Source organism: Ravibacter arvi (assembly GCF_039540405.1).
In the GTDB taxonomy this organism is placed as follows: domain Bacteria; phylum Bacteroidota; class Bacteroidia; order Cytophagales; family Spirosomataceae; genus Ravibacter; species Ravibacter arvi.
This window is the reverse complement of sequence record NZ_BAABEY010000002.1, coordinates 288358-346028: the sequence shown is the minus strand read 5'-3', so window position 1 is coordinate 346028 and position 57671 is coordinate 288358. Positions and strand designations below refer to the sequence as shown.

General features: G+C 50.2%; 47 protein-coding genes and 1 tRNA gene (2 of these 48 only partly in view). 27 read left to right on the top strand and 21 right to left on the bottom strand.

Annotation, left to right across the window (positions count from 1 at the left end; genetic code table 11):
* Window positions 1-1651, bottom strand: the 5' portion of a protein-coding gene (locus ABD852_RS02895; protein ID WP_345026513.1) for a hypothetical protein. Its footprint begins 290 nt before the window's first position; the window shows 1651 of its 1941 coding nt (coding positions 1-1651); its start codon is at window positions 1649-1651; its stop codon lies off the left edge, out of view.
* Window positions 1652-1678: 27 nt separating this feature from the next.
* Complete coding sequence (locus ABD852_RS02890) at window positions 1679-2689, bottom strand: PDDEXK nuclease domain-containing protein (protein WP_345026512.1); 1011 nt, start codon at window positions 2687-2689, stop codon at window positions 1679-1681.
* Window positions 2690-2726: 37 nt separating this feature from the next.
* Between ABD852_RS02890 and ABD852_RS02885 the strand changes: the two genes are divergently transcribed.
* Entirely contained in the window at window positions 2727-2936 is a 210-nt protein-coding gene (locus tag ABD852_RS02885; protein WP_345026511.1) for a hypothetical protein, read from the top strand.
* Here ABD852_RS02885 and ABD852_RS02880 read toward each other — a convergent pair.
* The 13 genes from ABD852_RS02880 to ABD852_RS02820 all read right to left on the bottom strand — a co-directional run bounded on the left by ABD852_RS02880 (window position 2933) and on the right by ABD852_RS02820 (window position 21269).
* Window positions 2933-4000, bottom strand: coding sequence for a DUF5017 domain-containing protein (locus tag ABD852_RS02880; protein ID WP_345026510.1), 1068 nt, complete (start codon window positions 3998-4000; stop codon window positions 2933-2935). The two genes, ABD852_RS02885 and ABD852_RS02880, sit on opposite strands and share 4 nt — an antisense overlap.
* A gap of 24 nt (window positions 4001-4024) precedes the next feature.
* Window positions 4025-5860: a RagB/SusD family nutrient uptake outer membrane protein gene (locus tag ABD852_RS02875; protein WP_345026509.1), complete on the bottom strand. Its 1836-nt coding sequence runs from the start codon at window positions 5858-5860 to the stop codon at window positions 4025-4027.
* A gap of 114 nt (window positions 5861-5974) precedes the next feature.
* Window positions 5975-9205, bottom strand: coding sequence for a SusC/RagA family TonB-linked outer membrane protein (locus ABD852_RS02870; protein ID WP_345026508.1), 3231 nt, complete (start codon window positions 9203-9205; stop codon window positions 5975-5977).
* Between the two features lie 448 nt (window positions 9206-9653).
* A complete protein-coding gene (locus ABD852_RS02865; RefSeq protein WP_345026507.1) occupies window positions 9654-10448 on the bottom strand; it encodes an amidohydrolase family protein in 795 nt (264 codons plus the stop codon).
* Window positions 10438-11367, bottom strand: coding sequence for an amidohydrolase family protein (locus ABD852_RS02860; protein WP_345026506.1), 930 nt, complete (start codon window positions 11365-11367; stop codon window positions 10438-10440). Before ABD852_RS02860 ends, ABD852_RS02865 begins: the two co-directional genes overlap by 11 nt.
* A gap of 82 nt (window positions 11368-11449) precedes the next feature.
* Window positions 11450-12364 carry an amidohydrolase family protein gene (locus ABD852_RS02855; protein WP_345026505.1) on the bottom strand — a complete coding sequence of 305 codons (915 nt, stop codon included), beginning with the start codon at window positions 12362-12364 and terminating at the stop codon, window positions 11450-11452.
* 113 nt (window positions 12365-12477) lie between these two features.
* Window positions 12478-13908: a neutral/alkaline non-lysosomal ceramidase N-terminal domain-containing protein gene (locus ABD852_RS02850; protein WP_345026504.1), complete on the bottom strand. Its 1431-nt coding sequence runs from the start codon at window positions 13906-13908 to the stop codon at window positions 12478-12480.
* 7 nt (window positions 13909-13915) lie between these two features.
* Window positions 13916-14980 (bottom strand): Gfo/Idh/MocA family protein, encoded by a 1065-nt coding sequence (locus ABD852_RS02845; RefSeq protein WP_345026503.1) that lies wholly within the window; start codon window positions 14978-14980, stop codon window positions 13916-13918.
* Window positions 14981-14992: 12 nt separating this feature from the next.
* Complete coding sequence (locus ABD852_RS02840) at window positions 14993-15562, bottom strand: RNA polymerase sigma factor (protein ID WP_345026502.1); 570 nt, start codon at window positions 15560-15562, stop codon at window positions 14993-14995.
* Window positions 15563-15625: 63 nt separating this feature from the next.
* Window positions 15626-16894 (bottom strand): hypothetical protein, encoded by a 1269-nt coding sequence (locus tag ABD852_RS02835; RefSeq protein ID WP_345026501.1) that lies wholly within the window; start codon window positions 16892-16894, stop codon window positions 15626-15628.
* 30 nt (window positions 16895-16924) lie between these two features.
* Window positions 16925-18274, bottom strand: coding sequence for a neutral/alkaline non-lysosomal ceramidase N-terminal domain-containing protein (locus tag ABD852_RS02830; protein ID WP_345026500.1), 1350 nt, complete (start codon window positions 18272-18274; stop codon window positions 16925-16927).
* Window positions 18274-19668, bottom strand: coding sequence for a DegT/DnrJ/EryC1/StrS family aminotransferase (locus tag ABD852_RS02825; protein WP_345026498.1), 1395 nt, complete (start codon window positions 19666-19668; stop codon window positions 18274-18276). Before ABD852_RS02825 ends, ABD852_RS02830 begins: the two co-directional genes overlap by 1 nt.
* A 296-nt stretch (window positions 19669-19964) precedes the next feature.
* Window positions 19965-21269, bottom strand: coding sequence for a BNR-4 repeat-containing protein (locus ABD852_RS02820; RefSeq protein WP_345026497.1), 1305 nt, complete (start codon window positions 21267-21269; stop codon window positions 19965-19967).
* A 318-nt stretch (window positions 21270-21587) separates the two neighbouring features.
* Here ABD852_RS02820 and ABD852_RS02815 point away from each other — a divergent pair, with 318 nt between their 5' ends.
* From ABD852_RS02815 to rlmD, 11 genes are all read left to right on the top strand, one after another.
* Window positions 21588-25088 carry a SusC/RagA family TonB-linked outer membrane protein gene (locus ABD852_RS02815; RefSeq protein WP_345026496.1) on the top strand — a complete coding sequence of 1167 codons (3501 nt, stop codon included), beginning with the start codon at window positions 21588-21590 and terminating at the stop codon, window positions 25086-25088.
* 61 nt (window positions 25089-25149) lie between these two features.
* On the top strand, window positions 25150-26826 hold the full coding sequence (locus ABD852_RS02810; protein WP_345026494.1) for a SusD/RagB family nutrient-binding outer membrane lipoprotein: 1677 nt from the start codon (window positions 25150-25152) through the stop codon (window positions 26824-26826).
* Window positions 26827-26894: 68 nt separating this feature from the next.
* Complete coding sequence (locus ABD852_RS02805) at window positions 26895-28253, top strand: PhoPQ-activated pathogenicity-related family protein (RefSeq protein WP_345026493.1); 1359 nt, start codon at window positions 26895-26897, stop codon at window positions 28251-28253.
* 172 nt (window positions 28254-28425) lie between these two features.
* Window positions 28426-28599 carry a hypothetical protein gene (locus ABD852_RS02800; protein ID WP_345026492.1) on the top strand — a complete coding sequence of 58 codons (174 nt, stop codon included), beginning with the start codon at window positions 28426-28428 and terminating at the stop codon, window positions 28597-28599.
* A 110-nt stretch (window positions 28600-28709) separates the two neighbouring features.
* Window positions 28710-30449, top strand: a complete 1740-nt coding sequence (locus ABD852_RS02795) for a purple acid phosphatase family protein (RefSeq protein WP_345026491.1) — start codon at window positions 28710-28712, stop codon at window positions 30447-30449.
* Between the two features lie 51 nt (window positions 30450-30500).
* On the top strand, window positions 30501-31715 hold the full coding sequence (locus ABD852_RS02790; protein ID WP_345026490.1) for a DegT/DnrJ/EryC1/StrS family aminotransferase: 1215 nt from the start codon (window positions 30501-30503) through the stop codon (window positions 31713-31715).
* Window positions 31716-32173: 458 nt separating this feature from the next.
* Complete coding sequence (locus tag ABD852_RS02785) at window positions 32174-32308, top strand: hypothetical protein (RefSeq protein ID WP_345026489.1); 135 nt, start codon at window positions 32174-32176, stop codon at window positions 32306-32308.
* A gap of 63 nt (window positions 32309-32371) precedes the next feature.
* The gene (locus ABD852_RS02780) at window positions 32372-33682 is read left to right on the top strand and encodes a M20/M25/M40 family metallo-hydrolase (RefSeq protein WP_345026488.1); all 1311 of its coding nucleotides are present in this window, start codon (window positions 32372-32374) and stop codon (window positions 33680-33682) included.
* 85 nt (window positions 33683-33767) lie between these two features.
* Window positions 33768-34442 carry an SH3 domain-containing protein gene (locus ABD852_RS02775; RefSeq protein ID WP_345026487.1) on the top strand — a complete coding sequence of 225 codons (675 nt, stop codon included), beginning with the start codon at window positions 33768-33770 and terminating at the stop codon, window positions 34440-34442.
* Window positions 34443-34554: 112 nt separating this feature from the next.
* A complete protein-coding gene (locus tag ABD852_RS02770) occupies window positions 34555-35004 on the top strand; it encodes a CHRD domain-containing protein (RefSeq protein WP_345026486.1) in 450 nt (149 codons plus the stop codon).
* Window positions 35005-35085: 81 nt separating this feature from the next.
* Window positions 35086-36486 (top strand): 23S rRNA (uracil(1939)-C(5))-methyltransferase RlmD, encoded by a 1401-nt coding sequence (rlmD, locus tag ABD852_RS02765; protein WP_345026484.1) that lies wholly within the window; start codon window positions 35086-35088, stop codon window positions 36484-36486.
* Window positions 36487-36927: 441 nt separating this feature from the next.
* On the opposite strand, the gene dnaB is transcribed toward rlmD, so the two are convergent.
* Entirely contained in the window at window positions 36928-38511 is a 1584-nt protein-coding gene (dnaB, locus tag ABD852_RS02760) for a replicative DNA helicase (RefSeq protein WP_345026483.1), read from the bottom strand.
* A 192-nt stretch (window positions 38512-38703) separates the two neighbouring features.
* Here dnaB and ABD852_RS02755 point away from each other — a divergent pair, with 192 nt between their 5' ends.
* The 3 genes from ABD852_RS02755 to ABD852_RS02745 are packed head-to-tail and all read left to right on the top strand — an operon-like array spanning window position 38704 to window position 42743.
* Window positions 38704-39651 (top strand): PhoH family protein, encoded by a 948-nt coding sequence (locus ABD852_RS02755; RefSeq protein ID WP_345026482.1) that lies wholly within the window; start codon window positions 38704-38706, stop codon window positions 39649-39651.
* Window positions 39641-40975: a M43 family zinc metalloprotease gene (locus ABD852_RS02750; protein WP_345026481.1), complete on the top strand. Its 1335-nt coding sequence runs from the start codon at window positions 39641-39643 to the stop codon at window positions 40973-40975. Before ABD852_RS02755 ends, ABD852_RS02750 begins: the two co-directional genes overlap by 11 nt.
* A 4-nt stretch (window positions 40976-40979) precedes the next feature.
* Entirely contained in the window at window positions 40980-42743 is a 1764-nt protein-coding gene (locus tag ABD852_RS02745) for a ComEC/Rec2 family competence protein (RefSeq protein ID WP_345026480.1), read from the top strand.
* Window positions 42744-42753: 10 nt separating this feature from the next.
* Here the strand turns inward: ABD852_RS02745 and ABD852_RS02740 are convergent, their stop codons facing one another.
* Window positions 42754-43866, bottom strand: a complete 1113-nt coding sequence (locus tag ABD852_RS02740) for a DUF922 domain-containing protein (RefSeq protein ID WP_345026479.1) — start codon at window positions 43864-43866, stop codon at window positions 42754-42756.
* Window positions 43867-43913: 47 nt separating this feature from the next.
* Here ABD852_RS02740 and ABD852_RS02735 point away from each other — a divergent pair, with 47 nt between their 5' ends.
* Window positions 43914-44396, top strand: a complete 483-nt coding sequence (locus ABD852_RS02735; RefSeq protein WP_345026478.1) for a deoxycytidylate deaminase — start codon at window positions 43914-43916, stop codon at window positions 44394-44396.
* Between the two features lie 102 nt (window positions 44397-44498).
* On the opposite strand, the gene ABD852_RS02730 is transcribed toward ABD852_RS02735, so the two are convergent.
* Together ABD852_RS02730 and ABD852_RS02725 are read right to left on the bottom strand one after the other, a co-directional pair.
* A complete protein-coding gene (locus tag ABD852_RS02730) occupies window positions 44499-46079 on the bottom strand; it encodes a hypothetical protein (protein WP_345026477.1) in 1581 nt (526 codons plus the stop codon).
* Between the two features lie 207 nt (window positions 46080-46286).
* Window positions 46287-46799 (bottom strand): FKBP-type peptidyl-prolyl cis-trans isomerase, encoded by a 513-nt coding sequence (locus ABD852_RS02725; RefSeq protein ID WP_345026476.1) that lies wholly within the window; start codon window positions 46797-46799, stop codon window positions 46287-46289.
* Between the two features lie 153 nt (window positions 46800-46952).
* Between ABD852_RS02725 and ABD852_RS02720 the strand changes: the two genes are divergently transcribed.
* The 5 genes from ABD852_RS02720 to ABD852_RS02700 all read left to right on the top strand — a co-directional run bounded on the left by ABD852_RS02720 (window position 46953) and on the right by ABD852_RS02700 (window position 49522).
* Complete coding sequence (locus tag ABD852_RS02720; RefSeq protein ID WP_425568752.1) at window positions 46953-47588, top strand: acyl carrier protein phosphodiesterase; 636 nt, start codon at window positions 46953-46955, stop codon at window positions 47586-47588.
* A gap of 13 nt (window positions 47589-47601) precedes the next feature.
* Window positions 47602-48621, top strand: coding sequence for a DNA polymerase III subunit delta (gene holA, locus ABD852_RS02715; RefSeq protein ID WP_345026474.1), 1020 nt, complete (start codon window positions 47602-47604; stop codon window positions 48619-48621).
* Between the two features lie 199 nt (window positions 48622-48820).
* Window positions 48821-49006: a hypothetical protein gene (locus ABD852_RS02710; RefSeq protein WP_345026472.1), complete on the top strand. Its 186-nt coding sequence runs from the start codon at window positions 48821-48823 to the stop codon at window positions 49004-49006.
* Between the two features lie 197 nt (window positions 49007-49203).
* Window positions 49204-49350 carry a hypothetical protein gene (locus tag ABD852_RS02705; protein WP_345026471.1) on the top strand — a complete coding sequence of 49 codons (147 nt, stop codon included), beginning with the start codon at window positions 49204-49206 and terminating at the stop codon, window positions 49348-49350.
* Window positions 49351-49375: 25 nt separating this feature from the next.
* Entirely contained in the window at window positions 49376-49522 is a 147-nt protein-coding gene (locus ABD852_RS02700) for a hypothetical protein (protein WP_345026470.1), read from the top strand.
* A gap of 118 nt (window positions 49523-49640) precedes the next feature.
* Here the strand turns inward: ABD852_RS02700 and ABD852_RS02695 are convergent.
* Window positions 49641-49714 (bottom strand) — tRNA-Met (locus tag ABD852_RS02695).
* 209 nt (window positions 49715-49923) lie between these two features.
* Here ABD852_RS02695 and ABD852_RS02690 point away from each other — a divergent pair.
* The 6 genes from ABD852_RS02690 (at window position 49924) to menD (ending at window position 57304) form a co-directional block, all read left to right on the top strand.
* On the top strand, window positions 49924-50316 hold the full coding sequence (locus ABD852_RS02690; RefSeq protein WP_345026469.1) for an START-like domain-containing protein: 393 nt from the start codon (window positions 49924-49926) through the stop codon (window positions 50314-50316).
* The gene (locus tag ABD852_RS02685; RefSeq protein ID WP_345026468.1) at window positions 50316-51839 is read left to right on the top strand and encodes an LptF/LptG family permease; all 1524 of its coding nucleotides are present in this window, start codon (window positions 50316-50318) and stop codon (window positions 51837-51839) included. Before ABD852_RS02690 ends, ABD852_RS02685 begins: the two co-directional genes overlap by 1 nt.
* A 105-nt stretch (window positions 51840-51944) precedes the next feature.
* Complete coding sequence (gene rpsO / locus ABD852_RS02680) at window positions 51945-52220, top strand: 30S ribosomal protein S15 (protein WP_345026467.1); 276 nt, start codon at window positions 51945-51947, stop codon at window positions 52218-52220.
* A gap of 190 nt (window positions 52221-52410) precedes the next feature.
* Entirely contained in the window at window positions 52411-54555 is a 2145-nt protein-coding gene (gene pnp, locus ABD852_RS02675; RefSeq protein ID WP_345026466.1) for a polyribonucleotide nucleotidyltransferase, read from the top strand.
* A gap of 78 nt (window positions 54556-54633) precedes the next feature.
* Window positions 54634-55497: a sigma-70 family RNA polymerase sigma factor gene (locus ABD852_RS02670; RefSeq protein ID WP_345026465.1), complete on the top strand. Its 864-nt coding sequence runs from the start codon at window positions 54634-54636 to the stop codon at window positions 55495-55497.
* A 79-nt stretch (window positions 55498-55576) separates the two neighbouring features.
* Window positions 55577-57304, top strand: coding sequence for a 2-succinyl-5-enolpyruvyl-6-hydroxy-3-cyclohexene-1-carboxylic-acid synthase (gene menD / locus ABD852_RS02665; protein ID WP_345026464.1), 1728 nt, complete (start codon window positions 55577-55579; stop codon window positions 57302-57304).
* Here the strand turns inward: menD and ABD852_RS02660 are convergent, their stop codons facing one another.
* Window positions 57305-57671, bottom strand: the end of a protein-coding gene (locus ABD852_RS02660) for a tetratricopeptide repeat protein (protein ID WP_345026463.1). Its footprint extends 662 nt past the window's final position; only the last 367 of its 1029 coding nucleotides appear in the window; its start codon lies off the right edge, out of view; the stop codon is at window positions 57305-57307. It lies immediately after the preceding gene.

The following is a 57671-nucleotide window of genomic DNA, read 5'->3' as shown; positions in this document are numbered from 1 at the left end:
GCTGTGCGTCTGCGAATCCGGCAATATTCCCGTTTTTTAACCTGAACAGGTCGTTGTACCCTTGTACGCCCGGGATTACGGGCTCCTGCCATACTACCTTTCTGCTTTTTTCATCCAGGATAAACAAGGTAGCCTCGTGTGCCTTTTTCTCGCCGCCGCTGCCGGGTGTGGTCGAGGTTCCGGCCAGCAAAAGGTCATGTTTGAGTGCAAGCATGGTCATGATGGAATGGTTGAGAATCAGGTTTTCGTCCGGTACTACTTCCATTTTCTCGGTTTTTTTGTCCCAGATTACCAATCCGCCGCCGGTTACGCCGTAGGCAGGTCCGCCGGAGAAAAGCACGGTTTCCCGCTCGGGGTGTATCAGGATCTTGAACGGCCTGTAAACATCCGGTTTCGACTCTCCCAGGTAGGCCGGATTTCCCGGTTCCTGCACCTTCCCGGTTTTCTTATGGGGCCGGGACGGGTCCCAACGGAGCAGGAAACCGCCGGGATAACCGCCTACATAGAGGTGTTTTCCATCGCTTTCAACCGTGTTAAACTGACCGTAAGCATCGTAATTCTTCCATTCCCCGTTAGCGGGATTAAAGCTGAATTGCCGCATCGGGAAGGCAGTTCCACCGCATATAGTCTTATCAGGTCCCAGGGCAACACCCATCACAATAGCTCCGTCGCTGGTGTAGCTGAACTTTAATTCTTTGTCCCCGCCGGCCACCGGATCGGAGATGGTAAGGGTATTGGTGACGAGATCGAGCTTTTTGACCTGTTTTCCGCTTTTGAAGTCTTTGTGAAAAAGCGCCTGGCTTCCTGAAATGTAAGGGACGGGCTGCTGCGGGCTTCTTTCCACACGCCGGACTTTGCCGTCGTACAGGGCCACCCAGCCATCTTTGTCACTTTCAAGTGCTTTCCCGTATACGCTGCCGTCCTGGTCCCGGTAGAGGTAAGCCAGCCCTTGTTTTCTTTCGCCTTCAGCCAAGATGGAGTGCGTTTTTGCAGTAGACGGGTCGAAGCAGATGATCTGACTGGCAGTATACCCTACTGCCAGGTAGACCCAGCCCTTGTCGTCGGCGGCAATATAGCGGGGGTATTGCTGCCAGTTTTCCTTGTTGACAACGCCGTAATCCGTGAACTTCCTGCTTTGGGGCTCAAAGGAAGTAAGCCCGCAGCCTGGATAGCTTACCGCCCAGATGGTGCCTTTGTCGTCTTCGGTCAATGACATAGCAGCGCCTTGTGTGGCGTGGCTGAAAGTAAAGGCGCCCTCCACCGGGTCAAACTCAACAAACTGTCCTTTGAACAACGTATAGAGCTTGTTCTGACCGGAGAGAATAGAGGCATATGGTGCATCGCCGGGTGTGAAAGGCATTTCGAACTGCTCACTTTTCCCGGTTTCGGCATCGATCATCAGCAGGGCATACCCGCCGCGGTGGTCAAAAAGCCAGAGGAGCACCACATCTTTTCCATTTCTGCCGGTAGTGGCCACTACGCCACGATGCTGGCCGATAGGCGAGGCAACTCCATGATCGGTAAATTGCCCTTTTGACGTGAAGAGCCTTCCCGTAGCTGAGGCCAGCCCGGGCGCAAGCCCGATACCAACCCCCAGGGCTGCGTTTTTTAACAAAAAATCTCTTCGGCTAATGGAGGTTTCTTTTTTCATTATGATTGACATACAATATCTGGTGAGTTAAGTACCTGCGTTATTTCCCCTTTTTTCAATTTCCTTCTTCACTTCCTCGATCAATTGCTGTTCAGTTGGTAAATAAAGCTTGTACTCACTTGCGATTATCGTTTTATTGGTTTCAGGTAGTGATATTTTTACCACTGCGTTGTTTTTTTCAGCGCATAATAAAATGCCTATCGTTGGATTTTCGAAGTCACGTTTCTCATATCGATCGTAATAATTGACATACATCTGTAGCTGTCCAATGTCTTGATGGGTTAGTTTTGTAGTTTTTATTTCAATAATGACAAAGCATTGGAGTAGCCTGTTGTAGAAGACCAAATCAATAAAGAATTCGTCTCCTTCAATGTGTAACCGCTTTTGCCTCGCCACAAATGCAAACCCATTGCCCAACTCCAATAAAAAATCATGCAGATGGGTTATTATAGCCTGTTCAAAATCCTTCTCGTAATAAGATGCTTCCCGATGCAATCCTAAAAATTCCAGATACATCGGGTCTTTAATAATTTCTTTTGCATCCGACGGCTGCTTTTCGTTACGGGCGACGGATAAAACATTTCTGCGGTCGTTACTTATGAGAAGTCGCTCCCATAGACTGCTGTGAATTTGCCGCTCAAGCTGCCGGACTGTCCAGTGATTTTTTACAGTCTCAGCAATGTAGAAATCTATTTTATCGCGATTGTCAAGCCTTATCAGCAATTTATACTGACTCCAGCTCAATTGCGAATACAGTGTATTCGCAATTGGAAATGAACGATAAAATTGACGGGAGAGCTCTATTTGACGTTTAGAAAAACCGCTTCCGTATTCCGGCTCGAGCTGTTCAGCCACAAATTTGGTCAGGTAATTCCCGTAGTCTGCACGTTCTTTTCCCTGTTGCTCCTCTTCGAATATACGCTTTCCTATTTGCCAGTACATGAGGGTACGCTCGTGGTCCACAAGACGGATGGCCTTTTCTTTCGCGCTAAGTATGATAGCCTTAATGTCTTTGATTACCGATTGGGCTACAATCATATTTCCGGATATTTGTTTGAAAACTTACAGAAAACAGATGGGAGGCATATACAGGGAGCAGCGAAATAAAACGCTGGACGATCAAAGTTACTTCAATGAATTGGTTACATCCGGTATTATGTCGCTTAAAGATCCACTAATTAAGAATATCGGAAAAAACGACAGGCCCGGTCAAACGGGCCTGTCGTGGTACCTGCCGGGCTTTTGCCCGGTTCCGGCTAACCGGAATTTGCAGCAGACCGATTAGGGAGCAATAGTCAGATTGACCTTCTTGATAATCGTTTTTTGCTCATCTATCGTGCTGTTAGACGCTACAAAAACAACTTCGTAGGTTCCGGGCTTGGTGAAGGTATAGGGATACTCCACCAATTTAGGATTACGTATGCCACGGATCGCGATGGGCCTGTCAGGCGCAAGCTGCACCTCGTTGGTAGTAATGGCAGAGCTGACCGCCCAGGTTTCGCGCAGCGGATCGTTATACGGGCTAGCCGGGTCATACGGCTTGTACTCAGGCCGGACTGCCAACGGGTCATATTGATCCGACTTCGGGTCGTAAATCGGGTTTTTGGGGTCGTAAATCGGATTTTCCGGATTGTATTTCGGATCTGCTGGGTCTTCGTAGGCATTGCCCCGCAGTGAAAGCCTGGTGCCGCTCATGGTTGTCCGCGACGGATTATTGGCCTTGTCTTCGTCCACTACGGTGAATGCCGCAAATGCCTGGTCTTTCACCACCAGGGGGCTGCCGTTGAAGAGCTCAATGCTCTGTACCGAAAAGTTTTCAATCATCCACGTTCTGACTGCCCCGTTTACGAGTTGCGGCCGGGTAAGGTATTTGAAAGCTACGTACACCGGTCCTCCACCCTCGGTAAAGCTGGAGATATTTTTTGAACCGGAGTTTACAAAAGTGGTGCCGGTCCCCAGTGCCACGCTGTCGGTAATGTCCACCCAGGTTGCCGCCTTGATGCTGGCCAGGCTGGAATAGTCTCCCTTGAAATCGTTGGAGATAAGGACCGACAATTGTTTGTCCTGTGTTCCACCGGTAACTGCGCTGTTGAAAGCCAGTTTGGCTCCCTTGTAGTTAAACGTGATCTTACGTCCCTCCCGGAAATTGTAATCGCGGCTTTCCTCACCGGAGAAGAAAGAAATCATGTCTGCATTGCCCGTAAACTTGAAGTTTACAGGCTGTCCGACTTTATGTGCAGTGCCGTCAACGGTTACATCAAAGTCCGGCGCTGCGTCGACTTTCAGATCTTTCTCACAGGAGGAGAAGAAGATCATCGCGGCGGGTATGAGCAATTTAATTCGTTTCATAAATCTGTTTTTTTACACGACTGGTTACCAGCCTTTGTTTTGAACCATAGAGGTGTTGACCGTCATTTCGGCAGCCGGAATCGGCATCAGCAGGTCTTTCTCGGATACGTTGGTAAAGTACTTCACGTAGAACTGGCCGGGTGAATCCTGCTGCGCCGTATTGCCCATGTCCTGGCAGACCTCCAGGAATACGCCCCACCGGATCAGGTCGGCCTTGCGGAGGGCTTCCCCGGTAAGTTCACGCATACGCTCGTCCATAATAGCCTTGTGAAAACTCGCCTTGGTAGCAGTCTGGGCCGCCGGAAGCTTTGCGTCTTCAGGCGTATAAATGGTCGCTTCGGCCGTAGCGCCGGTGCCGCCCGCGCCCTGGATGGTGACGGTAGGGACAGACGTATAAACGCCCTCCTGGTAGAAGTTCACGCCGGTAGCGTCGCGTTTCAGGTTGACGGCCGTTACTTTTCCGCCGGATACTACCGCTACGGCCTCCGCATTGGAACCGTTTCCGGCCGAAATCACAACTTCCGGTGCGGTGGTATAACCGGTTCCGCCGTTGGTTACCGTTATCGCTTTTACCCCTTTGGACCACCCTCTCCACCTGATGTTGTTAAGAATTTCAACTACTTCAGGAGTCGGGCCATTCAAAGCGTTTTCCGCTTCCGCGTACATAAGGAGTACATCGGTGAACCTGAGAATGGGTACGTTTTGCGGCGTGCGCTGCGGTGACTTCGGCTGAACTGCTTCGTATTCCCTTCTCCATTTGGCGGGTCTCAAGCCGTATTTGGCGGTTTCGGTGGCAGGGAGATTGCTAACCGTTTTGGCGCCGTTTACCGAGCTATTGCTCACGTAGGCGAAATGTGCAATGTTCCAGAATTTCCTCGCATCTCCCGGTTCAAAGATGTTATAGAATTTCGCGGTTATGCTCATATAGGAATCTGCGCGCCCTGTAGCAGAAGTAGCAGCAGAAGCAGGACCGTTGATCCATCCCTGGTTGCCGGTTTCCGAATAGTTGTCGAGACCATTCCCGAAAAACTCCACTTCAAAAATACTTTCCTTGATGTCATAAACATCCCCGGCCAGGTTCATGAAGATTTTAGGATAGTTCGGGTTCATAGCGTGATTGGCCTTGGTATCGTCAATCACCATTTTAGCCCATTTTTTGGCTTCTGCGTACCGGCTTTCGTCTTTCAGCGGGAAGCCGGCCATTTTCAGGTTTACGCGGGCCAGTAGCCCCCTCACGGCCGACTTGCTGACCGCACCGCCGAAACCCAGGTCCGTGATATCCGGCACCAGCGCTTCCGCTTTTTCCATATCGCTCAGAATCAGGTCGTACACCTCTTTGTCCGTATTACGGGCCTGGTTCACGTCTTCAACGGAAGCAGTCGGTTCGGTCTTGATCGGAACTCCGCCATAGTACTGAACCAGCAAAAAGTAATAATAGCCGCGTAAAAAATAAACTTCTCCTCTCACCTTGTCACGATAAGCCTGGTCTATTTCAGGGTTTTTATCGACGTTGGCCAGCAATACATTGGCGCGGTTGACCCCCTGCCACAAGGCAGACCAGGTACCGGCGTTGTACGGATCCGCGGTAGAATAGAAATAGTTCCAGGGGCCGGCGGTAAGTGTAGCCCGGTTCATATAGGCGGCATCGCCGTCCCAGCCAAGCAGGTACTGGGCATATGTCCCGTAAAGTCCGCCTGAACCCAGAATGTCGTATACGCCCGCCCGTGAAAACTCCAGGTGCTCCTTTGTCTTGTAGTAAGCGCCCGGGTTCAGGAAGTCAGTGGGCTCGGTCGTCAGAAAATCCTTGCACGCGGTCGTCCCGAACATGAGTGCTGACAGCGCTATATATTTTATTTTCATCTCTGTAAAAGTTTTGAGTGATTAGCTGATAGTCTTGAGCAGTGAGGGAGGAGCCTTGAGGGCAAATTCCGAAAAACATTTAGCCCCCTCAGACCTCAAACCTCACACCTTAAATTAGAAAACAGCCTTCACGCCGAACGTAATGGTTTTTGCCTGTGGATAACCTGAAAAATCAAATCCGGGAGACAATACTGCGCTTGACAGCGTCGAAACTTCGGGATCCAGGCCGCTGTATTTTGTCCAGGTCAGAAGGTTTTGAGCCGCCACGCTCAACACCAGGCTCTTGAGATAGGCTTTGTTGATCCAGGTTTTAGGCAGCGAGTAGTCGAGCGATACCGTTTTCATTCTCAGGTAGGAACCGTCTTCGACATTTTTGGAAGAATACAAACCGATCACCCCCTGGCCTCTGCTTCTGTAGTTTTCGTTGGTAGGGTTTTCAGGCGACCAACGGTTCACATAAGAAGCATACTGGTTCACCAGCACCCGCATGTTGCTGTTTCCTTCAAGGGCTAGCCGGTTGGCATTGTAAATATGGTTGCCGTAGGCCCATTGGAAGAATACATTCAAGCTCAGGTTTTTGTACCGCAGGTTATTGTTGAACCCACCGGTGTGCAGCGGTTGACCACGACCGATAATGGTCATGTCATTGTCGTCAATGGTGCCGTCGCCGTTCATGTCACGGTATTTGATATCTCCCGGCTGAATGGTATTCCGTACCGAACCGTTGCTCGGGATGTTGTCTTTCAGGATGTAAACTCCTGCCGACGGGTTATGAAAGTCCTCAAACTGGTAGTTACCCTCCCAGATAAACCCGATCATTTGCCCGGCCGGCTTCCCGATTTCAGACATGTAAAGCGGCTTGTTGAAGTGCGACTCGTATCTGCCGTTTGCCAGAACGCTCTGCTGCCCGTAAGTCAGCTCCATGATGGTGTTCCGGTTGAAAGAAATGTTGAAGTTGCTGTTCCAGGTGAAATCGCGTGTTTCAACATTGGCGGTGTTAAGCGTAACTTCAAGTCCGCGGTTGCGAAGCTTCCCGATGTTTTTGTAGGCGGTTGAGAAACCGGTGGAAGTAGGTAGCGCCGCATTGAGAAGCAAGTCGGAGGTAATTTTGTTGTACACGTCAACCTCCAGCAAGATGCGGTCTTTAAAAGCACCTAATTCAAGGCCGATGTCGGTGGTATTGACTTTTTCCCAGCGAAGGTTCATGTTCCCGACCGACGAAACCTGTACGGCCTGAAGCGGGGTGCTGTTGTTAAATGAATACCCGCTCAGTACCTGCGACAATGCCGCGAACCGGTCAAAGTCGTTTACCCGGTTGTTACCGGTGCTACCATAGCTGGCCCTGAGCTTGGTGGTCGAGAGAACCGGGAAAGCCTGGCGGAAGAAGTTCTCTTTGTCGAGGTTCCAGCCGACTGCCGCGCCCGGGAAATATCCCCAGGGGTTCAGAAACTTGGACGATCCGTCGGCGCGGAAGGTGAGCGTCAGCAAGTATTTGGATGCAAAACCGTAGTCTATCCGTCCCGCATACGAAACCATTGTATTCTTGCTGGTCCACGAGCGCGGATTGTAGGGCACCCCCTGGTCCAGGCCGTCAATTCCCAGCTCTTCGTTCGGGAGCAGGCGCCCGCCGTACCCGTTTTGCGACCTCGTAGTACCATTCAGTCCGAACAGCGCAAATGCATCAAAACGATGCAGCCCGAATTCCTTGTTGTAATTGAGGGTATTTTCGTTAGAAAACAGGTAGGAGTAGGTATTGGTAATGCTCCCATTCACACCATTCACGTTCAATGGGTTGTAAGGGCTTCCCTGCGAAGTTTTGGAGTTAAAGAAATTCTCATCTACGATCCGCGCGTGACGCAGGCCGCCGATGGTCTTGAAAGTAAGCCCTTCGGCCAGTTTTACCCTTACAAATGCATTCCCGTCAACCGTGCTGGTCATATTGACCTGGTGCTGGTTCTCAAGGTCAATGAAAGGGTTCACCCGGAAATCAGAGTTGTTCACCGCCGATTCATCGGCTTCCTCTGTTACAAGGTTAATATCTTCGCCAATCGGCGCAACCGGCCGGTATACCCAGGTACGGAAAAGGGTATAGGTCGACGGGCTGGCGTTACCTGCTGACGCATTAATCTGCTGGCCGTATTTTTTGACACCCGTATAGTTGACCGTTACGCCGGCGTCAATGTTTTTCGCCAGTTTCTGATCCAGCGTCACCCTGCCCGAATACCGGTTGTAACCGGTATTGATGATCACACCCTTCTGATCAAAAATAGAACCCGAAACCGAGTATTTGGTCTGGTCGTTTCCACCCCTGATCGATACGCCGTAGTTCTTGATGGCGCCGGTCCTGAAAACGAGGTCCTGGAAATCGATTCCTTTGACATTTCTGTAATCCTCAAGCGTCTTCCCGTTCCTGAAATAGGCCAGCGTTGTGGCAGACGTCGGGTTCATCTCCATCTGGTACTTGAGAAACTCGTAGGGGCTCATCAGCTCCTTTTTCTCAGGTTGCCCCTGGAAGCCTATTGAAGTGGACAGGGTAATTTCCGGGCGGCCGGCTTTTCCACGCTTTGTTTTGATCAGGACCACGCCGTTGGCAGCCCGGGATCCGTATACGGAAGCGGAAGAGGCATCTTTCAGGATAGAGATCGATTCGATGTCTTCAGGGCTGAGTGTAGAAGGATTAAAGTCCTCTACGGGAAAATCATCAATTACGTATAAGGGAGATGTCGATTGGGTCAGAGAGCCTGCTCCGCGGATCATAATTTCAACACCGCCGCCGGGCTGACCGTCATTCGACATTACACGTACCCCGGCCGCACGGCCGGCTAGCGCGTCAGCAAAGTTCCCGACAGGCGCCTTTACCATATCACTCACCTGCAGGGTGCTGACAGAACCGGTAAGATCGCTCTTTTTGACCGTGCCGTAACCCACCACAACAAGTTCGTCAAGCGCTTTGGAATCGGCCTCGAGCTGCACATTAATTGTGCTCTGCGAGCCGACGGTTATCTCCTTGGTCAGGTAACCGACGAAGGAAAACACCAGGATATCGTTGGGTGAAGGGACCTCAATCGTATAGGTACCGTCAGGATTGGTGGCAGTTCCGTTCGATTTCCCCTTCACAAGAATGGTAACCCCGGGCATTCCCTCGCCCTTTTCGTCGATGACGCGGCCCTTGACCTTAACGGCCATCTGTCCCTGGGAAATCATACTGTGTGCGTGCAAAGGCAGGAGAGGGTTTGCCTTACCATCCACAGTACCGGCTGCGGCAAGCAAAGCCAGGGTACAAATCCTGGGTTTGAACCACTCGGGTACTCTGGAGCTCCTTTTCAGGTTTGTTTTTCTGCTCATTAGTAATTGTTAGTTTGAATGTCTGAAAACCGACTTCCCGTTTCAGGGACGCGCCACGACAGAGGTCGCGGTGAATGTCGATCTGATCCGGACCAGGGTGGGTCCGCCTTTTACCTGCCTATTTTTTCTCCGAATAGTGCAGGATGATTGAAAGAAAATGTGGGGAATAGTTAAGGTTTTAACATAGGCTGATACAGATTAGGTAGAAAAAGCGAGCCGCGATTGAAATTGGCGCCGGGTCTTGGTTAAAAAGGGTATTGGGGAAGCACCGGCAGGTACCCAATAGCAGGCTTCGTGTCGACTTCCTATAATATCAAACCGGGAGAAGGCCGATACTCATTTGGAATCATAGTTTAAATGCAAAATATCCTGCCTCCGGGTAGGAAACAGGATATTTTGAGAGGCCCGGGCTCCTTTCGACAGGCCAGGCGGAATGCCTGACGCGCTTTTACAGACCGAAAAAGCTTTTTGCATTGCCGTTATAAATCAGGTTTTTAACCTTTTCGGTAGCTTCTTCCGGCCGGAGCGCGTCAATTCTCAGCAGTCCTGTATCCGGATCGAGAAGCGGGTAGTGGGAACCGAAAGCGAACTTATCCTCTCCGTAATTTTTGACCATGTCCGCCAGTTCCATTACCATTCTGCCCGAAGTGTCCATCAACAGTTTTGTACTGCGGACCATTGCGAGCTCTTCTTTGTTAAAGGCGCCGAAATTGGAATTATTCGCCAGGTTGAGAATCAGGTACTTCGCGTCCGGGACGGCCTTGATCAGAGGCAAAACGTCTTTCAGTGCCCATTCTTTGTTGATATCAAGCCAGGAACTTGTACGACTGTCAACCATCCGGAGCGCCATCGCGATGGGCACATTATGATCTTTCGCCATTTTTGCCAGTTCTATGCAGGCCGGGTTGGTCAGCTCGTAGCCATGGTACAGCGGGTAAAGCCGGATGCCCTTGAACCCCATTTTGGTAATACTGTCTTCGAAATCGCGCCGCCAGCCGCTGTAAATCGGGTTAATGGTTGCGAACGGAATAAAGCGCTTCCGGTAGGCAGCACTTTCCTTCATCCCTTCATGCAATTCCTCGTTGGCAGACTGTACATTCTTATAGAAGATCCCGTTGAGATTGAAGACAACAGACTGGGTGATCCCGGCACGGTCCATGCGGACAAGCTGTTCTTTCAGTGTATTTCCCTTCAACCGGATGAATGGCCAATGGCCTACGTAGCTATTTACATCAATTAACATGCCGCCCGATAGATTTTAAATAAAGGTTATAGTTGTCAAAAAACAGCTTTTTACGCTGTGTCTCGGTCAGATTGGCGCCCAATACATGCCCGACACCCTGGTAGAAGCTATTGTCACACCCGAAGAACAGGCGATCCTCACCAACGCATTTGACCGCAAAGTCTACCATGTGACCGGCATTGTTGCTGCCCGATACGTCTACAAAGATGTTCGGGACACCCATTACCGCTTTGCAGGCTGCCTCCCAATCAATACCCCCGCCGATGTGCGCCAGCTGGAATTTCGCCTCCGGGTATCGTTTTGCCGCGTCTACCATATCTTCCGGTATCGAAACTCCCTTCGGTTCGCGCGCATCATACTGAATTCTCGAAATTCCGATCCCCATGTGCATCAGGATCATCATCTTCAAATCAATGAATTTCTCGATAATCGGGTAGAAGAGGGGATCGTTGATTTTGACGTGGTTGTAGAGCTTGACGCCGATCATTCCTTCGCCTACACAGCGCGTTATTTCTTCGAGCGATTCCTTCCGGAATTGCGGATTCAGTGTAAGCTGTCCGAAAAAACGGTTGGGGAATTGTTTCATTGCACTGAGAACCAGGTCATTGCAGGATCGTATCTCGGCGGGATCACCCTTTCCGCCCGGCACCATCGGCCTGGAAATTACCAGCTTTTCGATATTGAGGCGATCGGCAATATCGATGACCTGCTCAAAATTCCCTTTTGTAAAATACACGTGGGCATGAGCGTCCATCTTCCTGTATTTTTTGATGTCTTCCATCAGCGACCGCCGTTTTTCAGGGACGTCAGGCGCATGCTCATATCCGCCGGGAAGAGAGGCTGCGTTCGCAACCGTGGTACCCAGGGCCAGGGCTGCGGTCGCTTTCGCTAGAAAATCACGTCTGTTTTGTTTTTTCATAGGTATATAAGGTTTGAGCCTTCAGTCTTGAGATTCAGGCCACAGCCCGCACCTCACACCTCAGAACTAACGGCTACAAGAATCAGATTCTGAATAGTTTGGCGGCGTTCCCGTGAAGTATTTTACGTACAACGGCCAGGTCGGGAGAAAGCTCCTTGATTTTTTGGATGGCCTGAATGCCGGTACAGCCATTGCCTGTGCCGGTACGATCGTCACAATCGCTTCCGTAAAGCAGCTTGTCCTGGTGCCTTACCAGGAATCCCCTGGCATGTTCTTCGTCCCTGGTCAGCGCGCTAAGCCCCGAACCGGCAGACATGTCCGCAAACATGTTCGGGTAATCTGCCAGGAGCCGGTCCGTAATTCCGCCGGGGGTCACTTTTCCCCGGGGATATAGGACCGACTGGTCGTTGTGGTTTTTGTCAATATTGGCCCACCAGGATTGCGCGTGGCCGATAAAGTTTACCTTCGGGAATTTCTGAAGTATTTTATGGAAGTCCTCATAGCCATAAGTGTACATTCCAAACTGCCAATGGAGCAGTACGGGCACGTTGTACGCTTCGGCAAGCCGGTAAATCCTTTCCATGGGTTTCCCGTCTGCCTTGACGCCGAACTTCAGCTCACCAATGGCCTTGGCTCCCTTTTTGAGGTATTTTTCGATTTCCTTATCCGCGCCCTGCAGGTCGGGAACTTCGTTGGCGCCGAAGTAAAATTCGCCGGGGTACCGGCCGGCAATCTCCATGCAGACGTCATTTCCGGTGCTGTTTACCTGGAGCCCATTCGATTTTCCGAAATGTGTACTCGCCCCGAAAGACGGGGTACCGGCCGGAAGCAGTATGGTATGCTTAACACCCATTGCACGCTGATGCGTCAACAACTCTTCATGGCTGCGGCCCGCATAGTTGGTGTGCTGGTGGATGTCTATGATATTGAAATCTTCTTCTTGCGGTACGAACCTTTGCCCCCAGATGGCGGCACAGGCAAGGGTACTTTTTTTCAAAAATTCTCGGCGGGCTATCATAAAACTTTATTCGCTGGCTGATTACCAAATAAACTAACTGCTTAATACATGCCCGTATTCCTTCATACTCACATCCGTTTTATTTTTTTGAATCAGGGCTTCCGGGTCTCTTCTACCAGTTTTTTTACCGTAGCGGCAATCCGGTCCTCGATGTCGCCCGCCCAACGCCATGCCGGACGCCCGTATTCGTCCAGGTGGGCACCACCTTCGTACCCGTCTTCTTCCCATACCCTCCTCGACGGGATGTAGGCTGCCATTTCATTGGTATATCCCGATACCCAGGAACCCGGGTATTCCTTCTTGAACCTGAGCGAATAGTCGACTACCGCTTCACCGCCGATTCCGATCAGGAGCAACTCCCGTCCGATTTGCCATGCCTGCACCGGATACTCGTAAAACGGGCTGAATGTTTCCCCATCATCGAGTTTCTTCACCATTCGTTTGGCCCACCTGGCCTGGATCGCCTGGCTGCCAAAAGCGATCGGAATCAGCTTTTCACGGGTAGCCACCTCCTCGTAATCCAGCTGCACATAGGCAAATGCCGTTGTGAGGGCGGGCGAAACCGGAGTAAGCGTGGTGTTTAGCTGTTGTATAACCGCATCCGCCAACATTTTTCCGTATTTCTCGCATAAGGCTACCGTACGCCTGGGCAAAGGATTCTGATCGCCCCCGCAGGTGTTAAAAAACATGGCCTGCGCGCCTGGATATTGTTTTTCCAGCCCGGCCTGCGCATAACCCGGGTAATCTCCCGACCAGAGGTTGTGCGACAACGTGGTTGGGTGACAGGCGTAACCGAACAGCACGCCGAGCAGCCTGCCTTTCGGGCTTTTTATGGCAAGAACGGGGACGGCGTGGTCAACCGGTCCTTTTAAAGGAGTACCGCTTTCCAGCATTGCCGGAACTTCAGCTTCCTTGTTCTCTCTCCGGTTGACAGCAAAAGTACACAACCCCTCGCCTTTGAACAGTTGCGCAGGCTGCTGGTGGTGCCAGGCCTCGCGCACGGCTTCGATGACCTGGTCTTCCATCCACAGCGTATAGTCCAGTACACGCTGCTTTTGCAGGGAATCGCTCGGATAATAGTCCACCAGGTCGTCCTGCAGGCACGGTCCCGAATGGTTGTGGGAGAAAGTGAGCATAAAATCGGCACGCTCCACCTTGAATTCTTTTGCCACCCGCTCGAACAACCGTTTGTAGATCGTTTTCGACATGCCCTGGTGGTCGGTTGTCACCAAAATACGGCTTCTTTTACGGCTATCTTTCAGCACCATTACTTTCACCCATACATCGTGAAGCTTTCCTTCCGGTGAGCGTTTGGTCCCGTAGCCGGCCAGCCAGACATCCGTTTTCGGTGTGATCACCCGCCTGCTCAAACCTACCTGCCAATTCATTTTTTCAGAATTTAAAGGGTTGGGTGATTCCGTCAGGCAAAAACTCCGGCTGGCAGTTGCCAATAACAATACAAAAACCAGCCAGGACTTTCCGGCTGTGCGCTTAAAATCCTGGCTGACTCTTCGAATATTCATAATCGGGTTAATCTTGGCGATGCGGCAACCGGACCGACTGGCCGGTTCTGGCACTTTCATAAATGGCTTCAATAATGGCGACTGATTTCCTGCCCTCGATTCCATTGACGCCCGGTTCTCCGCCCCGGTCGATTGCCTCCAGGAAATCTTCAATCTGGCGTTGATGGCCAATGAAACTGATCGCCGCCGGATCAGCGACTCCCCCCTTGGAAAGTTGTTTCCCCGAATATTTCTCACGGATCGATTCGTCTTCGGGAAGTTCATGTTCGAAAGCCCAGGTAAGAAGATCATTTTCTTCTCCTATAGCCGTTCCTTCCGTTCCAATTACCTCAAGACGCTTGAAAGAGCCGGGATAGGAAGCTGTTGAACACTCAATGGTTCCCAGCGCACCGTTGCTGAATTTCAGAATGGCTACCAGCGTGTCTTCTACTTCTATTTCGGTATGTCTCCGGTTAGCGGCAAATGCATGGACCGTCTCAACCGGTCCCATGAACCATTGCAGCAGATCCACAGAATGGATTCCCTGGTTCATCAGCGCGCCGCCGCCATCCAGTTCCCAGGTTCCCCGCCAGGGGGCCGACTGGTAATAGGCCTTGCTGCGGTTCCATTTCACATAGGCATTCCCGATTACCGGCGTGCCGATCCGCCGCGCATCTATTGCTGCTTTTATGTTAATATTTACTTCGTGGTAACGCGACGGGAAAATCACACCCAGGTGAACCCCGGCTTCCGCGGCGGCTGAAATCAACTGATCGCAACGCCCGGAGGTTATCTCCATCGGCTTTTCAATCAGGCAGTGCTTTCCGGCCCGGATAGCAGCCAGCCCACCTTCCAGGTGCGCACCCGAAGCGGTGCAGATGCAAACCACATCAATCTCTTCATCTTCCGCCAGTTCCTCTTGCGAAGCGTAAGTTTTGCCGCCGAAGCGGGAAACAAAATCAGCGGCTTTGGCCTGGTTCCGGTTAAAAGCGCCAACCAGCCTGGCGTTGGGGATTTCCCGGATGGCTTTGGCATGAAAATCGGCAATTAACCCCGTGCCGATAATTCCAATTCCGTACACACGTTTTGTCATTCAGAATACCAATTAGGATGCATAAGTAACGATGGGGTTCTGAGGCCACATCTCTCTTACCTTGTGAAACGCTCTCTGAATAATATTACTTACCGATTGCGGGTTAATACTAAGCTGTGACGCGATTTCTTCAACGCCCAAGTTATGGAAAAACCGCAGATAAATAACTTCCTGCTGTCTGGGCGAGAGCGTGGAGATCAGTTGCTGAACCTGGGAATTGGCTATTCTGTCGGATTCCATCTCGATGAAAGTATCTTCCGAAGACGATTCAAAGAATGCGAATTCGCTGACCTCGCTGATCTCGGTGGTAGTTTTCAGCTTCCGGAACATCTTGAACAGCTGATGCCGGAACGCCTTCATCAGGTAGTACTTCACATAATCCGTCTGGTTGATGGTATTTCTGTAAAGCCACAAATGAATATACAGTTCCTGGATCGCGTCTTCCACCAGCTGCACGTTAGGCGTAAACTTAAGGCCGTAGTGCAACAGCTTGCGGTAGTACCGGCGCGACAATTCAGTGAAGGCTGCTTGATCCGCATCGCGGTATCTTTGCCAGAGGATCTCATCAGTAGTCTTCTTCATGGAATCAGGCAATTAAATTAATTGGGGTTAACTTGGTATCAATATCTGGGATTCCGGCCCTGCTCAGAGCGGGTTCGGGAATGCAATCAAATCTTCGATGATCTTACCATCCTGCTCAAATCTGGCCAGGGTATAGATCCGGTTGTCGCTGCCTATCGCTATTGAATTCACGTAAGTTGGAATTCCGCCATCCTCATATTGGACCGTCCCATGATCCGTGTACGTACCCGAAGGCAGGTGAAAAGTAATGAGATGCAGGTTTTCCAAACCTTTTGCAGCGCCCTTCGCGATCTCGCCGGCTCCTTTGACCCTTTTTCCCTCCCTGAAAACCGGCCCGCCGGTAAGGTAGTACAGCGTTTCGCCATCGGGACCGAGTTTAAAACCCAGGTACCCATAGCTGAACTGGTCAAACATTCCCGATTTTTTAGAGGGCAGGGAGGTGATCCGGTCGATAATTTCAACCCGTTTTGCCACGGGGTCGAAGCGGAAGAGATACCCTGAGTTGCCGTGGACGCCAATGGCCACATTTTCTTTTTCGTACCAGAAAATTTTCCTCCAGTTGTAACCCATGCTGCCCGGGCGCGTGGCGTCATATTTGCCGAAATAATCCAGTCTCAGGTCCACGTCGGCAAGCGTCTCCAATGTCCCGCGGTCCGGATGGTATGTAAGGATATCCCCCTCAGCCACAGAAAAATAAACCGTTCCGTCCCCTGGATCTACCACAAGCGACCGGCAAAGTGTTCTGAAATCCGTCCCGGGTGTTCCGGCTTCTCCGTTTCCTGATATTTTACCCAGGTTTTTGAGCTCCCCGGTAACCACGTTGAAATGGATAAACTGCCCGGTAGGCCAGGAAATGCCATAAATTTGCTTTCTGTCGGTATCCATGGTCATAGATACCATGCCTTCGCCGTCAGGCAGTAAGGCGAGTCTCTCAAAGCCGCCGCCGGCCAGATCGTACGACAGGATATGGCCGCCCGGGTACAAGGCGTACCCTTCCGGCGCCGAAACGGGGAGCCGGTCCATCCCGTCTATCAGCTGGTAATAACCGACATGGGTAGAAAAATAAAGTTTACCGCCGGTCTCGAAAAAACGTACGTGGCTTTTCCCCTGCGGGACAGCCGCCCCATTTTTCTCTCCGCATATTTCAGTCAGGTCACCGATATGCACCGATTGGCCGGATGCCGGGTCAAACGCATACATCTGGCCGCCCTGTTCTATCGAATCCGAAGAAAGGATATAATAAACTTTCCCGTCACTGGCAGCCGAGAGCGCATTATAGGTATCATGCGCCCTGGGAAATCCCGAATAATATCGTTTGGCAATTAAACTCATATAAAAGGTATGTCGGGTGATAGGCAATTACTAACGCGTCGGAACGCCGGCTTTTTTACTCAGGTCAGCCACTTCTTTCATGATGGACGACTCGATGGAGGGGTGCCATTTGGCCGGTAAACCGTAAACCATCTGGGAGGTTTCTCCCTCGTAGCGCCCTTCTTTCCAAACTCTGAGCGAGGGAATATACCCCATCACGTCATTGGTGTAAGCGGCCACGAAAACGTGTTTACCGAACATCTCCTTGATCTTAACCGTATATTCTACGGTAACTTCGCCACCAAGGCTGAAAACAGGCTGCTCGCCTATCATCCAGACCTGGACCGGGTAGGGGTAGGACTTCATGAGCGGCTCATTCTTCTTTACCTTGTCCAGCATACGCTCTGCCCATCTTTTTTCATATCCTGAAGTAGCGGCCACTTTCTTTTCCAGCTGCTCGCGTGTCGGCGCCGGGTTAAATGCCAGGTCAATTTCAGAATAAGTGGTTGACAACCTGGAAGACAGCGCGTTCATGGGTTCCTCGATTACGCTTTCTACTGCTGCTGCCAGCTCTTTTCCATACTGCCTGGCAATGGCCACGGTGCGCCGTGGAAGCGGGTTCTGGTCGCCGGCCGAACCCTGGAAAAACAGGGCGGTAGCCTTAGGGTAAAGCTTTTCCAGCTCCAATTGCGCAAATCCGGCATAATCTCCCGAAAACAGGTACGAGCTCAGCACAGTGGTGTGACAAGTGTATCCGAACAGGATCGCGGTCACTTCATTCGACTGGTTCATAACTTTGATCACGGGAACGGCATGATCGCTCGGGCCCTTCAGCTCGAACAGATCCGCGATCTGGCTCTCCTCGTTGTTTCTGCGGTTGACCGCGAATCGCAGCACACCGTTGCCTGAAAACAGCTTCGCGGGCTTCATTGATTTCAGGGCTTCCTCGCAGAGCCTGATGATTTCCTGCTCAAAATAAGCCGTATAACGCGCTACTTGTGCTCTTTGCGCATCATCCATCGGGTAAATGTCAACCAAAGCGTTGGACAGTACCGGGCCCGAATGCGTATGGGAGCTGCTCAGGATAATCTGGGCCTTTGAAAGACCATGCTTGTTTTGTAGATGCTGCCTTACCCGGTCAGATACCTCTTTGGAGAAGCCGAGGATATCGGTGGTTACAAACAAAGCTTTTTTCCCCTGGGCGTCTTCAAAAGCGAGTGCTTTGCCCCAAAGATCGTGCAGCGTTCCTTCCGAAGGTTTCGTGCGGGATCCGTACCCGGCCATCCATACACTTTCGGTCGGCGTAATTTTGGTACGGGCTATTCCCACTTTCCAGGTTTCCTGCGCAGAGGCAGGCAACCGGAAGGCAAAGATTAAGAGGGCGATACAAGTCAGTCTCATTACTTCAGAGAGGCTTTGAGTTGGTCTGCATTGTTATAGGTTTTCTTGATGGCGGCCGCTATAAATTCCATATCGGACCGCTCGGCCAGCAGCATATTCTGTGTAAACCAAACCGCTTCGCTGCAGAGCTTATCGTTTTCCGGGCAATGGTTGTTTTTGTTGTAAGTCGCAATATCCAGCTCTTTTTTGGAATAGATCTTCCTGTAGGTCTGGGTGCCGAAAGTCTGTGCCAGGAACGGCTGCACATTCAGGCGGGTGTACCCGCTTGAGCAGGGAACACCTTCTGCCCGGAGCGATTTCAGGAAGTCGTCACGTTTCAGGCCCCGGAAAGCGTCGGCATTGTAACGCATGGCATACAGGTGAAATGCGCTCCGTGTTGCGTCAGGGTAAGTTTTTTGGGGAACAAGCCCCGGGATGTCCTTCAAAAGCTGGGACAGGTAGGCAGCGTTTTCGTTCCGGATGGTTGTTTCCTGGTCAAGGCGCTTCAGCATGGCCAGTCCTACCGCGGCCTGGTACTCCGAGAACCGCAATTTGGTTCCCTGCATGAAACTTCCCGTACCGACTGACCCGATGGCAGTACCGTAGGGATTTCCCAGGTTGGTATAGGAAAAGCATTTGTCGATCAGTTGGTCATTGTTACTTACAATCGCCCCGCCTTCTCCGATAGGAAGGTTTTTAGAATTCTGGAAGCTGAAACACCCGGCGTCGCCGAAAGAACCGACCCGTTTCCCGTCGATTTCTGCGAAGTGCGCCTGGCAGGCATCCTCGAGTACCAGCAGCTTATGCTTTTTGGCGATCGCATTGATGCGCTTCATATCCACGGGCAGCCCCATGATGTGGACCGGCAGGATAACTTTTGTTCTCGGCGTGATTTTTGCTTCGATTTTGGCCGGGTCCATCTGGTAGGTAGCCGGGTCAATATCCACGAATACCGGTACGGCATTATTGCTTAAAACAGCGGTAACGGTAGATATAAACGTATAAGGCGGAACCAACACTTCGTCGCCTGCGCCAACGCCCATCTGCGAGAGCGCGACCACCAGTGCGTTGGTGCCGTTAACTACCGCAAGACATCTTTTGGTGCCTATTGCACCGGCCCACTCTTTTTCAAATTCGGTTACTACACCGGCCCGCGACCAAACTCCGCTACGCAAAACATCCAGTACTTTTGGTTCGTCAGTTTCGGGGACCCAGCGTGGCCATTTCGGCCATCTTGACTCCGACCAGGCAGGACTTCCACCAAGAATCGCCGGTTTGCTTGACAACGTTTCAGCGATGGCGGGAGCCGCAGACGCGCCACCGGCCGCCAGCAGGGTGGGCGCCAACAAAGCACCGATACCACCTGTAGCATTCTTAATGATGAAATCTCTTCTGGAGTGTTTTTTTTCTGCCATGGTCCTTACTAATTGAGCATTTAGGAATATTTCCGGGTACGTACCCGGAATCTTAAGCTAAGGTAGAGCTTTGTGTTTTATATTCCAAATATTATAAAAGAATCGTTGCCCAAAGTTTTAAAAACATGTGGAAAAATGTTGATTGTTCAGAAAATTCAAAATACTATTTCCTTGTATATAACAAGGACAAAATGGCATAATGGGTCACTTTTTGTTGTACTTTTTAAATAACGACAGAAAAGCGCCATGCGGCCGTCCGGGAGGTCGGGCACAGCATGGCGCTTTGGAGTCTGCCGCTATTTGATCACCTTATATAGGATGGCCGAGTCGTAGTCGGTGTAATGAATGTACTTCTTGTTCTCCATCCAAAGCAGCACCTTTTTTTGACCGCTTTCCCTGAGGCGCGGCACAAAGGGGCGCACGTTGTCAAACTGTGAATTCCTGGTTACCGGCGAGAGCTTCCATGTCTTACCGGAATTCCTTGTACGCCCCTTGCTGATCTCAAAGCGGCCGTTGATCTGGTGCGACATATACACAACGTCCGGATCAGAGGGGTCGAAAGTCATTCCGCCCGAATAATTCACTTCCCTTTCCTTTTTGCCGGGCTGGGTTTGCGGAAACCATCTGCCGGCATCCATTATTTTCCGGTGTTGCCAGGAGCCGTTTGTATAAGCCGCGTAATAGTACTGGTGAAGGGTGTCGGTAGGGTAGCGGGTGTAAACAATTACCGGTTGGTCATTTTTTACCACTACATCAAAAATCCAGGCTTTCCCGTCAGCTTTGGAAGCTTTATACACTACACTCGCGTCGGAGGGATGAAACGGGAGTTGGTCGAGAGAACAGATCCGGCTTCCGTCGGCGCGCCAGAAGGCCCCTTTTTCATAATAACAGTAGTAAACCGAGTTCAGGGGCTCCGACGCCGGGTGCCCGTCGGTAAAAATCAGGTGAATCCTCGATTTCCCGTCGGAATAATACTTCACGTAAGGCCTGTTGTTTACGTCCAGGTCCTTCGAAGTAATGATTACCTTGGGTGCTGACCAGGTTTTGCCCTGGTCGTCGGAAGTGATCAGGTTGGGCTTAAAGCCTATCCACCGGCCGAAGCATAAGACGCGGTTGTTTTCTTCCGACAATAAAAACGGGTTGGCGTAGGTGTAAGTTTCCCGGACGTATTTCCGCAGGAGTTCATCGGTTTTGGGCAAAAAAACACGTGGCTCTCCAAAACTCGACACGTTGCCCGGAGTGGACGTTACTTGCTGGATTACGCCCAGGGCACCCTTCTTTCCACCATGCCAGGTGTACATGGCCAGGACATTCCCGTCCGAAAGCTTCAGGAACGCCGGGTTATCGTGATCATCCACCTCGAGTTGGGGATATAGCGTTTTCGTAACAGTTTTTCCTGATTTAAGATCGAGTGAAGCGGCCTCAACGCTTCCGTCCCTGGTTACCCAACCTGTAACAATCCGGTTGTCGCCGGAGTAGATGGCCCTCGGATCGCTGAACCAGCACCAGGCGCCGTCGTTTGTAAGCACATTCCGGGATTGGGAAACACACCATCCCGGCAAAAAAATAAGACAGAAAAACAGGGAAGAGAAATTCTTCATAAGCAGAAAATTAACAGTGCCGCGCGCATTTTCCCTTTCTCCGGGGTGCATACGTCAGTAGACAAGATGTGATTTGAACGCAAGTTAACAAAGACTTCATCCTGGCATGACATCTGGTTTTAAAATTTGCACGGTTCATAGCTGTAGTCGACTTTCCACGATCCGGGAATATAGAAGTAGCTAAACTCTTTGCCGAACGGGTAGTACTTTTTTTAAGATTAATAGTAGTATCAAAAGTGTAACCCAGGGCGGAGCTATGGTCTCCGAATAGTATGCAGGCATAACAATTAACCATTACCTTTTTACTTCATTAATAATATGGTAAGAAATACTACAAATCTTAAACTGCTGCGAAAGTGCTGGAAAACAGCCCTTCCGATTGGAATTGGCATCCTGACCCTGACGTCGGTAGAGGCTGCCATTGCCAAAAACGCAGCCGGGGCCGGAATTTTGCCCGGTATTCAGCACGCGGACCGGAACCTGCGTGGAAAAGTGGTTTCCGGGGCGGACGGCACGGCGCTACCGGGTGTCAGCATTCTGTTAAAAGGCACCCAAATCGGGACGACCACCGATGTGTCGGGAAATTTTGAACTTCGGGTAGGGGATAGTCCTGACCAGGTGTTGGTACTGTCCTACATCGGTTTCGAAACCCGCGAGGTGACTATTGGCAACCGTAACGTTTGGGAAATCAGGCTGGAGGAAAAAGCCGAAATACTGAAAGAAGCGGTAGTAACCGCGCTCGGCATAAAAAGGGAGGAGCGGAGCATCGGTTATTCGATTGCAAAGGTGGACGGAAAGGAATTCAACCGGGTTTCGCAGGAAAACGTACTGAACGCTATGTCCGGGAAAGTGGCCGGTGTTACCATCAACCAGACCGGCGGAACGGGCTCATCCGTAAGCATGGTGATCCGGGGCGCGACTTCACTCAATAACGATAATCAGCCCCTTTTTGTAATAGATGGTGTACCGGTAGCCAATACGCTCAACAACGTCACCCAGATCGGTAATGACAACCGGGTAGACTACGGAAATGCAATTTCGAGCCTCAACCCCGATGACATTGCCAACGTAACCGTTCTGAAAGGGCCCAGTGCTGCGGCGCTCTATGGTTCGCGCGCCGGTAACGGTGTAGTTTTGATTACCACGAAAAGCGGCCAGGGCGTCGACAAAATGACGGTCAGTGTCACTTCCAATACCGTTTTCGACAAGCCCTATAAGTTTCTGAAATGGCAAAGCAAGTTTGGTCCGGGCAGGTTTTCCGCTATCCCGGTCAAGGTCTCCGGTAACCCGCTTACCAACCCGCTTAACAGCCTGATCGAGGAAGCTGCGGGCGCTTTATACGGCGCCGAGCTTGATAAAGGCTATGAGGCGCCCCAATGGAACAGTCCGCTTGACGATGACGGAAAAAAGATCCCCACACCACTGGTTTCGTATCCCGACAATGTCAAAAACTTTGTCCGTACCGCCATTACGACCACCAACGGGGTGTCGGTTGCCAACAGCTCCAGCCTTTATAACTATCGCATCTCGTACGCGAATATGCGCCATCGCGGCCTCATCCCTAATTCGGATCTGTTTCGCAATACGCTGAATATCAACTCAGGCATCAAAGTCAGTAAGAAGCTGACCATTGGGACCAATCTCGATTTCTCCCGTAACAATTCCAATAACCGCCCCGCCAGCGAAAGAGGTACCAACCCCTTACAGTGGGCCTATAACATGTCGCCGCATATGGACATACGGGAATTCAGGGATTACTGGGCGCCGGGCCTGACCGGCCTCCAGCAAAGAGTTCCATTCCAGGGAACAAACAATCCCTATTTCCTGGCTTATGAAGTGAACAACAGTTTTGTCCGCGACCGGGTGTATGGAAATGTAAAAGCCGACTGGCAGATCACCAATGAGTTTAGCCTGATGCTGCGTTACGGCCTGGATACCTATAATGAACAGCGCGAAACAAAAATCGCCAACAGCTATTCCGACGATGCCAAAGGCGTCTACGGCGTGCTGAACATGAAAAATTTTGAAAGCAACGCCGATTTCCTCGCGACCTATAAAAAGAATCTTTCCGATTTCAGTTTATCGGCATCCGTGGGCGGAAATATCCGGCGACAGAATGGCAACAGCACTTATGCAGGTTCGAAAGGCCAGGCTGGTTTGATAGAACCCGGTGTCTACACGATTCAAAACATTCTCCCCGCCAACCTCAATTATTCAAGCAGCAGGTTTGAAAGGGGCGTCAACAGCCTTTATGGAATGGCCACGCTGGGTTTCAGAGATTTTGCTTACCTCGATATCAGTGGCCGGAACGACTGGTCGAGCACGCTTCCAGGTGCCAAGCCCTACTTTTACCCTTCCGCCTCACTGAGTGTGCTGGCCAATGAAATTCTAGGCCTTTCCCAGAATATCAATATGTTAAAGCTGCGCGCCGGTTATGCGCAGGTGGGGAACGACGCCGGTGCCTATCAGCTTCAACAGGTACTGGCGAATGCCGGCGCGTGGGGTGATGTTCCCCGGCTCACTACTTCCGGCAGCTTGCTCAATGCACACCTCAAACCGGAAACAGCGACTTCCTATGAGGGTGGGGTAGACCTGACCTTGTATAATAACCGCGTTAATTTCTCGGCCACCGCCTACCTGGTAGACAACCGGAACCAGATTTTCGGAACGGCGATGGCGCCCTCTACCGGCTATACTTCGCAAAACATTAACGCCGGTTTGCTTCGGAGCCGCGGCGTAGAACTTACGCTTGGCGGCAGCCCGGTAAAAGCGGGAAGCTTCAGCTGGGACCTTGCTTTCAACTGGACGCGCAACCGGACCCGAATAATGGAGCTGCCCGACGAAATGCCTTTCTTCACTTTCTGGCAGGATGCGAAGGGCGGCGCGTGGACTTACGCGGGACAGGATATAGGCGATATCTACGGACCTGAAATTGCCGTAGTCGAAGATCCCAAGTCACCCTATTACAAGTGGCCGCTATTGCAGCGTGACGCTTCCAACGGATGGGCTTTGCACAAAGTGGCAGCAGAAGGACAGGCCAGCAAAAACAAAGTGGGCAATTTCAATCCCAAATTCATTATGGGGATGCAAAACTCGGTTTCCTATAAAAACTTCAGGCTGAATTTTACCATAGACTGGCGCAATGGCGGAAATTTTGTTTCGCAGACTTATCGCTACGGCATGAGCAACGGCCAGACCCAGCTGGCGCTTGACCGGCTGATCGATGCCGGAGGCCGCCAGGGTAAGGAGCTGAGAGACTGGCTGGTTGCTAACCAGGAGACGATGATCAAAATCAGCGGTAATGTCTTCCCGATGGTGGGTTACCCGACGCCGGAGCATACCTCCTTCCCGACCTACTATGGAGCAGTTTTGCCCTACGGCGGCGTTATTATTCCCGGGGTGTATGAAGCTGCCGGCCCGGATGGAACTACCATTTTGGTCGAAAACCTGGGTGAAAATATCAATCCCGGTAGAAAAACGCTTGGGACCCAGCCGGCCCCGTACGCAGCCGCCAATCCCTGGGATTTCATTCAGCCAACGGTTTTTGATGCCTCTTACATTAAGCTCCGCGAAATCTCGCTCTCCTACCAACTACCGGCCCGGTTAATGAAAACATGGAAGCTCCAGGATGCCAGCATTTCCGTTTATAGCCGGAACGTCATTCTGTGGACTGCGGCGAAAATCAATATTGATCCGGAAAACGCTTACCAGCCCCAGGCAGATGCCAACGCCGGCGTTCAGTTTAAACAAGGTATCGAACGCTACAATGTGAACCCGATGGTTATTCCGGTAGGTGTGAAGCTTAACGTAACTTTTTGATCAGGCATCAGCACGGGGTTTAATACCCCTCATGTCTCATCGCTTAAACCTCATTACGCAGATGAAAAGGAATAAAACTATCTATAAAATTGGCATGGCATTGATGCTTTCAACCGCCCTGTCCTGTACGGATCAGCTTATAGAAATGAACCAGAATCCGAACGGGTCTGATCCGTCAGCTGCAAACCCCAACATGGTGTTAAGTACCGTTCTGACCGAAGCAGGCCGCGCGTTTGTCGGGCTAGGGTACCAGGACGTAGCGGGTGTGATGCAGTATACCCAGAAGGACGGCTGGATCGGCGGCCACAACAGCTACGAATGGAATGGCAGCAACGACTGGTCCGGTTATTACGGTATTCTGCGGAATAACAAATTTGTTTATGACAAAGCAGTCGCCCTCGAACAGCCCCTGCAGCAGGGAGTGTCGCTGGTTATGAAGTCACTTTTGTTCGGATTAATAACCGATCTCTGGGGCGATGCGCCTTACTCAAAAGCCCTGCAGGGAGAAAAAGGAGGACCCGAATTTGTATTTCCGGCGTTCGACCCGCAGCAGCAAATTTATGAAGGCATACTGGCTGACCTCGAACAGGCCAACACGCTCCTTTCCGCAGGTTCTTTTAACAGCACGCTCGGGACTTACGATGTATACTTCCAGGGAAATGTTCTGAAATGGAGAAAATTTGCAAATTCCCTTGCGCTCCGCTATTACATGCGTCTTGCCGAAAAGCTTCCCGCCGTAGCCAAAGCAGGCGTGGAGAAAATCGTAGCCGATCCGACCAAATACCCGATCATACTCGACGCGGCCGATGACGTGACATTGGGTTTCCCCGGCAATAGCAACGCCGACTCGTGGCCTTCCAATGCTACGTATGATACCGACAGCACCAACTACCGGCGTATTAAAATGTGCCAGACGTTCGTGGATGCCCTGCTGGAACGGAATGATCCGAGAATAGGGGCCTGGGCCAATAAGGTGAAGATTTTTCTCCAGGTAAAAGCAACGCTGCCTGCCGGGACCGACCGAATCGCAGATACCGTTGTCAACGGCGTTGCCAGGAAGGTCAGGTATATGTCACCCGACAAGCTGGTTCCATCGGGTACCCCGGTTTCAAGCATCAACCAACATCCCGACTACGTGGGGCTACCCATTAAATTATCGATTCCTTATACTTATAACCAGTTCGGAGCCGGTGTGCAGTCGGCCCGGAACCCGCATGTTTCATGGGTAAACAGTGAATTCGCCAATGCCAAGAGCGGGATTAAAGCGAGGATCCTGACCGCAGCGGAGGTTAATTTTATTCTGGCAGAGGCCTCCTCTGTTTATAAATGGAATGCCGGAGCCGCAGAAACGCATTATTATAAAGGAATAGAAGCATCATTTAAAGCCTGGAAAGTCTCCAATTATGCCGAATACATCAAACAACCGCTTGTCGTTTTCGATGGAACGCAGAAGCAAATAATAACCCAGAAATGGATCTCAAGCTGGTCCATGGCCACGGAGGCATGGATGGACTGGAGGAGAACCGGTTACCCCGTGCTGGAAGGCGCAGGCAGGGCGGATGTATTGCCGGTCAGGTTCTACTATCCCCTGGCTGAGCGGGATCAGAATGCCGACAACATCGGCCAGGCAAATGCAACCCTGGAAAAAACACAGTTTTCTGCCCTGGGCGACGACGGCGCCGCCAATAGCATCTGGTCCAAACCCTGGGTGATCCAGGGAACAAAAAAGCCCTGGTAATCCACATTGTCTTTAATCAACTCTGCCCCCTCGTCGGGCATAAATGCTCACAATAAATCACCGATCAAATGTTCATCAAAAGAAAACTGCTTGTCGTCGCGCTTCTCCTGAACCTGGCAACCCTGGTTGTCTCCGCTCAGGTCACTCCTGAAACAGCATTGGACAGTTATATTAATAATGGAGACAAGACCTACCAATGGGAGGAAAAAGAGTCTTTTTCGGAAAACGGTCTGAATGTCAACCAGATTTTACTGACCTCCCAAACCTGGCAGGGCATTGTCTGGAAGCATCAGCTCACGGTGATCACACCGGAAAAAAGAACCTACGACGGTGCATTGCTCTTTGTGACCGGCGGGTCGGTAAAAAACGGCGACCCCAACTGGAGTACCAAGACCAATGACGGGCTGCTCCGGGGCCTTATGCGGCTTGCGTACGAAAATGAAGCAACGGTCGCATTGATCAAACAGGTGCCGAACCAGCCGCTTTACGACGATTTGCGGGAAGATGCGCTTATCTCTTACACCTTGCACAAATTCAAGCAGGACAACAATTTTAGCTGGCCCCTGCTGTTCCCGATGGTAAAAAGCGCGGTGCGCGGTATGGATGCCGTCCAGGAGTTTTCCAGGAAAAAATACCAGCACAATATCAGCCGGTTTACGGTTTCGGGCGCATCCAAGCGGGGGTGGACCTCATGGCTGACCGGCGCCATCAAGGATGCCCGCGTAGAAGCTATCGGCCCCATGGTGATTGATATTCTGAACATGCCGGCAAGTCTTGATTACCAGATCAAAACCTGGGGCGATTATAGCGTCGAAATCAATGACTATGTAAAACTGGGCATCCCACAGTCGCATAGCACACCGGGAGGAAAGGCCATCACCACTATGGTTGACCCGTATTCGTACAAGGAGCGCCTCACGGTCCCGAAAATGATTTTTATGGGGACCAATGACCCCTACTGGGTGGTTGATAATATCAAGAACTATTACAGGGATATTCCCGGGAAAAACCTGCTTCATTACGTGCCCAACGCCGGTCATGACCTTGCCGGTGGTGAGCAGGCGATCCAGGCGCTGGGAGGGTTCTGGGCACATACACTCCGGAAAAAAGACTACCCCGAGTGCAGCTGGGACCTGAAAACGAAAAAAAAGACCGCTTACCTGAACGTGACCAGCACCCGGGATAAACTTCTGGGCGTTACCCTGTGGTCGGCCGATTCCAAAGACAAAGATTTTCGCGACGACAAATGGGCAGGTGTACCGGTCGGTTTGTCCAGAAAGCCTGTGGTAAAAATCAGGCAGTCGCTGCCGGCTTCCGGATACCGGGCGTTTTATGCCGACCTCAAATACCAGGCCCCGAATGGTCAGAATTATACGACCAGTACGCGGGTCTTTGTAGCTGACCCCAACGAAGTTTTCGTGGATTAGGGATAAATGGTCGGCGGTACGGACCACCCACGAAATTTCCGGTCCGTTCACCGGAGTTTCGCGGCCGTGTCTGGGATATTTTTTGAGACCAATTGTATTTTCTCAAAAAAAAATGGCCTTAATTTAGAAATGAGCGTACTAAGAGCATGAAGCTACCTTTCTAAGCCACGACATGGAGATCTCTCGCGCCAAATACCTGATGGAAGCCCTGATTAATAATAAATTATCAGTCAGGGAGCTGGACGATCTCATTAGCGGCCTGGAAAATGACGAGGTAAAAAAGGCATATTCTGATGTGCTGGAAGCTTATTTCGAGCATCTCTTAAAGGGAGATTCCGACCAGTAAATGTCCCTGAAAACGCGAAACAATTCATTGAGATTATGTTTAAATGTTCAGTAAAAGGCAGGAGGTTTCTTCTGCCTTTATTTTCTTTATGGGCTTGCATTTCAGCAGCCATGTTCCTATTCGCAGGATGCCGGAAACCGGCGGATACCGGCGAAGCCTCTGTAAAAGCGGTAGTAGACAAATTTGTTACCAGGCTGTATGAAAATTTCAGCCCGCAACAGATGGACGCAATGACGCAGGATTCTCTTCTGACGCTTTTGACCGAAACCGAGAAAAAAGTATTGGCCGGGCGGTACTGGGTGTTCGACGTCAACGTCCCGGTACGGATTTCACTGATGCGCCACATAGACCAGGAGCCGGTGCCGTTCTGGCTGGAACCGGCAGGTTTTAAAAAAACCGGGCTGCTGGTGAAAAATGAGATGTATACCTACGAAGTCTGGCAGAAAGATTTTGACAAAGGAGAAGTGAATCTCGGGATCAATGGTTTTGACAAACACCGCCCCGTCTACTTTATCAGCGTTCGCCCCCGCGACCAAAAGGACAGTCTTGAAATCCGGGCTGTTTTCCCGGAACAACAGCATTTTGAAAAAATGGAAACCGGCGCCTTTACCTACCACGATTGGGACGGTTTAAAGCTCACCGAAGTACCTGCGGACTTACAGGGGGAAGTATTGTTTACGACCATACGCGGAAGAGCCCGGGAGGCCCATCTGATCAAGGCCTTCCGGGACACGCCATTTCCTTCGTCGTCGCGGCCGGACCAGGTAACTACTTCGTGGCGGGGCGATCCTGTGACCTCCAGGGAAGTGCTTTGGAGAACGGGCCGGACTGTGGATAAAAGTGCCCTGCAATATTGGAAAGAGGGAGAAGATACAACAGAAATCGTAGCCGTTCCCACTTTGATAGAAGACCGGCTGCTGAGAAATGATCGCTATACCTACCGGCATCATGCCGGCATAAACGGACTGCTTCCCGGTACACAATACCATTACCGGGTCGGCAGTGATGACTATGGCTGGTCCGAAACTTTCTCTTTTGAAACTGCAAGGCCGGAATCCAAGGATTTTTCCTATATCTGGTTCGGCGACACCCACCACTCGCCCGTTTTTGGTGAAATGCTTCAGAAAGCCCGGAAACGGCATCCTGACGCTGCCTTCTTTCAGATCGCAGGTGACCTTGTCTCTACCGGGCTGCATCGCGACGATTGGGACAAGCTGTTTGCCTACAGCGGCAATACCTTTGCCACCAAACCTTTGATGAGCATTCCCGGTAATCACGACAGCCAGGACGGGCTGGGCGCCCGGATGTACCGTGAGATGTTCAGCTACCCGGAAAATGGCCCGGAAGCACTTCCCAATGAACTGACCTACGCTTATAACTACGGGGATGCGCTCTTTTTGATGATCGATGCAACCAGCCCGGTCGACGATCAGACGGAATGGATTAAAAAACAGCTCTCGGGTTCAAAAGCGAAATGGAAACTGGTAATGTTTCATTTTCCGCCCTATAATTTTGTCGAGCCTTACCCGGAAATTATCGAAAAATGGGGTCCTTTGTTCGACGCTTATCATGTTGATATCGTGATGGGCGGGCACATGCATTATTACCTGAGGACAAAGCCGATGAACGCGGGTAAACCGGTAGATGACTATGCCAAAGGGACGGTTTATATGATGTCTGTCAGCATTGAAGGGAAACAGGAAGAGTGGCCCGATGAGCCTTATGCGCTCAAGCGCTATCCCGGGGGACCGCTGTACCAGCACGTCGTTATTCAGGACAACCTGCTGAAAATGGTTTGTTATGATCCGGATGGAAATATTAAGGATGAGCTGAGTATTGCCAGGAAGTAAGGGGCATACCTGTATTAGATAAATTTCCTACATTAAAATACATATTCTTCCATGTCTAAGGAACTCTTGGCCCGTAATGGAGGCCCAAAATCAGTTGAACGAAATTTCGAATGGCCGGTTTTCGATGAGCAAGAGATCAAAGCAGTTGAAGAGGTGATGCGCAGCGGCAAATGGGGAAGCCCGAATTGCCAGGATAAAGTCGGTGAGTTCGAACAGGCATTTGCCCGGTACTGCGGAACGAAATATGCGGTAAGCTGTGTAAATGGCTCAGTATCCCTACGGATTGCCCTGATTGCCAGCGGAATAAAACCTGGCGACGAGGTGATTGTACCTCCTTACACTTTTATTGCAACCGCCTCGACGGTGATAGAAGCCAACGCAGTCCCCGTCTTTGTGGATATTTGCCCCGATACTTTCAACATGGACCCCGAGAAAGTCGAGGCGGCCATAACCCCCAGGACAAAGGCCATTGTACCGGTTCATTTCGGTGGTTTGGCCTGCGACATGGACCGGCTGAAGGAAATTGCTGACAGACATGGGCTCGCCCTGATAGAGGACGCTGCGCACGGGCATGGTGCCGCATACAAAGGAAAAAAGCTGGGCAGCATCGGGAAGGCAGGAAGCTTCAGCTTTCAGTCGTCAAAAAATATGACCAGTGGTGAAGGCGGTGTGGTGGTGACCAATGATGAGGAGATGTACAAAATGATGGCGTCTCTCAGAAATGTCGGAAGAATGGAGGGCGGACAATGGTACGACCATTTCAATGCTGGGTGTAACTATAGAATTACGCAAATGCAGGCGGTAATTCTAACCGAACAGCTGAAGCGGCTGGAAGAGCAAACCATTATCAGGCACGAGAACGGCCGGTACCTGGCGCAATTGCTTTCGGGGATTGAAGGCATTCAGCCTTTGAAAAGCGATGTGGGCGAGACACTGAACTGCTACCACCTTTTCATTCTAAGGTTTGACGCTGCCGCGTTCGGAATCGACCGGAAAGAGTTCGTGGAGCTTCTTGCTGCAGAGGGCGTACCTTGTTTGATGGGTTACCCGCACCCTTTATACAAACAGCCGCTGTTCCGGGAAAAACGCTTTATGTGTTACGCCATCCCGGAATCGGTTGACTATACCAATGTTTCATGCCCGGAAGCGGAGAAGGCCTGTAATACTTCCGTTTGGATCCTTCAAAATGCATTGCTTGGATCGCGGAAAGACATGGAGGACATTGCTGCGGCAGTCCGCAAGATACAAGCAGCGGTGAAGGCCTGATCAACCCAATCACTTGCCTGTTCATTGCTGAAAAACGGCTTTTTGATACTATAGCCCCTGAGCGGGAAAGGCAGTTCGATTTATAAAAATGCCGGTTACTGATTGTAGTAACCGGCATTTTTATAGCCGGAGGCGTACCGCCGGATGGTCATTCTGAGAAAGAAGTTTTTTTGTGAAAACACCTTGGAATAGAAATGACAAATAAATGTTGTCGATGGAAGTCAATAGTAGCCGGAGGCTAACGCCCGGACGGTCATCCTAGCGCATCTGCCGGATGGTCATCCTGAATGGAACGCAGTGGAACTGAAGGATCTCCTGTTGCTATAAAAAGTCCTCTAAAAGGGATTGGGTACGGGGAGGGGGAGATCCCTCCACTGCGGTCGGGATGACCCTCCGGTTGGAGCGGCGCCAAACCTGTTGTTGTCAATGGTAGCGCATCTGCCGGATGGTCATCCTGAATGGAACGCAGTGGAACTGAAGGATCTCCTGTTGCTATAAAAAGTCTTCTAAAAGGGATTGGGTGCAGGGAGCGGGAGATCCCTCGTGCGCCCTGGATGCCCCTGCTTCCGATTGATCTTCAATGCCATACTTGACCGTTACCGCAGCTTTCCCTATTTTTGAAGAATGGCTTCAAAACATACACCTGTCCGCGTCGCATGAGTCTCCTGCAAAAGGTTGTAAGGGTGGCGGCGCCTGTGCTCTTTTTCCCGGGTATTGCCAACGGACAGCAGGCGCCGGCCGGCCGGATTGGCATTCAGAAGGAGTATGTAAATGAAATTTCCAGGCTTGCCGGAGATCCTCTGGTGAAGAAAATGTTTACAGAAATAACCCGGCTCGAGCCTGAAACACGACGGGACCACATTAGCCTCACGGAAATTCCCGCCCCCCCTTTCAAAGAAACCGAACGCGCAAAGGCTTTTGCATCCATGCTCGGGGCTGCGGGAGTAGATACACTTTGGTTGGACCCGGTAGGAAATGTGGTTGCGCTTCGGCGCGGAACTTCCGGTAAAAGGAATGTTGTGGTTGATGCGCACCTGGATACGGTATTTCCCGAAGGGACCGATGTAAAGGTAAAGTTCTCCGGCGATACACTCAAAGCGCCCGGCATAGGAGACGATACCCGCGGTCTGGCAGCGCTCCTGGCTGGTCTGAAGGCATTAAACCGGGCTGCAATTAAAACTGATGCAAATGTTTACTTCGTCGGTACGGTCGGCGAAGAAGGATTAGGGGACCTCCGCGGCATAAAGCATTTATTTGCCCAAAAAACTTTTCCCATACATAGCCATATTGCGCTGGACGGCGTTGGAATAGGCGGAATCGTGAATAGTGCCGTTGGTTCTATCCGGTACCGGGTCGCTTATCTGGGGCCGGGCGGGCACTCTTACGGTGCTTTCGGCCTGGCAAACCCGCACCACGCACTTGCCAAGGCCATTGCCTATTTCACAGATGAAGCCAATGAATTTGTAAAGTCAGGCGTTAAAACAACATACAACGTAGGGATGATAGGTGGCGGTACATCCGTAAACGCAATTCCCTTCGAAAGCTGGCTGGAGGTAGACATGCGGTCTGAAAGCCCGGAAAGGCTCGCAGGGTTGGATGCGATTTTTAGAAATGCCGTTGAAAAGGCGCTGAAAGCCGAAAATTCGGTAAAAAGAATGGGGGAAGACCTGACCGTGAAATTAGAAAAAGTAGGCGACCGGCCTTCGGGGTCAATTCCCGGAACAAACCCCTTGGTCCAGCGGGCTGCAGCATCCGCCGCGCATCTCGGCGCGGTTCCGATGGTTGCCGCAAGCTCTACCAACTCAAATATCCCGTTAAACCAGGGAATCCCGTCGGTTACGATCGGAAGCGGGGGAAAGGCGGGCGGCGCACATTCGCTGGACGAATGGTGGTTGAATGAAAATGGAGAGGCCGGTATCCAACATATGCTGCTGGTTTTGTTGGCCGAAGCCGGACTGGCAAAATAACAAGTAAGAGTCAATTCAAGTATTATCCGGAGCGGAGCAAGAGATGATGATAAAAACCTGGTGTGCTTTTCTAACCATTCTGCTGATGACCGGACAAAACCTGCGCGGGCAGGAGGCGCTGCATAAGGCCGATTCGCTCTTTGCAATCGGGCAGTATATGGCGGCCCAGGAATTGTACACAAGCCAACTTTCGGCTAGCCGGCATTTTCTGCCGAATGCGCTGCTTAAAATGGCCTACATAGCCGAGCTGAACGGAGATTTTACGCAGAGCCTTTATTACCTTACCGTTCTTTCCAAACAAGCGCCATCCGAAGCTGTTTATCGGAAAATGGAGGCAATTGCACTTAAAAACAGGCTGTCCGGGTATAAGTTTGATGACTTGGGCTACCTTGTTCTGTATCTGAAAAAATATGGTCTGTGGCTTTCACTTTTCATGATCGCCGTAACCGGTTACGTTCTGTTTGAATTATTTATAAAATACAAAAAAAACGAACACATTACCTTTGTTCCGAAAGCAATTGTGGTCTTGTCGCTGCTCGGTTTGATCGTCCTGCTCAATATTGAGTCGCTTTACAATGAGGGGATCGTTTCCAATAATCCTACTTTCCTGAGAGAGCGTCCCTCGTCGGCGTCTGCAGTAACCGGGACGGTCGGAAAGGGGAATAAAGTGGTGGTGTTAACGTCGCGCGATCACTGGAAACTCGTGCTCCTGAAAGGAAAGCTGGTTTATATCAAGCGGGACGACCTCCTGTTAATTTAAAGCAACAGTCCTTCCTTTGCCGGGAATATGATCAGCGAAGCGTTAATTGTGCCGCGGTCTGGCACGGTATTTTTGATTCTCAGAAGATTCACCAATTCATTTTACCATCACCATGAAACGAACGTTACTGGTTTGCTTTTCTGCTTTCCTGATGTTTTCCGGTTGTAAGGAAGAAGGCCCGCATTTGAAAGACACATTATCTTACCGGGCCAATTTTTCAGTAAATACGGTCCCGATAACGGCTCAATCCGAAGGCAGTGGTACCGCCGCGCTGGAATACTCAAAAGAGACCGGCCTGCTAAAGTACAATCTTTCGCTCCGGGATGTCAAACCTACCAAAGTGGTCATTGCGTTCGGAGACCCGAATCCCTGGGATATCGGTCCTGAAATTGCCGATATTTCTTCTGAGATAACCGAAAATGGTGGTTCGGGAAGTTTATCGCTGGATCCTTACCTGCAAAGGGAAAAATTGTTGAGTAACTATTGTTATATACGGATAGACTCCGAAAAGTTCCCGTATGGGGAGCTGAGGGGACAGATTGAACTAGTCGAAGAAGAGTAAGCACTAACGGGAATTGCCTGGCAGGGAGGGAAGCCGGCCCTGCCTTTATTTTGAATATCCAGTTTTATTGAATAACCAAAAATGCCGAAAAGGAAAATTTACGAGTCGGTTACGATAACCGACTTTGCGTCGGAGGGAAGATGTATTTACAAGTCAGAAACGGATGGGATTGTGTTTGTGGACGGAAAAGTGGCGCCCGGGGACGTAGTTGATCTGGAAGTTTACAAAAAAAAGAAAAGCTACCAGGAGGCAAGGGTTATTAAAATACATGCGTACTCATCGATACGCACGGAGCCCTTTTGCGGGCATTTTGATATTTGCGGCGGGTGTCGTTGGCAAAATATCAAGTACGAAGAACAGCTGAAATTCAAAGAGCGGCAGGTACGGGATCACCTGGAACGCATCGGGAAGGTTCCGAACATTAACATGCTGCCTATCGTGGCAGCCGACGAATTACAGTACTACCGAAATAAGCTGGAGTTTACTTTTTCGAACAGCAGATGGTTGACGACAGAAGAAATCACATCCGGAGAAAGCTTCAGCCGTAACGCCTTAGGTTTTCATATTCCGAAGCGCTTCGATAAAGTGTTCGCTGTACGCGAATGTCGGCTGCAATCGGACCCGTCCAATCTCATAAGAAACGAACTGCACCAGTGGGCGGAAGAACAAGGGTTTTCATACTATGACCTGCGCAACAACCAGGGTTTTTTAAGAAACCTGATTATCCGTACCTCGAATAGGGGCGAGACGATGGTGATTGTCCAGTTTGCAGAAAACAGGGCCGAAGAAATTTCAAATGTGATGCATTTCCTGGAAGAGCGATTCCCTGCGATCACTTCGCTCTATTATATTATTAATACCAAAGGGAACGACTCTTACCAGGACCAGGAGCCGGTTCATTTTTCAGGCTCGAAAACTATTCGGGAGCAAATGGAAAACCTCACTTTTATGGTGGGGCCGAAATCTTTTTACCAAACGAATTCCGCACAGGCGCTTGAACTGTACAAGGTGGCCCGGTCCTTCGCGGGGCTAACCGGATCGGAGTTAGTTTATGACCTTTATACAGGCACAGGGACGATTGCTAATTTTGTTGCTAATTTTGCTAACAAGATAATTGGAGTAGAATACATCGAAGCTGCTGTGGTTGATGCGCGGACTAATTCACTCAACAACAATATTTTTAATACCGAATTTGTTTCCGGCGACATGAAAGAAGTGTTGTCTGTTGATTTTCTCGCGAAGCATGGCCGGCCGGATGTTGTCATTACCGATCCACCCCGCGCCGGCATGGACGCCCCGGTTGTCCAGGTTTTGCTAAATGCCGCGCCGTCACGTATTGTTTATGTTAGCTGTAATTCTGCCACACAGGCGCGGGATATTGAAATGATGTCGTCGCAATATCGCGTCGAGCAGGTTCAGCCGGTGGACATGTTTCCCAATACCCATCACGTAGAAAGCGTAGCGTTGCTGGTCCGGATATGATACAGATTCGCCATAATTGAGTTGTTATATAAATTATTTACGGATGTTGTTTTCTCTTACTCATAAATTTAGTTTGTAACTATCTATTAATAAGTTATTTACATAGGTTTAACTAAAGTAAAAATTAATCGTTTCTTTTGACTTTTTCAGGTACTGCTTTTTGTTCGCTATCTGAAGGGCGTTACACAGGCTTCCCGTAAGTACACTATTTTCCCCGCCGGTTATTCCAATTATCCGGGAATATTCCCCACAAAAAATGCTCACCGGATCCCGCTGAGCATTTTTTGTGAATGATATTTTGGAAGTATTCCTGGCGGTGTGCCGGTATTTAGCGTACTAAAAGATATTTCAACGGTGATATGGGGTAAAGACAGGCCTGAATGATGCCCCTGAGATTTGCGTATTTGAATGCAACATAGAATTTCTCCTCGTACAGCGCAATCAGAAGGGGGCGTCGCCGTTCGGGTTGTTCAGGTCAAAATCACCAATATCGTTTGCTTTGCTTCTGAAGGTACTCATGGAAGCACTGCTTTCGAAGTTGCCGATACTGTCAGAAGCGGGGAAGCTGCGTTCGCCACTTGCAGGGGCGCCGGCTTCATAGAAGGAATCCAGGTCGGCAAATTTGGTGTAACGCCCGATGAACCGTAAACTGACGTTATCGAGCGAACCGGCCCGGTTCTTGGCTACGATTACTTCGCCTACGCCAAGCAATGAATTCCCGGCTTCATCCTGGCTGAACCCGTAGTATTCGGGGCGGTACAGGAAGATTACCATGTCGGCATCCTGCTCGATGGACCCCGATTCCCGGAGATCCGAAAGCTGGGGTTTTTTGTCGCCACCCCGGGTTTCAACTGCCCGGCTAAGTTGTGAAAGCGCAATCACCGGCACGTTGAGTTCTTTGGCAAGTCCTTTCAGTGACCGCGAGATAATCGCGATCTCCTGTTCCCTGTTTCCGCCGCCCTTACCGCCTGTATCCGCTGTCATAAGCTGGAGATAATCGACGATTACCATCTGGATATCATGCTGTGCCTTGAGCCTGCGGCATTTCGCCCTCAATTCAAGCACCGAAAGGGCGGGGGTGTCATCTATAAAGATAGGGGCATTGGCAAGATTGTTGATGCGGGAGTGGAGCTGCTGCCATTCATGCGGCGCCAGCGTTCCTTTCTTTATTTTTTCACCTTCTATCTCGGCTTCGGCAGAAATAAGACGGTTCATCAGCTGGACCGCCGACATTTCCAGCGAGAAAATCGCTACTCCTTTTTTATAATCGACCGCGGCATTCCGCATGGTCGAGAGTACAAAAGCCGTTTTCCCCATCCCGGGGCGCGCCGCCAGGATAATCAATTCACTTGGTTGCCAGCCGGACGTAAGGTGATCCAGCGCACTGAACCCCGAGGGGACTCCGGTGAGGCCGTCGGGTTGATTTTTCTTCGCTTCCAGTTCATTGATGGTAATATTCATCAACGAACGCATGTCTACATAATTTTTCCTGATATTAGACTCTGAGACCTGAAAAAGCGCCTGTTCGGTCCGGTCCAGTAATTGAAAGACATCGGTCGTATCCTCATAAGCGTCTCTGAGAATATCGGAAGACACCCGGATGAGCTCGCGCTTTATCGCGGCTTGCGAAATAATACGGGCATGGGCTTCGATATTGGCAGCAGAATGAACCTTTGTGGTCAATTCCGTCACATAGCCGGGCCCGCCCACCAGCGCCAGTTCTCCGGAAGACCGGAGCCTGGAAGTCACCGTCAGCAGGTCAATCGGCTCGGATTCAGCGAACAGGTTGATAATCGCGCGAAACACGCGCTGGTTGGCTTCCTTGTAGAAACTTTCCGGCTTCAGAATGTCAGCAACAGCCGAAAGGGCATCTTTCTCCAGCATTAGCGCGCCTAATACGGCCTCCTCTAATTCAAGTGCCTGCGGCGGCAGCTTCCCGGGAGCCTGATCACCCCCTGAAAAACGATTGCCCGCCCTGCCCTGAAACTGATGCCTTGCCGGGTCTGCTGTCCTGTTCTGTTCCATATTAATGCAATATTAGGGATATCACAGGAGAGGAAAAACACCGTTCCGTAACTTTATTTTAATTGACCGACTAGCATCTTGTAAAACAGGAAATTGTGAGGAAAGGAAATGAATTGCTCGCCTTTCTCCCTTGTTTGTGCGTAATAATTTACTAAATTTTGCCAGGATTAGGAAACATTTAACACTATTCAATTGCTCGAAAAAATCATTTCACTCGAAGATATCCCGCTGGTGGACTTTTTAGGCGTTCAAAATGCCAATATCAAAGAAATATCATCTGCGTTTCCCCAAAGTAAATTAATCTCCCGGGGGAACGAAATCAGGGTCAGGGGAGCTGAACCGGAAATCAGCAGGATATCCGAAATCCTCGAATCACTGATCGCGCACTTTCATAAATACGGTCGTATCACACCTACTCAAATCAAAAGCTACATGCTGGAAGGGCCTAACGCCCTGGAGACGGAGGTTCTCATCGATAAAAACATCATTTTAATCGGGAACAAAGGACTGGTTATCAAAGCCCAGACCGCCAACCAGATTAAGATGCTGGAGGCGGCCGGCAAGTTTGACCTGATATTTGCTACAGGCCCGGCTGGGACCGGGAAAACCTATACGGCGGTAGCCCTGGCTGTCCAGGCGCTGCGCAATAAGGCGGTGAAGAAAATTATCATCACCCGGCCGGCCGTGGAAGCCGGTGAAAACCTGGGCTTTTTACCAGGAGACCTCAAGGAGAAAATAGACCCGTACCTGCGGCCTATCTATGATGCACTGGACGATATGATCCCGGCCGATAAACTGAAACAGTACCTGGAAGCCAGGACCATAGAAATTGCACCGCTGGCCTATATGCGCGGACGTACGCTTAAAAGCGCTTTCATCTTGCTTGATGAGGCCCAAAATACGACTTCCATGCAAATGAAAATGTTTCTTACCCGCATGGGCCCGGACTCCAAGGTGATTATCACCGGCGACCGGACGCAGGTTGATTTGCCCAAGAATCAAAAGTCCGGCCTGATCGATGCCCTGCATATCCTGAGCAAGGTAAAGGGTATTGCATTCATTGAACTGGATAGCTCTGATGTGGTGCGGCACAAACTGGTAAAGAGTATTCTGGCAGCTTATGAGAAAAGTGAGGACTAGACGGGGGTATGGTGCGTGTATTCTGCTTTGGTCCGTTGCGCAATTCCTGGCAGGGACGGGTGCTTACGCGCAACAGCTGGCTGCGGACACTGCCGTCAGGCGCTGCGCCACAATGGAGGCCTATCATTTCGGGTTGCAAGGAAAAAAAATGGCTTCCGACCCACTCCGGGCAATCAATGAGCGGATCACCGAAGTGGTCAGAAACCGGCGGAATCTCCGGGTAAATGATACCGAAATCATCCGGATACCGGTTGTGGTGCATGTCATTCACAATCAGTCATCAGGCAAAATAGGAGGGCGGGGGAACCCCAATATCTCGGAAGAGCAGATTTTGAGCCAGGTCAGGATATTGAACGAGGATTACAGGAAACAGGCAGGAACTCCAGGCTATAATACAGACCCGGTCGGCGTTGATACCCGGATAGAATTCTTTTTGGCCGAGCTCGATCCTGACGGATCTGCAACCAATGGCATCACCCGGCATTACTATAGCCAGAAAAGCACCTTCAATCCCTATGGAGACGAGCAATTGATCGCAGATATTGTCAGCTGGCCTACCGACGAATACCTTAATATATGGGTATGTACACTTTCCGGCGTTTATCTCGGTGTGGCGCAGTTTCCTTCCGTTACAGGCATACCGGGTCTTGACGACCAGGATAAAAACCGGGCAACGACCGACGGCGTGATCATTGATTACAGAAGCTTTGGCGATGTGGGCGCCGTAGAAACCAACAACTACAACAAGGGGCGCACGACTACACACGAGGTCGGGCATTGGTTCGGGCTTATTCATATCTGGGGAGATGAACGCTGCGGAGATGACTATTGTGCAGACACCCCTAAGGCCGAAAGTTCCAACACCAGCGGTTGCAATGACGTTTATTCGCGTTGTTCCGGAGCCGCCACTCTCAATATGATTGAAAATTACATGGATTACTCTCCGGACCGCTGCATGAATATTTTCACCTACAACCAGATGGAAAGGATGCATGCCGTGCTTGCCCTCAGTCCCCGGCGAATCAGGCTGGTGGAAAACTCGAAGAAAGCGCGGCTGGAAGAAGCCGAAACGCTCCGGGTAATCATACAACCCAATCCGCTGGTATCAAAACTGCTGGAATTCAAATTGCAGCACAAGGGATACCGGGATGTGGATATCACCATTATAGACGCCCAGGGCAAAGCCGTTCATGTTTCGCGCTACGAAAAAGTCTGGAGCCGTATATTTAAGATTCCTGTGCAGAACCTTACTCCCGGAATCTATCTTTTACAAATTTTGGGGGAAAACAACGAAAAGTTTATTGGCCGCTTTGCTGTAATTTAATGGAATGTTTGGCCACATTCCCTTTGTACGGTATCTTCTCTTTTTCTTGCCCGGAATTTTCGCCAGTGAAGTATTCCGGGCAACCGAGGGGCGCTACTTGCTGATTGCCGTACTCGGGTGGTCAGCATTGAGCTGCATAGGTTATTTTGGAGGTTTTCGGACCCGGTTGAGGATAATCCCGGTAGCGGGGATTTTCCTGCTTGGCTGGAGCGCCGGCTTTGTTCAATCCGTGGAATTTACGCGACGGCTGACCGAAGCCGATCGGGCAGACTACCTGGCTTACCAGGTCAGAATTACAGATCTTCCCGAAAGGAGGGAAAAAAACACAAGGTATAAAGCTACGGTAGAGGCACTGCTTTGCAGAGACACCACGATCAGGATTAATTCCCGCGCAATTATTTATTTCAGCAACGACCTCCAGCTCAATCTCCCGGTTGGACAAAGGCTGGCTATTAAAGGGAAACTTGTACGCCCACCGGACGCCGGTTCCGAAATGGGTTTCAGCTACCGCAAATACCTGGAGAGGAACGGTATTCCCTGGATCGGGTTTGTCAAGAAAAAGGAGCATTTGGTCTGGTTCGACGGCAACAGGTTTTCGCCCGGGACCATCATTGCTTCCCTGACCGGCAAGGCTGAGCAGCTTTTCAGAGCCCATCTCCCGGATGCAGACGCTTTCGGCCTCGTAAAGGCCATGATTCTCGGTAGAAGAGAAGATATCCGGCCGGAACTTAACCAGGCCTTTACCGACTCGGGAACGGTCCATGTGTTATCGGTATCGGGCCTGCATGTGGCCGTGTTCTTTTCTGTGCTCCACTTTATCTTCGGGCCGCTCAGAAATCTTCCACGCGGCCGACAATTGTACCTGGTGACCATCAGCGCTATCCTGATTGTCTATGCAGTTATTACCGGTCTCCCGGCCTCTGTTCAGCGCGCTACCCTGATGTGCCTAACCTGGATGACCGGCCAGAACTTGTCCCGGAAACATCAACCTTTGAACACACTGGGAATTGCTGCCTTCTTTATCCTGCTTTCTGATCCCGCCGCCTTTTATGATGTAGGGTTTCAGCTTTCATTCCTGGCCATGCTGGGAATTTTTCTATGGATGAAGCCGATTCAGTCCTGGTACACTACCGAGAACAGAATTTTGAAGCACATCAGGGATCTTTTTGCTATGTCCATCGCGGCGCAGCTCATGACGCTGCCGCTTATTCTATACTATTTCAGCCAGTTCCCTACTTATTTTCTATTGGCGAACCTGTTCGTGGTCGATTTGGCGGGTATGCTTATTCCGGCAGCCATCGGCTTACTGGTTTTGGGCGCGACGGGCTTTGAAACACTGGCAGGCTGGATCGGGCAATTGATTTCACTTATTGCCTGGGTCATCAACCGAACAGTCGAATTTCCGCGGGAGCTGCCCTACCATGTAATTGATCACCTTTACCTGGATCCGATCCAGGCGCTGCTCTTACTGGTTGTGTTGCTGGGAGTTTATTCAGCCTGGATAGCCCGTTTGAAAAAAGCGATAGTTTTCACCGCAGCAGCAGCGCTCGGCTTTTGTATCTATAGCGCTGTCAGCGTATTAAACGACTACAGACATCCCCTAGTTCAGGTGGTCAGCAATGGCAACCGGCTAATTTTCAAGTCGCGTAGCATCCTGTACATCATCGACAAGCAGCCGGTCGAGAAAAATGCCGGCATTTCTGAAATTGAGACGGGGAAGTACCTGGCGCGGTACGGTGGCAACGCCGTAAGAATTGAGTTGCAATAGTCATACCTTGCTATTCCCGTTTTGCCAGCGACCGCCTGGCCAACTCCGCATTAACCTTGTCTTCCCATTTTTTCTGCATTTCCCCGTTTAGGCCATGGCGGGTTTCCTTGTCGTAGTCTTCCTGGACCTGGTGCATTTCACGGTACGATTCCAAAAAAAGGTATTGGATCTCGCTGTCATGATCTTCAACCGAAAGCTCGAGTTGTCTTAGCTTGTCTTTGAACCTTTCTGCCGAGATCTTGGCAATGTCGAAATGCAGTTGTTCATGCCGTAGTACGTTAGGGTTCCTGGATTCAGGTCGCATCCAGGACATGCTCTTTACAAGATATACTTTCAGCCTGACCGTCACCTCCACCATATTGTCATTCATCCTTGAAGCTCCCTCATAAGCGATACTGGTGAAAACCATCGCTGCATAACGCCCGGCTCTCGGAGCGGCTTTAAAGTCGTCGTAACGAAGCGGTCTTTTCGGGTCGTAGAAAATGGTATCTGCTTTCGGCGGCGCGTTGTCGTCTTCGATGATCAAACGGATGCCTCTCGCCAGTACCGGATTGCGTTCCCGGTTTGCCGTCATCCATTTATCGAAGTAAATCAGGGCATCCGAGAGCATTTTCTGTAAAAACTTGTCGTGAACAGTCTGCGACTCGGGCCTCGTATACTGGCTTTTCGATTTGAAGGAGGTCAACGGTACCAGCCCTTCACTTTTAGCGCCGAGAAACTGTACTTCTATTTCAGAATTCCCGCTGACTTTACCTGGTGATACGCGTGTCTCCGAGAAGAGTAATTTCCTGATCCGAACGGTTACCGGCAACCGCCCGCTCTTTTGCCGGTCAAGCGAATAATTCCAAAAATCATAGGAGATTTTTGAAAGTTCTTCAGAGAGCCCCAGCGGCTGGAGGCGTGTCTTCACCACTACGCGACCAATTGTCTGTTGATCATCACCTCTGGCATCCTCTACTTTTTCGAGGTAGTACATCCCTTTTTCCCGGAGGGCTATTTTAGTTGCCGGCAGTTTTTCGACAAGCACCGCCGGCTGCCCGTAAAGGCCCGTTAAGCCCACAAAAAACATCATGAAGCCCACCAGATTTTTACTCCATTTGGCTCCCTTACTTTTGATTCCCATCTCGCATTCCCTAATTTGCAACCGAAAATAAGTAAAAAAGTGCGTCAATGGACAAAGTACCTTCTCAATTGGTCAAACCGGATTTTGATACCATATTCATGGAACTGGCCGATAATCTCGCCAAGCGCTCTCACTGTATCAAAGCGCAGGTGGGGGCTGTGCTGGCAAAAGATACCCGGATTATTTCAATTGGCTATAACGGCCCGCCTGCGGGGACGCACAACTGTGACGAAGAATTCCCGGAGGAAGGCTGCCCGCGCGACGCCAAAGGAAGCTGTTCGCTTGCGTTGCATGCCGAGCAAAACGCTATCCTTTATGCCGTCAAAAATGGCTCCAATATCGAAGGAAGCACCCTCTATGTAACACTGGCTCCATGTATCGCATGCGCGCGGGTAATTTACACCATGAAAATTGCCAGGGTAATTTTTCTGAACAGTTACGCGGCCTACAAGGGAATCGCGGTCGAAGAAGGCGTCGAGTTCCTGAAGCGCTTTGGCGTTGAAGTTTTTCAATACGGCAGCACCCGATAAATGGAAAGCATCCCGGAGCAGAGTGGGAATTCCCGTTTCTGTAACAACAAAAAAACGACCGGCTTTCACCGGTCGTTTTTTTGTTAAGCTTCCTTTTCCGAATTACTTCACACCTTGGTAGATGATAGTTCCGTCGGAGTTAACAGTTGCTTTGTAAGATGTTTTCTTAACACCTGTTTCAGGGCAAGCATTTCCGTAAGAAGTAGTTTCGATATCGATCGTTACATTCTTAGCCCATTTCGGTGCCTTCACTTTTGCAAGGACCTCTTCGATAGTTTTGAACTCGTCGCAGTCTTTTGCTTCTGATTTGTGAAGGATAATTTTCTTGTTGCGAGTCACTTTAGACTCAACAGGACAGATACAATCTGCACAGTTTTCGCTCTTCGCCCACTTCTTGATAGTTGAGGTTACGCGACGAACTGATGAGATCTCGATTTTCTTAACGCAAACGCAAACTTCTTCAGTGATTTTAACGGTATCGGCTTTAAGTGCTGCGAAACCGCTTGCTGCAACCTGGCTGACACAAGCAGAACAAGCTGAAGACTGATGGCTTTGTACAGTTACATAGTACTGACCGTCTACAGGACAACCGGCGCTGTTGAGGTAGCTGGTTGGGAAGGCAAGCTCAGTATCTTTCTGGCAGATTGCTTCGGCAATGATTTTGTCTTCACCATTGTTCAGTTGGTGGATTCTTGCCGTGAAAGTCTGGTTCAGGCTGTCGGCCATAACCGGATCAAGGCTTGAAGTCCAGGATGCCACGATAGGCTCGCAATTGGCTTCTTTACCAGTGAAGTATTTCCCGATAACGGAAGAGTTTCCGCTGGTAAGAGAAAGAGTAGGCGTGATACACGTAAGGCCTGCAGTAGGATCCTTCTTAACAGGTACGTCGTATTCGAATGTTTTGCGGATGGCAACACCGGCATTGAAGCCGCCATGTTCTCTCATATAGCGGGAGATCATGAGGGGAGTGCCCGGCTTAGGCCACTGCATGTCATAAGACACTTTTGTACGGTAACCCTGTGCCTGAACACCCAAAGCCCAGGTCGGGTTCTTCAACGGGAAAAAGACACCCAATGAAGCAAGACCGCCGAAGTGGTACCGGCTCGCGTTAGGAGATACTGCATAATAAGCAATGCGTGGGTCGTTAGAGGATGAAGGTCCTTCATCTCTGATCGTGATCGACGCAGGTGTAGTTCTGAAAAGACCCACTTTAGCTGCAGCTTCGAGGAAAGGGCTCCTTCTGCTCTTGGTAAAATGCCAGCTGATAACAGGTCCCAGAACGAGGTAGAAATCTTCTGAAGAGCTCTTCTTCACCTCCGCATCGCTTCTGGTAAGCTGGTAGGTAGCAAGGTGCTCATCTACGAACTCATCGAAGCCTGGTCTTGTGAAGAAATGCTGTGCGCCGAATGTAGCGCCCACGCCGAACTTGAATTGAGCTTCAGGTCTTTTGGTGAAGAAATAGTCGGCATTGATATTGCCGGTAATTCCCCAGCCATTGAAAAGTGTTTTGTCTCTAGCCTCTTTTAGCGGGAAAGTATTAGCCCAGCTACCGCAGTAAGCAAATCCGGGCCCAAGGAATCCACCGATTCTCCAGGGACTTACTTTGTGCTGAATGCCGACTGTGTCGCATCCCCCACCCGGGGAATCGCAGGCTTCCTGTGCATGGCTAGTGTTAAAAGCCAACAGGAACAGTAAAACACCGGCCAGCTTTTTCGTAAATGATCTTAACATAACTATTATGTTGATTAGAGATTAACTTTTGTTATTGTGTAAGTTTTATTTTGGTGTTTGACAGATATATTAAGTTTTTAAGGATAATGAATTGTTTTTCAGTTATTTATAAATATTGCTTTCGTTGTTAGGCTTTAGGAGCAGTAAATCTATATAAAATTAGTGAACGAAACCACCATCTCCGTGAACATGGCCGTGATCCAGTTCGTCGGCGGTCGCGTTTCTGACCACCAGAATTTCACCGCTGAATCCCATTTCTCTCCCGGCAAGGGGATGATTAAAGTTCAGGGTAACCAGGTCGTCTCTTACCTCAACCACAATGCCCTGGAGCCGGTGGCCTTCTTCGTTCGTCATCGGGATACTGTTGCCCACTACCAGAAGCTCCTCGGAATTTACTCCTTCGCCCTCGAACAGCGAACGGGGAAGATCCACGATGGCTTCCTCGTCTATTTCCCCATATCCCTCCTCGGCCGAAATCTGAAAGTTGAAAGTGTCGCCAACCGTGAGACCAAGCAGGTTCTGCTCGAACTGCTCCGGTAATCCGCTGAGTCCCCAGATAAAATACATAGGATCATCCCTGTCCACCACTTCCACAACCTCGAAATCCCCTTCTTCGTCTTTTAAACTCAACTGATAGGTTATCGCAACTACTTTTTGGTTGTCTATTTGCATGGTACTTCGATTGTATTGCGCAATAGGCCGGACAGTCTGTTTTGCCTGTTCTGGACCGATTGCCTACGTGCAAAAATATACATAATTCTTTCTGAAATGAATGTTTTGTCTATTTTTGTTTAATTTTTTTTCAATATTCCATCTTTTCAATTTGTGAATTTCCTTGCTCATATCGCGCTGTCAGGTCAGAATCCAAAGCTTATCATGGGTAATTTCTCTGGTGACTACGTAAAAGGGAAATTGGATTTTACAAAGAAAATGGGATTTGATCCCGATTTCCTGGACGGGCTGCGGCTGCACCGGTTTATTGATCACCTGACCGACACCCATCCGATCGTAAAAGAAATGATACGCCAGCTTCGCGGCCACTACGGCAGAGGCGCTTCTATAGTCACGGACATCGCTTTCGATCATTTCCTGGCGCGGAATTTCAACCGGTTTTATGATCTTTCACTTCGTGATTTTGTAAATGGATTTTACAAGGTCTATTCTGAATATTCAGATCTTATTCCGGTAGAAATGAGGCCATTAGCTGAATCGCTTGTCGAAAACGACTGGCTCTTCAAATACCGGGAGTGGGAAACGGTCGAAAGGACCCTCAAAAGTATGGCAAGACGGTACACATTCCTGGGTGATTTTTCCAGGTCCCCGACGATGTTCAAAGAAAACTTGGGTACATTTGAGGCGTATTTCCTGGAGTTTTATCCCGGACTTAAGCGGGAATGCGAACGGTTTCTCGCCGGACGCGGGGTGGGAGAGTCCGAGGGAGGTGACTTAGAATTATCATAATAATTTCAAGAAAATGTCTATATCTGCTGACGCGATATTGAAAGAAATCGCTGCCGGTAAATTTCGTCCGGTGTACTTGCTGCATGGCGACGAGCCTTTTTTTATTGATGCCATAACCGATGCCCTTGAAGACAAGGTGGTGCCTGCCGAAAGCCGGGGGTTCTGCCAGTTTATCCTGTATGGAGCCGATAACCAGATCGGAAATGTTATACAATACGCCAGGAGCTACCCTTTTATGTCCGACCGCCAGCTGGTGCTGGTAAAAGAAGCGCAAAAACTGGGTGGGATTGATCGGGAGGAAGGGCAGAAGCTTCTCGAAAGCTATGCTTTGAACCCACTTTCCACCACGGTACTGGTTTTGGCCTACCAGGGAAAGGTAGACGAAAGAAAGGCCTTCGCAAAGGCCATTGGCAAGCAGGGAGTCTTGCTCAAAAGTGCGAAAATGTATGACAACAAGCTCCCCGAGTGGGTAGGGAGCTATTGCCGCGACAGGCAGGTAAAAATCAGTCCGAAGGCGATTCAGATGATTGTGGATAACATTGGCAACGATTTGAAACGGATCCACAATGAAATACAGAAAGTTTTGGTAAACCTGGCGCCCGGCGAGGCTATTGATGCCGATGAGGTGGAGCGTTATATCGGGATCAGCAAAGAGTATAACGTATTCGAGCTCCAGAATGCGTTGTCCCGGAAAGATGTAAAAAAAGCGACACGTATCGCCGCCTATTTTGCGGCCAACACGAAGGACAACCCGGTTATCCCGGTCGTGCTGATTCTATACGCTTATTTTACGAAAATCCTGCTCGCGCATGCCTCCCCCGATAAATCCGATCAGGCACTGGCGGCAAAGCTCGGTGTGAATCCATTTTTTGTTAAAGATTATAAAAGCGCAATGGCACATTACAGCGTTGCCAAGCTGGCCAATATCGTGAGTTATCTCCGGGACTCGGATAGTAAACTGAAAGGGATAGAAACCGGTTCCAGGTCGGAAGGAGATATTTTAAACGATCTCATTTTTAATATTTTACACTAGTTATATTGAATTTTTACTTGAAGAAATAAGGGCAGGGGAGAAGCGGGACGGTTTGTACCGGTTAATACTACCGTATATTGGTATACGAGAACCGTTGTCGTCCCGGGACGTAGCGCCGGAGGTCCTCCTGAGAAAGAAGTTTTTTTTGTGAAAACACCTTGTAGCGGAGATGACAAATAGATGTTGTCAATGGTAGTCAGTGGTACCCGGAGGCTACCACCCGGACGGTCATCCTGAAGCGGAGCGCAGCGGAGTCGAAGGATCTCCTGTTGCTACAAAAAAGCCCTCTGAAAGGGATTGGGTACGGGGAGCGGGAGATCCCTCCGCTGCGGTCGGGATGACCCTCCGGTTGGAGCGGCGCCATCCATCGTGTTGTCAATGGTAGCGCATCTGCCGGATGGTCATCCTGAATGGAACGCAGTGGAGTCGAAGGATCTCCTGTTGCTGTAAAAAAGTCCTCTGAAAGGGATTAGGTGCAGGGGCCGGGAGATCCCTCCGCTGCGGTCGGGATGACCCTCCGGTTGGTGCGGCGCCAAACCTGTTGTTGTCAATGGTAGCGTATCTGCCGGATGGTCATCCTGAATGGAACGCAGTGAAACTGAAGGATCTCCTGTTGCTACTAAAAAGCCCGTTGAAATGGATTTGGTCCAGGGAGCGGGAGATCCCTCCGCTGCGGTCGGGATGACCCTCCGGTTGGAGCGGCGCCATCCATCGTGTTGTCAATGGTAGCGCATCTGCCGGACAGTCATCCTGAATGGAACGCAGTGGAACTGAAGGATCTCCTGTTGCTATAAAAAAGTCCTCTAAAAGGGATTGGGTGCAGGGACCGGGAGATCCCTCCGCTGCGGTCGGGATGACCCTCCGGTTGGAGCGGCGCCATCCATCGTGTTGTCAATGGTAGCGCAACGCAGTGGAGCCGAAGGATCTCCTGTTGTGCAGGCGCGGGGAGACCGGTGCGCTACGGTCGGGATGGCGACAACAAAAAAGCCGCTGTTGAAAAACAGCGGCTTTCAAAATAGTAGCGGGGAGCAGGATCGAACTGCCGACCTTAGGGTTATGAATCCTACGCTCTAACCATCTGAGCTACCCCGCCGTTGAATTCGAGTGCAAAAGTAAGTATACTTTCTTAAAACGCAAGTTTATTGCAATTTTATTTAGTGATTACCCGATAGAATTTCAGAAAGTATTTCTTTTTCAGGCAGTGAGGTAACCGACAAAAACATTCGGGGTTTCCTTGGGAAGTTAAAAATGTTTTTACTACTTTGACGACCAACCGGATTTCATTGTCTAAAATCAATCTGCATGGAGAAATTTAAGTTTGTCGCTGAGTACGAATTAAAATCATCCCCCAAGGTGTTGTTCCCTTATTTCAACACAGCTTCGGGGCTGGAACAGTGGTTTGCAGACAAGGTCATCATTTTGCCGGATCAGACTTTCGACATTCAATGGGATGGAGAAAGTCACATTGCTCATCTTGTCACACAAAGACTGAACAGAGCTGTCAAATTTGAATTTGTAGGTACGCCGCCGGAGGAAGAAAACCGGAATTACATAGAGTTTAAGCTGGATGTCAGCGACCTCACCCATTCTACCTATCTGAAAGTAGCGGATTACTCAACGAACCGGGATGAACAGGAACTATATTCTTTATGGAATGGTTTTATAGACCGATTAAAGGAAATAGTTGGTAGTTAATGAAAAAGCTGGATAAGCTTGTACTGAAGTCGTTCTGGGGGCCCTTTCTGGTAACATTGTCGGTTGTGATTTTCATCTTCCTGATGAAAGTCGTGATTTTCTATATTGATGATTTTGTCTCCAAGGACGTTTCGCTGATTGACATAGGCACGCTTTTCGGCTATTTCACACTCAGCACCGTTCCCACGGCCCTGCCGCTGGCCCTGCTCCTGGCTTCGCTCATGACCTACGGTAACCTGGGAGAATTCTTTGAACTGACCGCCGTAAAAAGCGCCGGGATTTCCATGATCAGGGTGATGATCCCGATGTTCATCATGGCCTTCCTGATCAGCGCCGTCTCGTTTATTTTTAATGACCGTATCGCGCCCTGGGCCAACCTGAAGGCCTACAGCCTGTTGTATGACATTCGCGAAGCGAAGCCAATCATGAAAATCAAGGAGGGAATTTTTTATAATGACCTTCCGGGTTACAGCATAAAGGTGGACAAAAAGATGCCAGACGGCAATACCATGCTGGGCATGGTGATCTACAAAAATGATCCGCGCTCTTACGAAAGGGGCAACACGGAAGTCATCCTGGCCGATTCGGGGCGTATGTACACAATCAACGACAACAGTTACCTCGTTTTTGAGCTGTTTCATGGCAACAATTACCAGGAAGTAATCGACGGCTTGTCGACCAGCGGACGTTCCGCGTATGCCTCGGCGGCCGATCCCCGGGCTACTCCTTCTAATTTTATGCGGAATAGCTTCGACAACTATAAACTGGTCATCAGCCTGTCGTCGTTCGGTGTAAAAAGGTCGGATGAAGAGGCTTTCAAGTACCACGCGTATATGAAGAACGTTGAGGAGCTTGCCGAGGCATCGGACTCGGTTAAAAGGGATTACGAGCTCAACAAGAAGAACCTGTACCCCAGCTCCAAGCAATATTATACGTATAACTTCAAAACGGAAGATTCCACTTACCTGAGAACGGTACAGCCCGGCCATTGGGTAGACTCTTTGCTGGCGTTGCCCGTTTCAGACAGCCTGCAGAAGACTATCGTCGAAACGGCGAAGAGCTCGGCCGCCAGCATGGCCGGCTTCGCGGAAAGCAATACGGGTATCCTGAAAGCCAAGCTGAAAGACGGCAATACCTACGAGCTCGAGAAGCAGCAAAAGTTCTCGGAAGCGCTTTCCTGTCTTATCCTGGTGCTGATAGGGGCGCCGCTGGGCGCCATTATCAAGAAGGGCGGGTTCGGGCTCCCGGTTTTGATTTCAATCGTCTTTTATATCCTGATGTATGTATTGAATATACAGGGCGAAAAATATGTCAAGGAAGGCGATATGAGCGTAACACTCGGAAGCTGGTTGTCAAACGGGGTCCTGCTGCTGTTTGGATTGTACTTTACGGACCGTGCCAAAAATGATTCGCGGCTTTTCGACAAAGACGTATATGTGATGATGATCGCACGTATCCGGAGAAAACTGACCGGAAAGGCTGCGCTTCAACCGATTGAGGTCCCCGATGTGCACGAGGTATAACCCCGGCAACCGCTTACTCAATAAAACGTGGCGATTTGGATTTCTTCCGGAAAGAGCCTACTTTTGCGGAAGTTTTAATTTTTATCAAAATCTGTTGTTACAATTATGTATTTAACTGCGGAAAAGAAGAAAGAGATCTTTGAATCAAAAGGTTTCAATAAATCTGCACAGGACACCGGTTCCCCGGAATCACAAATTGCGCTGTTCACTTTCAGGATCAATCACTTGACCGAACACCTTAAAACTCACAAAAAAGACAACGGATCAAGAAGAGGTCTGTTGCAACTGGTGGGTAAGAGACGTAGGTTGCTGGATTATCTGAACAAGAACGATATTGAGCGTTACCGCGCTATCATTGCCGAACTTGGTTTGCGTAAGTAGTGACCTTTTCAGAATCAGGGAGTCTTCTAAATGAGGCTCCCTGACTTTGTATTGGCCGCTGCCTGAACAGTTTTTAAAAAAAAGTAAAAATCATCAATATAAAACCACACCACTCAACTTTTAAATCCAACAACAGCATCTGGATCTTAATTCAAAGGGCGGAAAAAGCGGTTTACTGTAAAACAAATTTATGCATTTTAATATCATTTCTAAAACCATCACACTTCCCGATGGTCGCACGATTACCCTGGAAACCGGAAAGTTAGCCAAACAGGCAGACGGGTCAGTGGTAGTAAGAATGGAAGATACCATGCTGCTTGCTACGGTAGTAGCGGCTAAAGAAATTAAACCAGGTGTGGATTTCCTCCCGCTCTCTGTAGACTACCAGGAAAAATTTGCTTCCGCCGGACGTATTCCGGGCAGTTTTCAAAGAAGGGAAGGGCGCCTCTCGGATCACGAGGTATTGGTCAGCCGGCTGGTTGACAGGGCTATCCGCCCCTTGTTCCCGGAAGATTACCACGCGGAAACACAAATCAATATTTTCCTGATTTCAGCAGATCCAAACGCACTGCCTGATGCTCTGGCTTCGCTCGCGGCAACCGCGGCTTTGATGGCCTCTGATATTCCTTTCTATAACCCGGTTTCTGAAGTCCGGGTTGCGAAAATAAACGGTGAATACGTGATCAACCCTACCAGCGCAGCCCTGAAGGAAGCGTCGATAGACCTGATCGTAGGTGCTACGCTCAGCGATATCACTATGGTGGAAGGGGAATTGAATGAAGCTTCCGAGGAAGAAGTCGTTGAAGCCATCAAGGTAGCTCATGAAGCCATTAAAATTCAGTGTACCGCGCTCAAAGAGTTTGAGGCCGCCTGTGGAAAAACAGAAAAACGGAGCTACGAGGGAGACCCGCAGAACGAAGAACTCAATGACAGGATCCGCGCATTCGCTTATGACCGCATTTATGCAGTAGCGCAGGCCGGGACTGCCAAACACGAACGCCGGGATCAGATCAGCGCCATAAAAGAAGAGCTGGTTGCGTCGCTTACCGAAGGACTTGCTGAGGGAGAAACGCTGCAAAACGATCTGGTGAACCGTTATTTCCATGACCTGGAGTGGGAAGCCGCACGCCGGCTTGTGCTCGACGAAAGAAAACGCCTGGACGGACGCAAGCTTGACCAGGTACGGCCTATTGCCAGCGAAGTGGATTACCTTCCGCGGGCACATGGATCGGCACTGTTTACCCGGGGAGAAACCCAGTCGCTGACGACTGTAACCCTGGGAACTAAACTTGACGAACAGATTGTTGACAGTGCAATGAACTACGGATACAGCAGGTTCTTGCTTCATTATAATTTTCCCGGCTTCTCTACCGGAGAAGTAAAACCCAACAGAAGCCCGGGCAGAAGAGAAGTGGGGCACGGTAACCTGGCCCTGCGCGCGCTTAAAAAGGTACTTCCCGAAGACGAGAATAATCCGTATACCATCCGTATCGTTTCCGATATCCTGGAGTCAAACGGCTCTTCGTCGATGGCAACGGTATGTGCAGGTTCACTGGCACTGATGGATTCTGGTCTGAAAGTAAAAGGACAGGTTTCCGGTATTGCCATGGGCCTCATCTCAGATGCAGAAACCGGGAAATATGCAATCCTTTCGGATATCCTGGGGGATGAGGATCACCTGGGCGACATGGATTTCAAGGTGGCCGGTACCGCCAAAGGTATTACTGCCTGCCAGATGGATATCAAGGTCGACGGGCTTTCCTTCAACGTACTTTCCGAAGCGCTTCAACAGGCAAAAGCAGGTCGTCTCCATATCCTTGGAGAAATGAACAAAACCCTGACTGAACCGCGCCCCGACCTGAAGCCGCATACGCCGCGCGCTATTGTGATCAGGATCGAAAAAGATCAGATCGGTGCAGTAATCGGACCGGGCGGGAAAGTTGTACAGGAAATCCAGAAAGACTCCGGCGCAACCGTTAATATCGAAGAAAAAGATAATTATGGTTATGTGAGTATATTTTCTGCCGACAAAGCCTCAATGGATAAAGCTGTGTCCAGGGTGAAGGGCATAGTAGCCGTTCCTGAGGTCGGTGAAGTATATAAGGGGGTAGTGAAATCAATTATGCCATTCGGGGCATTCGTTGAGTTCATGCCGGGTAAAGACGGCCTTCTTCATATTTCGGAGATTGTTTGGGAAAGGCTAGAAACCGTGGAAGGCGTTCTCAAAGTAGGAGAGGAGGTAGAAGTGAAGTTGGTAGAAGTAGACAAAAAGACAGGGAAATTCCGTTTATCAAGAAAGGTTTTGTTGCCAAGACCGGAGAACAAAAATAAGTAACGGAATGTTATATAGTGGGTCGGGCTTCTGACAGAAGTCCGACCAGTTGACACGAGGAGATCATAGTAAAAATATTGTATGAGACAGCTTAAGATAAGCAAGCAAATCACCAACAGGGAAAGCCAGTCGCTTGATAAGTATCTTCAGGAGATTGGTAAGGTAGATTTGTTAACGCCCGACGAAGAGGTGATCCTGGCACAGAAGATAAGAAACGGGGATCAGCTTTCGCTGGAACGCTTGACCAAAGCCAACCTTAGGTTCGTGGTTTCGGTAGCCAAACAATACCAGAACCAGGGACTTTCTCTTGGAGATTTGATTAACGAAGGCAACCTGGGTTTGATTAAAGCCGCTCAGCGTTTTGACGAAACCCGTGGTTTTAAATTTATCTCTTACGCAGTTTGGTGGATTCGCCAGTCGATCCTCCAGGCGTTGGCAGAACAGTCCAGGATCGTTCGTCTTCCCCTCAACCGGGTGGGCTCTCTGAATAAAATTTCGAAGACATTTTCTGAACTAGAACAACGCTTTGAGCGTGAGCCTTCCCCTGAGGAACTTGCCGAAGTATTGGAAATTTCGTCTTCAGAGGTAGTTGATACCATGAAAATTTCCGGGCGCCATGTATCCATGGACGCTCCGTTTGTTCAGGGCGAAGAGAACAGCCTGCTTGACGTTCTGGAAAATGACGGGGACGACAAGCCTGACAGCGGCCTGGTTAACGAGTCGCTGCGCAAAGAAGTGCAAAGAGCTTTGTCTACGCTTACCCAGCGTGAAGCCGATGTTATTGCCCTTTATTTCGGCCTTAACGGCGAACACGCCATGACGCTTGAGGAGATCGGTGAGAAATTTAATCTTACCCGTGAACGGGTGCGCCAGATCAAAGAAAAAGCCATCCGCAGACTGCGCCATGCTTCAAGAAGCAAAGCGCTTAAAACCTACCTGGGATAAGCGTATTACACCAAGCATTTAAATAAAAAGCCTCGTTCATGAAGAATGAGGCTTTTATTCTTTCAATCACAGCGTTATTATGGCCGTCGTACAACAGGTCGTCGATTTGGTAGATATACTTGCGAGGCATGGCCTGACACATGCCGTAGTGTGCCCCGGCTCCCGGAGCGCCGCAATTACCTTGTCTTTTGCCAGAACCAATTCCATCAAAACCGTCGTCTCCATTGATGAACGCACCGCCGGATTTATTGCTTTGGGACTCGCCCTCGAATTGCGGAAACCAGTGGCCCTGGTATGTACTTCCGGTACGGCTGCCTACAATTTCGCGCCGGCGGTGGCAGAAGCATTTTTCCAGCAGATCCCGCTACTGGTGATTACTGCCGACCGTCCTCCTGAATGGGTACATCAGCAAGACGGCCAGACCATCTACCAGGGCGGTATGTTCGGCGGGCACGTCAAAAAATCGTTTACGTTCCCTGTTGATACCGTCCATTCTGACAGTTCCTGGTTTGCCAACAGGATTTCCAACGATGCTTTCCTGACAGCTGCGGCAATTCCTGCAGGACCGGTGCACATCAATGTCCCGGTTCGCGAACCGTTTTACCCTGAGGAGGGTGAACGCCTGGTGCCGGGCCGCAACCGGCTGATTGAATCACTGGCGCCGTTACCGGCCCTTTCTGTACAAAACTGGCACCGGCTCCAGGACGAATGGGATGAAGCGGAAAAAATCCTTATCGCCGGCGGACAGGGACAATTTTCAGCAGACCTGGTCAGAACGCTGGCACAAATTACGGAAGAATGGGAGGTCCCCGTGCTGGGCGACGTGACGGCAAACCTCGGAAACCATCCTGATTTTATCAGTATGCAGGACGTTTTTCTTGATGAATCGGCGGAAGATAGCCTTGTCCCGGACCTCCTGGTCACGTTCGGCCAGTCTTTCCTGTCTAAAAAATTCAAGGCGTTTCTACGCAGGCACCCGTCCGTTCAGCATTGGCACATCGGCATAGAGACCCACCTGGTAGATGCTTTCCAGTCGCTCACCCTGCGCATCCCGCTTTCTCCCGACATCTTCTTCTCCAAAATGCTGGAAGATATCGATTACAAACGTTTCGTGGAGAAAGATGAAATGCACGACGATTCCTACAAACAAAAATGGCTGACAAAGGAACGTCTCGCCGCAAGAGTAGTAAATGAGCAGATTAATGGAAATCTAACATTGTTAAATGATTTAACAGTAGTTCAAAAAGTACTTTCTGAGCTTCCTGAGGACGTTACTCTCCATTTTGGGAACAGCATGCCGGTTCGGTATGCCAACCTGCTCCGGCGACTGGGTCTGGTGCAGGCGGTGTGGGCCAACCGCGGGACCAGCGGCATCGATGGCTGCGTAAGTACAGCCATAGGGGCTGCGATGGCCACCGGGAAGCCGGTCTGCCTGGTGGTAGGTGACGTTACGTTCCTTTACGACAGGAACGGCTTTCTCATAGATGATTTTCCTGCGAACCTGAAAGTCGTGGTGCTTAACAATGGCGGGGGAAATATCTTCCGGCTTATTGACGGTCCCAGGCGGCAACCGGAATTGACCCGGTTTTTCGAAACCGGTCACCGGCATACCGCGGAGTCAACGGCGAAGGATGCCGGCCTTCCTTATTTTGCAGTTACCGATGTCGGCGAGCTTTCCGGCAGCCTTTCCAATTTCATTAAAACAGAAGGTCCGGCTATACTGGAAGTATTTACGGTTCCGGAAGAAAATGCCCGTCTCGCCCGCGAACGCGCCGAAAGGTTCAGCCAGGCCCGGCAACACCCCTGATTACCGGCAATTGCGCACCGATTCCGAAATAGCGAGAGAATCGTTCAGCACCTTACCCAATGCCCATAACTGGCATGCCCTGGCGGAGTTGTTGAGCAGGAAATGGCATTTCCCTGCGAGGCCGTACAATCCCGGAACATTTTGCTCGAGGCTTACGGCCTTGTCCAGAAACCGGGCCGCATTTTCATAGTCTTTCCCTGAAAAGTAGTACAGGCCCATATTTTTCAGTGCGTAGGCGTTGTCGGGTTTAAATTCCAGCGACCTGGAAAGGGCCTTCAATGCTTCGTCCCGTTTACCGAGCAGCAGCAACGCTTCGCCCTTATTATTGAGTGCATAGCCGTCGTCCGGGGTCCTGATCAGCACTTTT

Excerpts from the sequence above, each read along its gene's own strand:
- ABD852_RS02870 (WP_345026508.1), bottom strand. The coding sequence starts at position 9,205 with ATGAGCAGAAAAACAAACCTGAAAAGGAGCTCCAGAGTACCCGAGTGG.
- ABD852_RS02745 (WP_345026480.1), top strand. The coding sequence starts at position 40,980 with ATGTTTGGCCACATTCCCTTTGTACGGTATCTTCTCTTTTTCTTGCCC.
- ABD852_RS02845 (WP_345026503.1), bottom strand. The coding sequence starts at position 14,980 with ATGACAAAACGTGTGTACGGAATTGGAATTATCGGCACGGGGTTAATT.
- ABD852_RS02770 (WP_345026486.1), top strand. The coding sequence starts at position 34,555 with ATGAAACGAACGTTACTGGTTTGCTTTTCTGCTTTCCTGATGTTTTCC.
- rpsO (WP_345026467.1), top strand. The coding sequence starts at position 51,945 with ATGTATTTAACTGCGGAAAAGAAGAAAGAGATCTTTGAATCAAAAGGT.
- ABD852_RS02735 (WP_345026478.1), top strand. The coding sequence starts at position 43,914 with ATGGACAAAGTACCTTCTCAATTGGTCAAACCGGATTTTGATACCATA.
- ABD852_RS02890 (WP_345026512.1), bottom strand. The coding sequence starts at position 2,689 with ATGATTGTAGCCCAATCGGTAATCAAAGACATTAAGGCTATCATACTT.
- holA (WP_345026474.1), top strand. The coding sequence starts at position 47,602 with ATGTCTATATCTGCTGACGCGATATTGAAAGAAATCGCTGCCGGTAAA.
- ABD852_RS02880 (WP_345026510.1), bottom strand. The coding sequence starts at position 4,000 with ATGAAACGAATTAAATTGCTCATACCCGCCGCGATGATCTTCTTCTCC.
- ABD852_RS02670 (WP_345026465.1), top strand. The coding sequence starts at position 54,634 with ATGAGACAGCTTAAGATAAGCAAGCAAATCACCAACAGGGAAAGCCAG.
- ABD852_RS02805 (WP_345026493.1), top strand. The coding sequence starts at position 26,895 with ATGTTCATCAAAAGAAAACTGCTTGTCGTCGCGCTTCTCCTGAACCTG.
- ABD852_RS02850 (WP_345026504.1), bottom strand. The coding sequence starts at position 13,908 with ATGAATATTCGAAGAGTCAGCCAGGATTTTAAGCGCACAGCCGGAAAG.
- ABD852_RS02815 (WP_345026496.1), top strand. The coding sequence starts at position 21,588 with ATGGTAAGAAATACTACAAATCTTAAACTGCTGCGAAAGTGCTGGAAA.
- ABD852_RS02785 (WP_345026489.1), top strand. The coding sequence starts at position 32,174 with ATGGAACGCAGTGGAACTGAAGGATCTCCTGTTGCTATAAAAAGTCTT.
- ABD852_RS02725 (WP_345026476.1), bottom strand. The coding sequence starts at position 46,799 with ATGCAAATAGACAACCAAAAAGTAGTTGCGATAACCTATCAGTTGAGT.
- ABD852_RS02820 (WP_345026497.1), bottom strand. The coding sequence starts at position 21,269 with ATGAAGAATTTCTCTTCCCTGTTTTTCTGTCTTATTTTTTTGCCGGGA.
- dnaB (WP_345026483.1), bottom strand. The coding sequence starts at position 38,511 with ATGGAACAGAACAGGACAGCAGACCCGGCAAGGCATCAGTTTCAGGGC.
- ABD852_RS02875 (WP_345026509.1), bottom strand. The coding sequence starts at position 5,860 with ATGAAAATAAAATATATAGCGCTGTCAGCACTCATGTTCGGGACGACC.
- ABD852_RS02740 (WP_345026479.1), bottom strand. The coding sequence starts at position 43,866 with ATGGGAATCAAAAGTAAGGGAGCCAAATGGAGTAAAAATCTGGTGGGC.
- menD (WP_345026464.1), top strand. The coding sequence starts at position 55,577 with ATGGCCGTCGTACAACAGGTCGTCGATTTGGTAGATATACTTGCGAGG.
- ABD852_RS02700 (WP_345026470.1), top strand. The coding sequence starts at position 49,376 with ATGGAACGCAGTGGAACTGAAGGATCTCCTGTTGCTATAAAAAAGTCC.
- ABD852_RS02810 (WP_345026494.1), top strand. The coding sequence starts at position 25,150 with ATGAAAAGGAATAAAACTATCTATAAAATTGGCATGGCATTGATGCTT.
- ABD852_RS02860 (WP_345026506.1), bottom strand. The coding sequence starts at position 11,367 with ATGAAAAAACAAAACAGACGTGATTTTCTAGCGAAAGCGACCGCAGCC.
- ABD852_RS02885 (WP_345026511.1), top strand. The coding sequence starts at position 2,727 with ATGGGAGGCATATACAGGGAGCAGCGAAATAAAACGCTGGACGATCAA.
- ABD852_RS02780 (WP_345026488.1), top strand. The coding sequence starts at position 32,372 with ATGAGTCTCCTGCAAAAGGTTGTAAGGGTGGCGGCGCCTGTGCTCTTT.
- ABD852_RS02790 (WP_345026490.1), top strand. The coding sequence starts at position 30,501 with ATGTCTAAGGAACTCTTGGCCCGTAATGGAGGCCCAAAATCAGTTGAA.
- ABD852_RS02800 (WP_345026492.1), top strand. The coding sequence starts at position 28,426 with ATGGAGATCTCTCGCGCCAAATACCTGATGGAAGCCCTGATTAATAAT.
- pnp (WP_345026466.1), top strand. The coding sequence starts at position 52,411 with ATGCATTTTAATATCATTTCTAAAACCATCACACTTCCCGATGGTCGC.
- ABD852_RS02865 (WP_345026507.1), bottom strand. The coding sequence starts at position 10,448 with ATGTTAATTGATGTAAATAGCTACGTAGGCCATTGGCCATTCATCCGG.
- ABD852_RS02705 (WP_345026471.1), top strand. The coding sequence starts at position 49,204 with ATGGAACGCAGTGAAACTGAAGGATCTCCTGTTGCTACTAAAAAGCCC.
- ABD852_RS02795 (WP_345026491.1), top strand. The coding sequence starts at position 28,710 with ATGTTCCTATTCGCAGGATGCCGGAAACCGGCGGATACCGGCGAAGCC.
- rlmD (WP_345026484.1), top strand. The coding sequence starts at position 35,086 with ATGCCGAAAAGGAAAATTTACGAGTCGGTTACGATAACCGACTTTGCG.
- ABD852_RS02685 (WP_345026468.1), top strand. The coding sequence starts at position 50,316 with ATGAAAAAGCTGGATAAGCTTGTACTGAAGTCGTTCTGGGGGCCCTTT.
- ABD852_RS02690 (WP_345026469.1), top strand. The coding sequence starts at position 49,924 with ATGGAGAAATTTAAGTTTGTCGCTGAGTACGAATTAAAATCATCCCCC.
- ABD852_RS02835 (WP_345026501.1), bottom strand. The coding sequence starts at position 16,894 with ATGAGTTTAATTGCCAAACGATATTATTCGGGATTTCCCAGGGCGCAT.
- ABD852_RS02830 (WP_345026500.1), bottom strand. The coding sequence starts at position 18,274 with ATGAGACTGACTTGTATCGCCCTCTTAATCTTTGCCTTCCGGTTGCCT.
- ABD852_RS02825 (WP_345026498.1), bottom strand. The coding sequence starts at position 19,668 with ATGGCAGAAAAAAAACACTCCAGAAGAGATTTCATCATTAAGAATGCT.
- ABD852_RS02775 (WP_345026487.1), top strand. The coding sequence starts at position 33,768 with ATGACCGGACAAAACCTGCGCGGGCAGGAGGCGCTGCATAAGGCCGAT.
- ABD852_RS02840 (WP_345026502.1), bottom strand. The coding sequence starts at position 15,562 with ATGAAGAAGACTACTGATGAGATCCTCTGGCAAAGATACCGCGATGCG.